Raw genomic sequence first — 56,015 nt, forward strand, 5'->3', positions numbered from 1 at the left:
GCCTGCCGCGCGACCTCGGCACAACCGGCCAGCAGCGCCTGCAGGCGCAATAGCAGCGTTTCAGGCCAGGCACAATCGCGCCCCACGCCAAACTGCCAGGCGACAACAGCGGTAAGTACGTGCACGTCTTCCAGGGTGCGGAAGGGTTTGACGTAGTCGTCCCAGCCGTCGCCGGCCAGGCGCTCGCCGTGGGCCTGTTCCAGGTGCAGTCGCGCATGGCCGATATCCGGCATCAACGGCAGGGCCGGCAGCGGCTCGATACGTACACCTGGCGCGCCCTGGCGTACCACGCCCAGAGCCAGACGCGGCGCCTGCCCCTCGTCCTCCTCACGCGCCGCCACCAGCAGCCAGTCGGCACATTCGGCAGCGGTGACGAAATCCTTGCGCCCCGTGATCTGCAGGCCGTCGATACGTGTGTTCATGTCCGCCGGGCGGGTGCTGCGGTTCTCCGTCACGCACAGCGCGCCTGCCGTCCAGGGCGCCGCCGGCCACAGCATGCGCAACGCCGCCTGATAGCCGGCGAGAAAGGCCAAGCCCGGCGTGGCCGCCAGCAGGCCGCCCACCAGTGCCAGTTCGAAGGGTTGCGGCGTGCCGCCCAGGCGCTCCAGCAAACGGGCGTACCAGTCTTCCAGGCCCACCTCGGCAGTCAGGCGCTCATTGGGCTGAAACAGACTCGACCAGGGCATCGCACGGGCTCCTCGCAGCAGTATCTGCGCCGCTGTCACATAAGCATAAAAAAAGCGTCACGGTGGTGACACCGCAGCTACCTAGCCTGAGCTTGCCCAACAAGATCGACCGGCTGCAAGCATTCAGCCGGCACACGGAGGATCTGGCATGACTCAAACCGCTCGCCGTCTGCAGGCCGAACGTCTGCAAGGCCCCGCCGCCCTGCGTGAAGCTCAGGCCTTGCGCTACCGCGTATTCAGCGCGGAATTCGATGCCAAGCTCAACGGCGCCGAACTGGGTCTGGACATGGACGACTACGACATTCACTGCAGCCATATCGGCGTGCGTGATCTGAACAGCGGCGAACTGGTCGCCACCACTCGCCTGCTCGATCACCAGGCCGCCGCGGGTCTCGGTCGCTACTACAGCGAAGAGGAATTCGCCCTGCACGGCCTGGCCAAACTGGAAGGCCCGGTACTGGAAATCGGCCGCACCTGCGTCGATGTCGCCTACCGCAACGGCGCCACCATCGCCGTGCTCTGGGGCGAACTGGCCGAGGTACTCAACGAAGGCGGCTACCGCTACCTGATGGGCTGCGCCAGCATCTCCATGCAGGACGGCGGCATCCAGGCGCATGCCGTGATGCAGCGTCTGCGCGAACGTTACCTGTGCACCGAACACCTGCGTGCCGAGCCCAAACATCCCCTGCCGCAACTGGATCTGCCGGGCAACGTCATCGCCGAGATGCCACCACTGCTCAAGGCCTACATGCGCCTGGGCGCAAAAATCTGCGGCGAGCCGTGCTGGGACAAGGACTTCCAGGTGGCCGACGTGTTCATCCTGCTCAAGCGCGACGAGCTGTGCCCGCGCTACGCTCGGCACTTCAAGGCGGCAGTCTGAAACCCGGCTGTAGGAGCGAGCTCTGCTCGCGAACGAGAGTGTCCAGCATTCGCGAGCAGAGCTCGCTCCTACAGAACATATGACGATAAGGCATCGCCAAGCGGTTCGAGCCATGGATAATGTCGGCACTCATTCACGAGCGGAGGCCGCGATGGCCAAACTGCGTCTGTCCCTGCGCCTCTTTCATCTGGCCCTGGTAATCGCCTTCGGTACCTTGCTGGCCGGCATCGTCAGCCTGGTCGAGCGGGTAGTTCGGCACGATCTGATGCCGCTGCGCCAGCGTCTGACGCGCTGGTTCCTGGCACGCCTGGGCGGCGCCCTGCCATTTCGCGTACGGGTCGAGGGCGAGCTGCCGACGCAGCCGATGCTGTGGGTCAGCAACCATGTGTCATGGACCGACATTCCGCTGTTGGGCGCCCTGCAGCCGCTGTCCTTCCTGTCCAAGGCAGAGGTGCGCGACTGGCCGGTCGCCGGCTGGCTGGCACACAAGGCCGGCACGCAGTTCATCCGCCGCGGTGCGGGCGACAGCAGCCAGGTCGGCCAGCAGCTCACCCGCCATCTGCAGCAGGGTCATCACCTGCTGATATTTCCCGAAGGCACTACCACCGACGGCCTCGCGCTACGCACTTTCCACGGCCGCCTGCTGAGCAGCGCCATCGACAGCGGCGTGGCCGTACAACCCGTCGCCATCCGCTATCTGCGCGACGGCCAGCCCTGCCCCGTGGCACCCTTCATCGGCGACGACGACATGCTCTCGCACCTGCTGCGCCTGCTCTCGAGCTCAGCCTGTGAAGTGGAGATCCGCCTGCTCGCGCCGATTCCCAGCGAATCACGCAGCCGCAACGAACTGGCCCGGCACAGCCAGGCCATCATCGCCAGCGCCCTGCTGCTGAACACAGCCGAGCAGGAGCAGGCCGAGGCGGCCTGAGCGCACTCAGTCAGCCGGCGGTACGATCAAGGCGTCGCTGTCGACCGACGCCAGCAGCTGGCTGGCCACGCTGCCGAGGAAGAGGCGCGAAACGCCTTCACGGGCGTGGGTGCCCAGAACCAGCAGGTCCGCGCCGGAGTGGCGCAAGGCCTCGCCAATCACCCCTTCCGGTGAGCCAATCTGTACCAGCAAACGCTCGTGACCCAGCTTCGCACCGACTGCATCGAGGCGCTCCACCAGTTGCTGACGCAGCAGCTCGCGCTGGTTCTCCAGCACCTCGGCGCTGATGCCGGCTTCCATCATCGCGCCCGCCGCCACCGGCTCGACCGCACTGGCCACATGCAGGTTGTCCAGGCTCGCCAGGCCCAGCTCACGCGCCCGGTTCAGAGCCTGTTGCGACGTACGCGACAGGTCCATCGCCAGCAGCGCATGACGATACTCGTGGGTCACCGGGCCATTGACCCGCAGCACCGGCAGATGGCTGCTGCGCACCACGCGTTCGAGCGTGGTGCCGACGAAGAAGTCGCGCAGCGCCGACTTGCGATGCGCGCCCACCAGCAGTAGATCGGCGCCCATGCCCTGCGCGCTCTCGACGATCACCGCCGCGGCCTCGCCAGTGCCCACGATCACCCGCGGAATGCTGCCGGCCTGCTCGCCCAGGCGTTCAGCCTGCGCCTGCAAGAGCGTCTCGGCTTGTTGCACCTGACGCTGCACGTGCGCGGCCGGCGCATCGTCATCGATCACATGCAGAAGACTCCACTCACCGCCACCCTGACGGCGGATCAGTTGCACGGCGCGCTGCACCGCATGCGCCGAACGCTCGGACAGGTCGGTCGCTACCAGAATCTTGATCATCTCGTTTCCTCCATGGGTTTAACACCGCGTTACATTCAAGCGCCTCTCGACTCCGTACTCCTTGATGCAGGTCAGGCCCGACGCGGTAAAGCGGACTAGGGTAATCAGGACTGCTCACTGCCCGCCGGATGGCGGCCAACAAGCGCAGCCCGGCCCAAACAAGGAGACGCGCCGCATGGGCAATGCCCCCTCACAACATAGTGACCACACCTGGCACGGTTTGACTGCACAACAAGCGCTCGATGCCCAGCACAGCAGCGCCAGCGGTCTCAGCCAGGACGAAGCCGAACTGCGCCTGCAACGCCACGGCGCCAACCGCCTGCCGCCGCCGCAACGCCGTGGACCGCTGCTGCGCCTGCTCTATCAGTTCCACAACGTGCTGCTCTACATGATGCTGGTCGCCGCCCTGACCACCGCCCTGCTCGGCCATTGGGTCGATACCTCGGTGATCCTTGCCGCCGTGCTGATCAACGTGATCATCGGCTTCATCCAGGAAGGCAAGGCGGAGAACGCGCTGGACGCCATCCGCAGCATGCTCTCGCCCCACGCCATGGTGCTGCGTGGCGGTGAACGCCATGAAATCGATGCCGAGCGCCTGGTGCCCGGCGACATCGTGCTGCTGGTATCCGGCGACAAGGTGCCAGCCGACCTGCGCCTGATCAGCGTGAAGAACCTGCTGGTGGAAGAAGCGGCGCTGACCGGCGAATCGGTACCGGTGGAAAAATCCGTGGCGCACTGCAACGCCGACGCCGCACTCGGCGACCGCCGCTGCATGGCTTATTCGGGCACGCTGGTCAGTAGCGGCCAGGCCAGCGGTGTGGTGGTGGCCAGCGGCGCCGACACCGAGCTCGGCCGAATCGGCGCGATGCTGCAGCAGGTACAGGCGTTGTCCACGCCGCTGCTGCGACAGATCGAACAGTTCAGCCGCTGGCTGGCGGTGATCATCCTGATCCTAGCCTTGGCCACCTTCATCCTTGGCATCCTCTGGCACAGCCAGAATCCGGGGGAGATGTTCATGATGGTGGTGGCGCTGACCGCCTCGGCCATCCCCGAGGGTCTGCCGGCGATCATGACGGTGATCCTCGCCCTCGGCGTGCAGCGCATGGCCGGCCACAATGCCATCGTCCGCAGCCTGCCGGCAGTGGAAACCCTGGGCTCGGTGACGGTGATCTGCTCGGACAAGACCGGCACCCTGACCCGCAACGAAATGACCGTACAACGCGTGGTCAGCGCCAGCCGCATCCTCGATATCAGCGGCGTCGGCTATGCCCCGGAAGGCGCCTTCCACCAGGACGGCAAGCTGCTTGAGCCCGACACCGAACTGCTGGAGATCGCCCGTGCCGCACAGCTGTGCAACGACGCCCGCCTGCAACAGGACGCCGCCGGCCACTGGCAACTGCATGGCGACCCGACCGAAGGCGCGCTGCTGACCCTGGCGCTGAAAAGCGGTCTCGATATCCAGTCGCTGCACACACAACTGCCCCGCAGTGACGCGATTCCGTTCGAGTCCGAACACCGTTTCATGGCCACCCTGCACCATGACCACGCAGGCCATGGCCTGGTCTACCTCAAGGGCGCCCCCGAGCGCGTGCTGGAAATGTGCGCCAGCCAGCGCAGCGCCGACGGCGCTAACACGGCTCTGGATGCCGACTACTGGCGACGCCAGGCCACCGATCTGGCTGCCCGTGGCCTGCGCCTGCTGGCCCTGGCCAGCAAAACGGCACCGACCGAGCAACGCAACCTGAGCTTCGACGACGTAGAAGATGGGCTGACTCTGCTCGCTCTGGTCGGCATCATCGACCCGCCACGCGAGGAGGCCATCGCCGCTGTCGCCGAATGCCAGCGCGCCGGTATCCGGGTAAAGATGATCACTGGCGACCATGCCGAGACGGCCCGCGCCATCGGTGCGCAACTAGGCATCGGCGTCGGCCTGCCGGCGATGACCGGCGCCGAGCTGGAACTGCTCGATGACCGCCGCCTGCGCGAGGTGTTGCCCGGCGTCGAGGTATTCGCCCGCGCCAGCCCCGAGCACAAACTGCGCCTGGTGCAGGCCATGCAGGACAGCGGCGAGGTCGTGGCCATGACCGGCGATGGCGTCAACGACGCACCGGCCCTGAAGCGCGCCGACGTCGGCGTGGCGATGGGCAACAAGGGCACCGAAGCGGCCAAGGAAGCAGCCGAAGTAGTGCTGGCCGACGACAACTTCGCCACCATCGCCGGGGCCGTGCGCGAGGGTCGGGCGATCTACGACAACCTGAAGAAATTCATCCTGTTTTCTCTACCGACCAATGGCGGCCAGTCGCTGATCGTGATCTTCGCCATTCTGTTCCAGGTGGTGCTGCCACTGACGCCGGCGCAGGTGCTGTGGATCAACATGGTCACCTCCAGCACCCTGGGCCTGGCGCTGGCCTTCGAACCCAGCGAACGCGGTTTGATGCAGCGCGCCCCACGCGCGCCGAACGAGCCCCTGCTATCCGGCTTCTTCGTCTGGCGCGTGGTAATGGTTTCGCTGCTGATTGCCGGCGCGGGCATCGGCCTGTTCCTCTGGGAGCTGAAGCTTGGCAACAGCCTGGAAAGCGCCCGCACCATCGCAGTGAATGCCATAGTGATGTGCGAAATCTTCTACCTGTTCAACAGCCGCAGCATCTTCGGCTCGGTGCTCAACCGCGACGCCCTGCTGGGCAACCGCGCGGTGCTGGTGACCATCGCCATCTGCCTGGTGCTGCAGCTGTTGTTCACCTATGCACCGCCGCTGCAGGGGGTATTCGGCTCGGTCGGCCTGAGCCCAGAGGAATGGCTGCGTGTACTGCTGGCAGGCCTGGCGCTGTTCGCCGTGGCGGAGCTGGAGAAATGGGTGGTGCGGCGCTTTGGCCTGCATGCTCAGGCGACCTGAGCCGCTGAAGGAGAGATTGCAGTGATGGTCGCCGCGGCTGACGCCCCTCCCACAGCGCCCGACGCGAAACCTGGTGGTAGGCGCTTTGGCAGCGAACGTCGCAGCGGCGAAAGCCCTGGTGCGCACGGCGCACCCTACGGTCCAGACTCGGTTCACATGTAGGGTGCGCTGCGCGCACCGCCGCTACCTCGATGCGTTCAGTTCGGCCTCGGCGAAGGCCATCAGTTCGGGGTAGAAGGCACTGAAGTCCTCACTGAGCGGCTCGTACAGCCGCTCCAACTCCGCCAGGCTGCCGTCGAGCAACTGCGGCCGCGACAGCCGTCGCTGCATGCCGGCGATCACCTGCTCCAGCACCGCGAACTCGCGGTAGCTGCCGAGCCAGTCCTGCGCGGCCATGCGCGGTGCCATCAGTGCCAGGCGCCCTGGCAGCTCGGCCTCGGCGGCCAGCACCCGGTACACCTCGCGGGTGAAATGGTCCAGCGGCTGCGCCGCATACTCGGCCCAATCGCGGGCCAGGCAATGGTCGAAGAACAGGTCCAGCAGCATGCCGGCCGTGCGTCGCCGCGCGGCGGGAAAGCGGGCACGCGCGCAGGCTTGCAGTGGGTGGCTGTCGGTGAAGGCATCGATGCGCCGGTGCAGACGAATGGCCGCCTCGATTTGTGCCGGCCAGCGCCCGCTCAACGGGCCTTTGACGAAATCGCCGTAGAGGCTGCCAAGCAACTGCGGTGGTGCGTCGCCACCAAGATGGAGATGGGCCAGATAGTTCATCCCGCGAGCTTACCGCCGTGAGCAGAACAATCGAAGCCGTTGATGGAGACTATTGGAACAATCAATCTGTATATCGCTCGGAGACGATATAAGGTTCGCCCCATGACGATACACACCGACACCGCCATGGACATCGACACCATCATCAAGGCCCTCGCCCACCCAGTGCGCCGCGACATCCTCGACTGGCTGAAGGAGCCCGAGCTCAACTTCGCCGAACAGGATCATCCGCTGGAGATCGGCGTGTGCGCCGGCAAGATCTTCCTGCGCACCGGGCTGTCGCAATCCACCGTTTCCGCCCATCTGACCACCCTGCAACGCGCCGGTCTGGTGACCAGTCGCAAGGTCGGCCAGTGGCACTTCTTCAAGCGCAACGACGAGCTGATCCAGGCTTTCGTCGAGCGCCTCGGCCAGCAACTCTGATTTGACCTTTCCCTCGGAGAAACCACCATGCCCACACTGTTCGACCCCATCCAGATCGGTGATCTGCAACTGAACAACCGCATCATCATGGCGCCGCTGACCCGCTGCCGCGCCGACGAAGGCCGCGTGCCCAACGCGCTGATGGCCGAGTACTACGTGCAGCGCGCCTCGGCCGGCCTGATCATCAGCGAAGCCACTGCCGTCACGCCGATGGGCGTGGGCTACCCGAACACCCCCGGCATCTGGTCGGATGCGCAGATTCGCGGCTGGAGCAACATCACCCAGGCGGTACACGCCAACGGCGGCAAGATCGTCCTGCAGCTGTGGCACGTCGGCCGCATCTCCGACCCCATCTACCTGAACGGCGAACTGCCGGTCGCTCCCAGCGCGATCCAGCCGGCCGGCCACGTCAGCCTGGTACGCCCGATCAAGGACTTCGTTACCCCGCGCGCGCTGGAAACCGAAGAGATCGCCGATATCGTCGAGGCTTATCGTCAGGGCGCCGAAAACGCCATGGCTGCCGGTTTCGATGGCGTGGAAATCCACGGCGCCAACGGTTACCTGCTCGACCAGTTCCTGCAGAGCAGCACCAACCAGCGCACCGACCGCTACGGCGGCAGCATCGAGAACCGCGCGCGTCTGCTGCTGGAAGTGACCGATGCAGCCATCTCGGTATGGGGCGCCGGCCGCGTCGGCGTACACCTGGCACCGCGTGCCGATTCGCACGACATGGGTGACGCCAACCGAGGCGAAACCTTCGGCTACGTCGCTCGCGAGCTGGGCAAACGCGGCATCGCCTTCATCTGCGCTCGCGAAAAAGCCGACGACGACAGCCTGACGCCGCAACTGAAGAAGGAGTTCGGCGGCGTATTCATCGCCAACGAACGTTTCACCAAGGATCAGGCCAACGCCTGGCTGGCCGAAGGCAAGGCTGATGCCGTGGCCTTCGGCATCCCCTTCATCGCCAACCCGGACCTGCCGCAGCGCCTGGAACAGGACGCCGCGCTGAACGAGCCGCACCCGGAAACCTTCTACGGCTCCGGCCCGGTCGGCTATATCGACTATCCGCGTCTGTAAGATCGCAGCTAATGCACCTCCCGCAAGCGATATCCTGCGGGAGGGGCTTTAGCCGCGACCAATAAACGAACGCCCCGCATTGCGGGGCGTTCGTTTATCGAGATGGTGGCACTCAGCGCTGATTGATCTGCTGCTGCAGATTCACCACCTGGCTCTGCAGGGTATTGATGTTGCGCGTCATCTGCGCGCGGAAGGCATCGAACTCGGCGGTATTCGGCCCGGCACTGGCGGCCGGGCGGTTGTCCAGCTCGCTGCGCAGCACCAGCAGATCCTGCTCCAGGCTACGGATCGATTGCGCCGGATTGCCCTGCTTCTTCAGCGCATCAATATCGCCACCGAGGGTCTTGATGCGGGTATCGAGCTTGGCCAGTTCGGCCTGGGTCGCCTTGACGTCCGCCTGGGCAGATTTCAGCGCTGCCTGCTCGGTGGAGAGCGCCTGCAGACGCTTGTCGAAGTCGGCGCTGGCGCCGATGCCACTCTTGAGCTCCGCACCCAACTGCTCGATACGCTTGTCCAGCGCTGCTTGCGCCGTGGCGCTCTGCTGTTGCTGCTTGCCCAGCTCGGCCAGGCGATTTTCCAGCTGCTTGACCTGCAGCTTGAGTGCCTCGCTGCCGCTGGTGACGTTGGACTCGGTGGCCACCACCTTGCCGGAAATATCCTGAATTCGTCCGGCCGCCTCCTCGCTGATGCGCGCGAAGCTTTCCTGGGTCGCCACCAGGCGCTGCTCCATCAGGCCGATCTGCTGCAGGCTCCACCAGCCCAGGCCGGCCAGGGCGAAACTCAGCGCGCCAACCAGCGCCCACAGCGGACCGGTACTGGCGCCCTTGGCCACTGCAGCCTTGCTGCTGGTGACACGGCTGCTGCGCGCAGCGGGCTCCTCACGCGGCTCGGCGAAATCCTCACGGCGCTCCGGAGTCAGGCTGGGCAGATTGTCGAGTTCGTCGTTGGCGTCGTTACGCATGGTCGGACCTATGGTTGGAACGAATGAACGGAAATGCCGCGCAGTATACCGATTCGCCATTACACCATCAGCGTCGCGCCAAGCAGGTGCGCGGCGCACCGACGAAGGGCGCGACAGGGCCATCGACTCGCCTGCAGCCCAGCAGTTCCGCAAAACATGAACTGGTACGCACTTTGCTTTTTTCTCCCGTCGTGAACGAGCCGATAGCGCGTCGCTCACAAGCCAGCAGGCGGCCTGAAAGTTCTGCAAAGCACGAAGATGTGTCCCAGCCGAAGGATTACGGCTGGCGCGGTTACGGATGGTGAGGAAGGCCTGAACCCGTGACCCTTCAACCAATCGGGGGAAGTGGCAATGGAACTGAACAAAGAAGTACTGGACTGCATGAAAGCGCTGCGTCGCCGTCTACGCGAAGAGCAGGACGTGGACATTCGCCTGAGCCAGCCCAACGCGGTCGGCGCCATGCTCGATGGCAGCCTGAAATCCGACGATGAAGAAACCCGCCGCCTCGGCCAGCGCCTGGCCGAACTGTCCGATCAACCGCAGCGCGCATCGGCCACCCCACTGGCCGCCGTCGAGATACCGGTCGGCGCGCCAAGCGGCTCGGTACGTATCTATCGCGGCCAACGCATCTACGCCTGAGGTCCCATCTGCGCCTGCCACCAGGTGCAGAATTCATCCAGTGCATCCCACAGACTGGCCCGGGGTTCGTAACCAAGGTACTCGCGGGCACGGTCGATGTTCAGAGAGAAATCCCTGGCCATCACCGCCACGCCAAGACGAAACAGACTCGGCTCGGGCCGCCCCGGCAGCACCCGACACACGCCTTCGTTGAGCGTCGCCGCGGCGTAAGCCAGCGGGAACGGCACATGCCGCGTCACCGGGGGCAGCTCGAGGCGACGCAAGACGTAATTGACCACGTCCCACAGCGGCACCGGCGCGCCGTTGCTGATGTTGTACACCTGGCCGAGCGCCGCCCCGTCCACCTGCAGCGAGCTGAGCAAGGCGTCATTGAGATTGTGCACGTTGGTGAAGTCGACCTTGTTCAGACCATTGCCGATGATCGCCAGGCGACCCTTGCGCTGCATGCCGATCAAGCGCGGGAAGATGCTGGTATCACCCGCGCCGGTGACGAAGCGCGGACGCAGAGCGATTACCTCCAGGCCGAACTCCTGCGCGGCGAACACCTGCTGCTCGGCCAGGTACTTGGTCTTGCCGTAGTGATCGGAGAAGCGCCTGGGCACCTGCTCCTCGCGAATATCGACATGGGACTTGCCATCGAAATAGATCGACGGTGAGGACAGATGCACCAGGCGCCGCACCTTCTGTTTGAGACAGGCATCGACGACATTCTCGGTGACCGTGACGTTGGCCTGATGAAAATGCGCATAGTCGCCCCACACGCCCACCGCACCTGCGCAGTGCACCACGGCCTCGACATCCCGGCACAGCGCCTGGGCCAGCTCGGCATCCCCCAGATCGCCCTGGACGAACTCGGCGCCGCGCTTGATCAGATGCTGCACGCCCTCGGCACGACGGCCGTTGACCCGCACGTCCAGGCCCTGTTCGAGCGCGAAACGAGCGAAGCGCCCCCCGATGAAGCCACTCGCGCCGGTGACCAGAATCTTCATCGCCATCCCCTACCATTGATTCTTGTAGTTGCCGCACTCTAGCAGCGCTCGTCCCCCGCTGCCCTGTCGGTAACGGCCAGAATACCGACCCGCCAGGCCGTACTCGCCTGGCAGGGCGCACCCTACGGACCGGGTTGCACCTGCACCAGCGCGCCGCCGGCTGCGCGACGCAGGCATTCGGTCAGCTCGCTGAGCAATTCGCCGCCATTGCGCCAATGGTGCCAGTACAACGGCACATCGATGAAACGCTCGGGCAGCAGATCCACCAGCCTGCCGCTGGCCAGTTCCTCGCGCACCTGCAGTTCCGGCACCAGGCCCCAGCCCAAACCGCCTTCAGCGAGACGCACGAAGCCTTCGGACGAGGGGCACAGGTGATAGGCAAAAGCACCAGTGACACCGAAGCCCGCCAGGTAACGATGCTGCAACTGATCATCCGGGCCATAAACGATGGCCGGCGCACGCACCAGCGCGTCAGCGCTGACGCCAGCGGCAAAATGCCGGGCGATGAAGGCCGGGCTGGCCAGCGCGCGATAGCGCATCGCCCCCAGCGCCAGACTGCGCGCACCCGCCACCGGGCGCTCGGCAGCACACACGCAACCGGCCACCTCGCCCGCGCGCATGCGCTTGAGACCGACCTCCTGATCCTCCACCACCAACTCCATCAACACCTGCTGAGCGGCACAGAATTCGGCGGTCGCCGCCGCCCACCAGGTCGCCAGGCTGTCGGCGTTGATGGCGATGCGCAGGCGCTCGGGCAAGGCCTGTTCATCCAGCCCCGGCACCTGGCCTTGCAGGTCGCGCTCGAGCAGGCGCACCTGCTGCACGTGGTTGAGCAGGCGCCGACCGATTTCGGTAGGCGCTGGCGGCGTCGCGCGCACCAGCACCGGCTGGCCGACCCGCGCTTCGAGCAACTTGATGCGTTGCGACACCGCCGACTGCGACAGCCCCAGCACCTGCGCCGCACGCTCGAAGCCGGCCTGCTCCACCACCGCGGCCAGAGCGGCGAGAAGTTTGTAATCGAACAATCGATTTTCCTAATGAGTGATCAGCAATATTGGTTTCTCTTATACATCCACACACAGCAGACTCGCCAGCATTCAACCCAATCAGGAGCCCGCCATGTCTGGCGAAACCAACCTCGCACGCCTGCTGCAGAGCATGACGCCGCAGCTCAATCCCGGTCAGTACGTGTTCTGCTGTGTCCCAGCCGAGCATGACTGCAGCACCCTGCAGCCGCTCGCCAGCATGCACGAGCCTGAAGGTCTGAGCCTGGTGCTGACGCGCGAAATCGCCGATGCCCATGGCCTGAGCTACGACTACGTCGCCGCCTGGATCACCCTTGAGGTGCATTCGTCGCTGGCGGCCGTGGGTCTTACTGCTTCCTTTTCCGCCGCCCTGGCGCAGGCCGGCATCAGTTGCAACGTGGTCGCCGGCTTTCATCACGACCATATCTTCGTGCCCAGCGAACGAGCCGAACGGGCGCTCTCCACCCTGCGCGCCCTGTCGGCGGCATCCCTGCCGGAGCCGGCATGATGTGGCAGAGCTACAGCAATGGCCTGCTGGTGGCCATCGGTCTGATCATGGCCATCGGTGCGCAGAACGCCTTCGTCCTGGCGCAGAGCCTGCGCCGCGAACATCATTTGCCAGTGGCAGCCCTGTGCATCGTCTGCGATGCCCTGCTGGTGGCCGCTGGCGTGTTCGGCCTGGCCACCCTGCTGGCACAGAGTCCGACCTTGCTGGCCATCGCTCGCTGGGGCGGCGCCGCCTTCCTGATCTGGTACGGCAGCCAGGCGCTGCTGCGCGCTGCGCGCCCGCAATCGCTGCAGGCGGCCGGTAGCGAACCGCGCTCATTGCGCGCGGTGCTGCTCGCAGCGCTGGCGGTCACCCTGCTCAACCCGCACGTCTATCTGGATACCGTGCTGCTGATCGGCTCGCTCGGTGCCCAGCAACCTGAACCCGGCGCCTATGCCGCTGGCGCGGCCAGCGCGTCCTTTCTCTGGTTCAGCGCTCTGGCGCTCGGCGCGGCCTGGCTGGCGCCCTGGTTGGCAAAGCCGTTGACCTGGCGCCTGATCGATCTGGGCGTGGCGGCGATGATGTTCGCGGTGGCGGCGCAGTTGATTCTGGGTGCGTTGTAAGGTTTGCAGTCGCGCATAATGCGTCTGGCCTATTACGGGCGCCTCTAGCAACGTAAGCGAGGCAGCCAGCGCAAGGCAAAAACAGGCGAAAAAGCGCAGTTTACGAGTTGTAAATGAGCATTTTGAGCCTGTTTTTAACGCCGCGATGGCAACGCAGGTAGTTGTTAGAGATGCCCTTACGCCAGGAGCAACAATGGATACCCTGCATGCGATGCGCGTGTTCGTTCAAGTGGTCGAGCGCGGCAGCTTCACCGCTGCGGCCCAGGCGCTGGATCTGTCCACCGCGCAGGTATCGCGACTGATCACCGAGCTGGAGCAACATCTCGAGGCACGCCTGCTGCAGCGCACCACGCGGCGCCTGGCGCTGACCGAAACCGGCGAGCGCTATCTGGAGCGCTGCCGGCAGATTCTTGGCCAGATCGACGAAGCCGACGCCGAAGCGCGCGGCGCCCACCACACCCCCAGCGGTCGCTTGCGCGTGCACACCATGACCGGCCTCGGCCTGCAGCACCTGACGCCATTGATCGCCCGCTACGCCGAGCGTTATCCACAGGTGGTGGTAGAGCTCACCCTGGCGCAACGCACCCCTGATCTGCTCGAAGACGGCCACGACGTGACCGTCGCCTTCGCCCGCGACCTGCCGGACTCGCAACTGGTGGCGCAACGCCTGGGTCCGGTCTACAGCGTACTCTGCGCCGCCCCCAGCTACCTGGCCCAGCATGGCATCCCGCAGCAGCCGAGCGATCTGCAGCAGCACCGCTACCTGCGCCTGACCGACCCGCTGTACCGTGGCCAATGGGATTTCGGCGACGAGCAACTGGAGGCGCTGCCGGCCGAGTGCTTTCAGGTCAACGTCGCTGAAGCCCTGGTCAAGGCGGCCCAGGCCGGCATGGGTTTCTGTCTGCTGCCTTCGTTCGTCGCCAGCCAGCCGCTGCGTGAAGGACGCCTGCTGCGCATCCTGCCGCAGCACCGGCTGCGCGCCCTGAACATCTATGCGATGTATCCGTCACGACGCTTTCTCGATGCCAAGACCCGCACCTGGGTGGAGTTTCTCAAGGCCGAACTGCCGCCGCTGCTGCGCGCTGACGAAGCGGTACTGGACGACGCGCAATACTGGGCGACGCCTGCAGGATTGTTGCGCTATAGGTAATGGTCATTCACCCGGAACGCGCTTTTTCGCACCTCGATGCCTCACTAGGATGACTTCGAACCCACGAAGAATCCCAAGAGGATCGCCCCAATGAAGAACCTTCTCACTGCCACTGTCCTGTCCCTTTCCACTCTGCTGGCCACTCAGGCCTGCTTCGCCGAAGAGTCGGCGGCCTTCGTCGCTCATCAACAGGCCCACCAGCAACAGCCGCACGCCACAGCCACCCAGCAGGCGCAAACCGCGAGCACACAGAACAGCGATCAGCACGGTTGAACCAGAGCTTACCTGGCGCCGGCCGCGCTCCTGACCGGCGTCCCTCGGGCCGCTGAAACGGCCCTTTTTCCTGCATCGAGGCCACCATGAAACGTATCGTCTGCCTGCTCGCTTTCGGCTGCGCCGCCACCCTGGCACATGCCGAAACGCCCGAGCACTACCACTACGGCATGCACCTGGACATTGCCAAGGTCATCAGCCAGACCCTGCCGCAAGGCTGCGAAGCGGGTGAAGCCCGCATGGTCTACCTGGATTCCAAAGGTGAACAGCACACGCTGATCTACCAACGTACCGGCGAAGACTGCCGCTACTGAGCACCGCAAAGGCCACACATCCTGGCTCTACCTGGACCGCACGAACTCGGCGCTGAAGCGTCCACCGTCTGGCCGCGTGAAGGTCTCGTACATCCGATCCCCCTCGACCCTCAGCTGCAACTCCTTCGTCGTCCTGACGCCACCGACCCAGTTGGGAAAGGTGGCGCCCTCGACCCGGTTACCGGCAAAACGCCCCTGCTCGTCGACGCTGTAGGTGCCAAAGAAGCCGATGCTCGACGCCATGGCACGGCGATTTTCTTCGTCACTACCCCCGCCGCGCGCATCGGATGCAAAACGCGGTGTATCGCCGTTGGTCAGCACTTCGACGAAATGCATGTCAGGCGTGAATACCAGCATGCCTTGCGGGTTGTCACCGTACGGACGCTCGATCCTGCCATCTGCTTCCAGGGTGGCGGAAACCATACGCCAGGTGCCTGCCACCTGGTTGATCGCACGCGCGTCGGATTCGCTCCCGCTGGCCGTGGCGCTCAGGGCCAGTGCCAGCAAACCGGCCATCAGTGTTGGCCGCGAAAAGGACCAGCCCCTGTCAGCCAGATCAATCCACAGGGAGGCTCGGGTGCTCTGCTCGATCTTCATCGGTAATCTCCTTAAAGGGTGAAACCGATGGTATGAGCCGGGTCGAGCTATGATAAGCCCCACCAATACGAACGCCCTCGTGAAGAAAACTCACCAATGAGCAACGCCAGCCTCCCCGATCTCAAGGCCTTCATTCAGGTCGCTCAGCAGCGCAGCTTCCAGAAGGCCGCCGATTCCCTCGGGGTATCGCGCTCCTCTCTCAGTCATGCAATCAAGGGGCTCGAACAGCGCCTGGGGGTTCGCCTGCTGCACCGCACCACCCGCAGCGTGGCCGTGACGGAGGCCGGGGAACAGTTGCTGCAGCGCCTGACGCCTCTGCTTCAGGAGCTGGACGACGCACTGGATGCGGTCAGCCATGGGCCCGAGGAACTCGCCGGGACCCTGCGCATCAATGCCAGCAAGGGCGGCGCGCGCTGGTTGCTCGAGCAGGTGATACCGATTTTCCTGCAACGCCATCCCCACGTGGAGCTCGACCTGGTCAGCGAGGGCAGGCTGGTGGATATCGTCGCCGAGGGTTTCGACGCCGGCGTGCGCCTGGCCGAGTCGGTCCCCAAGGACATGGTGGCGGTACCCTTCGGCGGTGACGTACGCTTCGTCACCGTCGCCTCACCGGCGTATATCGCCACCTTCGGGCGTCCTGACACACCTGACGAGCTACGATGCCATCGCTGCATCCGCCAACGCATGCCCAGCGGCAAGCGTTATCGCTGGGAGTTCGAACGGGGCACGCAGCACCTGGCGCTCGATGTACCGGGCACATTGAGCCTGGATGACAACGACTTGCTGGTCGAGGCTGCCTGTCGCGGGCTGGGTATCGCCTACGTTCCACAGGCTTTTGCTCGCAAGGCACTGGAGGCAGGCAAGCTGATCTTGCTGCTGGAGGACTGGACGCCGCCTTTCCCGGGCCTGTGTCTCTACTACTCCAGCTATCGCCACGTTCCGGCGCCGCTGCAGGCCTTCATTGCCATCCTCCGCGAACGGGCCTAGCAGGCTGTTGAAAAATCACCTCGGCCTTGGCCTCACGCGTCGCCCTAGCGCCTGCATGCAGGCAGTCGCCGCCTGCGTTCTTCAACTGCCTGCTACAGCAGCTGGCTCCCGACGACCGGGAGCCACGTTGCTCCGATGACGCGGTCTATGCTGAACAGGTACTACCCAGTCGCGATGCGCTCGAAGCGCAGCTCAGCACCGTTGTGAGCCCAGGCACAGGGGTAGCACCACGGTTGCACCATGATGACGCAGCGCCTCGGCAGACTGGATTGGGCGAATCCTTCGCTCTTGCCCGAATCGAAGCTGCGGAGTGTGGTTGATACTCTGCAACTCAAGGAGCACAGGGGCTACAGCGTCAACCTTGAGGGTGAAATGAACGTCCGTCGGGATGCCACCCAAATTGGTTGCACCTAGTTGCACCAGATGCCAAAGCAGGTTTAATCTCCCGCAGCTTTTTTGTTGCCCGCCATCCATGGCGGCAGCCCCTAGGGCCGTCGCAAGCGACGCCAGAAACTGCTCCAGGCAGCTTCACCCTGTACAACCGACAAAAATAGGACACCCCTATGGCCACCACCACGCTTGGCGTAAAACTCGACGATGCTACCCGCGAGCGCCTGAAAAAGGCCGCTGCGCAGATCGACCGTACGCCGCACTGGATGATCAAGCAGGCGATCTTCAATTATCTGGAGCAAGTCGAGAGTGGCCTGACGCCCGCCGAGCATGCCGGCCTGGCTGCTGCCGCCGGTGAAGAAGCGCTGGAGTCGCTGACCGAGCAGGGCCTGCAGGTGTTCCTCGATTTCGCCGAAAGCATCCTCCCGCAGTCGGTGCTGCGCGCCGCCATCACCAGCGCCTATCGCCGCCCGGAAACCGAAGTGGTGCCGATGCTGCTGGAGCAGGCGCGCCTGAACAAGGAACAGGCCGAGGCCTCGCAGAAGCTGGCCCTGGGTATTGCCGAAAAGCTGCGCAACCAGAAGAACGCCAGCGGCCGTCAGGGCCTGGTGCAGGGCCTGCTGCAGGAGTTCTCGCTGTCGTCGCAGGAAGGCGTGGCGCTGATGTGCCTGGCTGAAGCCCTGCTGCGCATTCCCGACAAGGCCACTCGCGATGCACTGATCCGCGACAAGATTGCCAACGGCAACTGGAGCCAGCACCTCGGCCAGAGCCCGTCGATGTTCGTCAACGCGGCGAGCTGGGGCCTGCTGATCACCGGCAAGCTGGTGTCGACCCACACCGAGGCCGGCATGACCTCGGCGCTCAACCGCCTGATCGGCAAGAGCGGCGAGCCGGTGATCCGCAAGGGTGTGGACATGGCCATGCGCCTGATGGGCGAACAGTTCGTCACCGGCGAAACCATCGCCGAGGCCCTGGCCAACGCCGCCACCCTGGAAGCCAAGGGCTTCCGCTACTCCTACGACATGCTCGGTGAAGCCGCGCTGACCGAGGAAGACGCCAAGCGCTACCTGGCCTCCTACGAGCAGGCGATTCATGCCATCGGCAAGGCCTCGCACGGTCGCGGCATCTACGAAGGCCCGGGCATCTCGATCAAGCTCTCCGCCCTGCACCCGCGCTACAGCCGCGCCCAGTACGAGCGCGTGATGGACGAGCTGTACCCGACCCTGCTGGGCCTGACCCAGCTGGCCAAGCAGTACGACATCGGCCTCAACATCGACGCCGAGGAAGCCGACCGCCTGGAGCTGTCGCTGGATCTGCTCGAGCGCCTGTGCTTCGAGCCCTCCCTGGCCGGCTGGAACGGCATCGGTTTCGTCATCCAGGCCTACCAGAAGCGCTGCCCCTATGTGATCGACTACGTCATCGACCTGGCCAAGCGCAGCCGTCATCGCCTGATGATCCGTCTGGTCAAGGGCGCCTACTGGGACAGCGAGATCAAGCTGGCCCAGGTCAATGGTCTGGAAGGCTACCCGGTGTACACCCGCAAGCCGTACACCGACGTGTCCTACCTGGCCTGCGCACGCAAGCTGCTGGCCGCGCCGGAAGCCATCTACCCGCAGTTCGCCACCCACAACGCCCACTCGCTGTCGGCCATCTACCAGCTGGCCGGGCAGAACTACTACCCGGGCCAGTACGAGTTCCAGTGCCTGCATGGCATGGGCGAGCCGTTGTACGAGCAGGTGGTGGGCAAGATCGCCGACGGCAAGCTGAACCGCCCGTGCCGCATCTACGCACCGGTGGGCAGCCATGAAACCCTGCTGGCCTACCTGGTACGCCGTCTGCTGGAAAACGGCGCCAACACCAGCTTCGTCAACCGCATCGCCGACCACAGCATCTCGCTGAAAGACCTGGTCCTCGACCCGGTGCTGCAGGTCGAGCAGATGGCCGCGCAGGAAGGTGCCATCGGCCTGCCGCATCCGCGTATCGCCCTGCCGCGTGACCTGTACGGCAAGGAGCGGGTCAACTCCGCTGGCCTCGACCTGGCCAACGAACACCGCCTCGGCTCGCTGTCCTCGGCGCTGCTGTCGTCCACCAATCTCAGCTACGTCGCCGAACCGATGCTCGGCTGCGATGCACCTAACCCGGGCGAGCCGGAGCCAGTGCGCAACCCGGCCGATCACCGTGACCTGGTCGGCCACGTGCGCGAAGCCAGCGTCAAGGATGTCGACAGCGCCATCCTCTGCGCCCTGGCCAGCGGGCAGATCTGGCAGTCGACCCTGTCGGCCGAACGTGCCGCCGTGCTGGAACGCGCCGCCGACCTGATGGAAGCCGAACTGCAACAGCTGATGGGCCTGCTGGTGCGCGAGTCCGGCAAGACCTTCGCCAACGCCATCGCCGAGGTGCGTGAGGCGGTGGACTTCCTGCGTTACTACGCGATCCAGGCCCGCAGCTTCGGCAACGACAGCCACCGCCCGCTGGGCCCGGTGGTGTGCATCAGCCCGTGGAACTTTCCCCTGGCGATCTTCAGTGGCCAGGTGGCCGCCGCGCTCGCCGCCGGCAACACCGTGCTGGCCAAGCCGGCCGAACAGACGCCGCTGATCGCCGCCCAGGCCGTGCGTATTCTGCTCGAGGCCGGCGTACCGGCCGGCGCCGTGCAGTTGCTGCCGGGCCGTGGCGAAACCGTCGGTGCGCGCCTGGTCGGTGACGAGCGCGTGCGCGGGGTGATGTTCACCGGCTCTACCGAAGTGGCCGGCATCCTCCAGCGCAATATCGCCGGGCGCCTGGATGCCCAGGGCCGCACCATCCCGCTGATCGCCGAAACCGGCGGCCTCAACGCCATGATCGTCGACTCCTCGGCGCTGACCGAGCAGGTGGTGATGGACGTGGTCGCCTCCGCCTTCGACAGCGCCGGCCAGCGCTGCTCGGCCCTGCGCGTGCTGTGCGTGCAGGACGACGTCGCCGACCGCGTGCTGACCATGCTCAAGGGCGCCATGGCCGAGTACACACTCGGCAACCCCGAGCGCCTGAACACCGACATCGGCCCGGTGATCGACGCCGAAGCCAAGGCCGGCATCGACACGCACATCGCCAAGCTGCGCGAGAAAGGCCGCAAGGTCACCCAACTGGCGCGCGTCAACGCTGACGACATCAAGCGCGGCACCTTCGTCGTGCCGACCCTGATCGAGCTGGACAGCTTCGACGAGATGAAGCGCGAGATCTTCGGCCCGGTACTGCACGTGGTGCGCTACCAGCGCGCGGATCTGGGCAAGTTGCTGCAGCAGATCAACGACAGCGGCTACGGCCTGACCCTCGGCGTGCACACGCGCATCGACGAAACCATCGCCCAGGTGGTCGGCACCGCCAAGGTCGGCAACCTGTATGTGAACCGCAACATGGTCGGCGCCGTGGTCGGCGTGCAGCCGTTCGGTGGCGAAGGTCTGTCCGGTACCGGCCCGAAAGCCGGTGGCCCGCTGTACCTCTACCGTCTGCTGTCGACCCGCCCGCAGGAGGCCGTCGCCCAGTACCTGCAACAGGCCGAAGTGCAGGCCCTGCCGGTGCCGAGCGAGCTGGACAAGGTGCGCAGTGCCTTCGCCGACTGGGCAGGCAAGCAGGAGCCGGCCATCGCCGCACTGTTCGAGCAGTACCGCACGCTGTCGCAGAGCTACAGCAGCCACGTGCTGACCGGCCCGACCGGCGAGCGCAACAGCTACACCCTGCTGCCGCGTGAGCATGTGCTCAACCTGGCCGACGAGCGCAACGACCTGCTGGCCCAGCTGGCCGCCACCCTGGCCGTGGGCAGCCAGGCGATCTGGCTGGAGAGCCAGCGCGCGCTATACGCCGAACTGCCGAAAGAGGTGCAGAAGCACATCCAGCTGGTGGCCGACTGGAACAGCGTCGACGTGGAGCTGGACGCCATCCTGCACCACGGCGACTCCGACCAGCTGCGCGCGGTCAGCGAGCAGGCGGCCCAGCGCAAGGGCGCCATCGTCGGTGTACACGGCCTGAACAAGGGCGAGACCGACATCGCCCTGGAACGTCTGCTGGTGGAACACGCCCTGAGCGTCAACACCGCGGCGGCCGGCGGCAACGCCAGCCTGATGACCATCGGCTGATCGCAGCCGGTAATGGCGTGGAAAGCTGGCTGAAAGCTTTCCGCGTCATGCTGCACCCACACGGTGCAACTGCCAGCAGGGGCTACCCGCCCGGCGCCGTGTTCTCTCCTTCTGACCTTCGGGTCTGCGCCAGCCTATCCGGCCGGTGCGTCGAGCGGGGCCAACCGCCCCGCCCATTTCATCCCCCCGCCTTCATCCCATCTCAACTCGCCATCATTGCGTAACAGAAAGTACGGACTATCGTGATTGGACTGGCGCCTCAGCGTACCAGCCAGAGCAGCAGTCCTGACTCGTTCAGGTGCTCGACAACGCTTGCAACAAGGATGTGCGTTGACGAATCCTGACTTTTGATTCAAGTCAGGATGCTGTGCTCGCCAAACGCGCTCAATACCTATGTCCCCCTGTGACACGGAGGTAATTGAGATGTCTGATTCAACGCAAAAACTCCGCCTAGGTGCGCTGATCGCGCTGGTCGTCGGCTCCATGGTCGGCGGCGGTATCTTTTCGCTGCCGCAGAACATCGCCGCCAGCGCCAGCGCCGGTGCCACCCTGATCGGCTGGCTGATCACCGGCGTGGGCATGCTGACCCTGGCCTTCGTGTTCCAGACCCTGGCCAACCGCAAGCCCGAACTCGACGGCGGCGTCTACGCCTACGCCAAGGCCGGTTTCGGCGACTACATGGGCTTCTCCTCGGCCTGGGGCTACTGGATCAGCGCCTGGATCGGCAACGTCAGCTACATGGTGCTGCTGTTTTCCACTCTGGGTTACTTCTTCCCGGTCTTCGGCGAAGGCAACACCCTGCCGGCGGTGATCGGCGCCTCGGTGCTGCTCTGGCTGCTGCACTTTCTGGTGCTACGCGGGATCAAGGAAGCGGCCTTTATCAACACCGTGACCACCATCGCCAAGATGCTGCCGCTGGCGCTGTTCATCGTCATCGCCGCCATCGCCTTCAAGATGGACGTGTTCACCGCGGACTTCTGGGGCCGTGGCAACAGCGAGCTGGGCAGCGTGATGGATCAGGTGCGCAACATGATGCTGGTCACCGTCTGGGTGTTCATCGGCATCGAAGGCGCGAGCATCTTCTCCGCCCGTGCCGAGAAGCGCAGCGACGTCGGCAAGGCCACGGTGATCGGTTTCGTCGGCGTGCTTCTGCTGCTGGTGCTGGTCAACATCCTGTCTCAGGGCATCATGGCCCAGGCCGAACTGGCCGGGCTGAAGAACCCGTCCATGGCCGGCGTGCTGGAGCAGGTGGTCGGTCCCTGGGGCGCGCAGCTGATCGCCATCGGCCTGATCGTCTCGCTGGCCGGCGCGCTGCTGTCGTGGACGCTGCTGTGCGCCGAGATTCTCTTCGCCAGCGCCCGCGACCACACCATGCCCGAGTTCCTGCGCAAGGAGAACGCCAATCACGTTCCGGCCAATGCGCTGTGGCTGTCCAACGGACTGATCCAGCTGTTTCTGATCATCACCCTGTTCAACGCCTCCACCTACCTCAGTCTGCTGTACCTGGCCACCTCGATGATCCTGGTGCCCTACTTCTGGTCCAGCGCCTACGCAGTACTGCTGGCGGTGCGCGGCGAGACCTACGAGAACGCCGCCGGCGAGCGCAACAAGGACCTGCTGATCGCAGGCATCTCCACCCTGTACGCGGTGTGGCTGGTATACGCCGCCGGCGTGCAGTACCTGCTGCTGTCCGCGCTGCTCTATGCCCCTGGCGCGCTCCTTTTCGCCAAGGCCAAGCGCGAACTGGGACAGCCCATTTTCACCGGCGTCGAGAAGATCATTTTCGTCGCCGTGCTGATCGGTGCCGCCATCGCCGCCTACGGGCTGTATGACGGCTTCCTGAGTCTGTAAGAGAAGGAGTTCGATATGTCCAAGAAGCCCCTCGGCGTTCATTCCGAAGCCGGCAAACTGCACAAGGTGATGGTCTGTTCGCCAGGCCTCGCCCACCTGCGCCTGACCCCCGGTAACTGCGACGAACTGTTGTTCGACGATGTGATCTGGGTATCCCAGGCCAAGCGCGACCACTTCGATTTCATGACCAAGATGCGCGAACGTGGCATCGAAGTGGTGGAGATGCACAACCTGCTGGAAGAGACCGTCAGCGACCCCAACGCGCTGAAGTGGATACTCGACCGCAAGATCACCCCCAACAGTGTCGGCCTCGGCCTGCAGAATGAAGTGCGCGCCTTCATCGAAGGGCTGGAGCCACGCAAGATCGCCGAATTCCTGATCGGCGGCGTATCCGGCGCAGACCTGGCCAAGCACACGGATTCCGAGGCAGCGAAGATGTTCAACGCCTACCTCGGCGAAGCCAGCTTCATCTTCCCGCCGCTGCCCAACACCCAGTTCACCCGTGACACCACCTGCTGGATCTACGGCGGCGTCACCTTGAACCCCATGTACTGGCCAGCACGCCGTCAGGAAACCCTGCTCGCCAGCGCCATCTACACCTTCCATCCGGACTTCGCCAATGAGCCCTTCGAGATCTGGTACGGCGATCCGGACCAGGACCACGGCTCGGCCACCCTGGAAGGCGGCGACGTGATGCCCATCGGCAACGGCACCGTGCTGATCGGCATGGGCGAACGCAGCTCGCACCAGGCCATCGGCCAGGTGGCGCGCGCACTGTTCGCCAAGGGCGCGGCCGAGCGGGTAGTGGTCGCTGGCCTCGGCCGCTCCCGTGCGGCCATGCACCTGGACACCGTGTTCAGTTTCTGCGACCGCGACCTGGTGACCATTTTCCCGGAAGTGGCTAACAGCATCGTGCCCTTCACCCTGCGCCCGGACGAGAGCCGCCCGGGTGGCATCGACGTACGCCGCGAGGACAAACCCTTCGTCGACGTGGTCGCCGAATCCCTCAATCTGAAGAAGCTGCGCGTGGTGGAAACCGGCGGCGACGCATACGAGGCCGAACGCGAGCAGTGGGACGACGGCAACAACGTGGTCTGTCTGGAGCCCGGCGTGGTGATCGGCTACGACCGCAACACTTACACCAACACGCTGTTGCGCAAGGCCGGCGTCGAGGTCATCACCATCAGCGCCAGCGAACTGGGGCGCGGACGTGGCGGCGGCCACTGCATGACCTGCCCGATCATCCGCGACCCTATCGACTACTGATCCAGCCAGCCCCGGCGGCCATCCGCTGCCGGGGTGTTTCCACTGCCCACGAGGAGAACGAATCATGGCTTTCAACATGCACAACCGTAACCTGCTCAGCCTGATGCACCACAGCACCCGCGAGTTGCGTTACCTGCTCGACCTGTCACGCGACCTCAAGCGCGCCAAGTACACCGGCACCGAGCAGCAGCACCTGACTCGCAAGAACATCGCGCTGATCTTCGAGAAAACCTCCACCCGCACCCGCTGCGCCTTCGAGGTGGCGGCCTACGACCAGGGCGCCAACGTTACCTACATCGACCCCAACTCCTCGCAGATCGGCCACAAGGAGTCGATGAAGGACACCGCCCGCGTGCTCGGGCGCATGTACGACGCCATCGAGTACCGCGGCTTCAAGCAGGAAATCGTCGAAGAACTGGCCCAGTACGCCGGGGTGCCGGTGTTCAACGGCCTGACCGACGAGTACCACCCGACGCAGATGCTCGCCGACGTGCTGACCATGCGCGAGCACAGCGACAAGCCGCTGCACGACATTGCCTACGCCTACCTGGGTGACGCGCGCAACAACATGGGCAACTCATTGCTGCTGATCGGCGCCAAGCTCGGCATGGATGTGCGCATCGCCGCGCCCAAGGCGCTGTGGCCCAGCGAGGAACACGTCGCCGCCTGCAAGAAGTTCGCGGAAGAAAGTGGCGCACGCATCCTGCTCACCGAAGACCCGAAGGAGGCGGTCAAGGGCGTCGACTTCGTCCATACCGACGTCTGGGTGTCCATGGGCGAGCCGGTGGAAGCCTGGGGCGAACGCATCCAGGAACTACTGCCCTATCAGGTCAATGCCGAGATCATGAAGGCCTCCGGCAACCCGCGGGTGAAGTTCATGCACTGCCTGCCGGCCTTCCACAACAGCGAGACCAAGGTCGGCAAGCAGATCGCCGAGCAGTATCCGCACCTGAAGAACGGCATCGAGGTCACCGAAGAGGTGTTCGAGTCGCCTTGGAACATCGCCTTCGAGCAAGCGGAAAACCGCATGCACACCATAAAGGCGATTCTGGTGGCGACCCTGGCTGATATTTAGGTTGACGTAGCCCGGATGCAATCCGGGGATGAGCTTGTCTCCCCTCTCCCATTTATGGGAGAGGGGCCGGGGGAGAGGGTCTGACCGGCAACGCAGTCATGTAGCCCGGATGAAATCCGGGAATGGCCTGTTCCACTGCCCCGGATTGCATCCGGACTACGAACACGAACAAGGAGAACACCATGCGACTCGTCATCGCCCTGGGCGGTAACGCCCTGCTTCGCCGCGGTGAAGCCATGACCGCGGAAAATCAACGAGAGAACGTACGTATCGCCTGCCAGCAGATCGCCAAGGTGGCACCCGGTAACGAGCTGGTCATCGCTCACGGTAACGGCCCGCAAGTCGGCCTGCTGGCCTTGCAGGGCAATGCCTATGACGCGGCCAATCCCTACCCGCTGGACGTGCTCGGCGCCGAGACCGAAGGCATGATCGGTTACATGATCGAACAGGAGCTGGGTAACCTGCTGCCGTTCGAAGTGCCCTTCGCCACCCTACTCACCCAGGTGGAAGTGGACACCGCCGACCCTGCTTTCAAGAAACCGAGCAAACCCATCGGCCCGGTCTACAGCAAAGAGGAAGCCGAGCGTCTGGCCGCCGAAAAAGGCTGGAGTATCGCCCCGGACGGCGACAAGTTCCGCCGCGTGGTGGCCAGCCCGCGCCCGCAGCGCATCTTCGAAATTCGCCCGATCAAGTGGCTGCTGGAAAAGGGCAGCGTGGTGATCTGCGCCGGTGGCGGTGGCATCCCGACCATGTACGACGGCAACCAACTGCGCGGCGTCGAAGCGGTGATCGACAAGGACCTGTGCTCGGCGCTGCTGGCCGAACAGCTCAATGCCGACCTGCTGGTGATCGCCACCGATGTCGACGCTGCCTATGTCGACTGGGGCAAACCCACGCAGAAATCCATCGCCGAAGCTCATCCCGACGCCATCGAAGCGCTCGGCTTCGCCGCCGGCTCCATGGGTCCGAAAGTACAGGCCGCCTGCGAGTTCGCGCGCAATACCGGCAGCAGCGCGGTGATCGGTTCGTTGGAAAATATCGAAGCCATCGTCCAGGGTCGTTCAGGCACGCGCATCAGCCTGGACTGCAAGGGCATCGTCTATCGCTGAGAGGGCACAATCATGTTCACCCCCGGTCACCTGCACCGCGACAATAACGACCGCCCCGAGCACATGCGCCTGCTGCCGCCCTTCTCGGTGGACTTCTACTACGAAGTCCGCAAGGACCCGCAGCAGGGGCCGATGCTGCACATGCGCCTGGTCGGCGAGGTGGACGGCAAGCATTTCGAGGAAGAATTCGAACTGCATCGCGACGTCGCCTTCAACTTTGCCAGCGTCGCCACCCGCGTGGCCGCCCGCCATGGCCTGCACCCCAACGCCAGCCCGGTGATGCGCGGCCATGACGAATACGACAAGGTGTTCGCCGACATCCGCAGCAAACTCAACGCCCAACCGGGCGAACCGGTAAATCTCGACCACATCCTATGACGTAGCCCTGATTGCATCCGGGCTACGCGCTGAAACAGCCATTTATCGTCACTCCCGCGAAGGCGGGAGCCCAGATGATTCCTAGGTTCTGGATGCCCGCCTGCGCGGGCATGACGGCTTTTTCAGATGTGATCGTTCAATCGACGCAACACCCGATAAGCACGGCCTGGACTACCCGCGACACCCAGCCCGTTCTCAGGCCTGCATCGTCCAGCCATGCACACCCATCGCTGCTTGGCGCCCTGCCTCGGAGCGAGTCGGGTGCGGATGGCAGGTGAGCGCGATGTCCTCGGCCGAGGCTGAGAACTCCATGGCCACGCAATACTCGCCAATCAGCTCACCTACGCTCGGGCCGATCATGTGCACGCCGAGAATCTGGTCGGTATTGGCGTCGGCGAGAATCTTCACGAAACCTTCGGTCTCGTGGTTGATCTTCGCCCGGCTGTTGGCCGTGAAGGGGAACTTGCCGACCTTGTAGGCGCGGCCTTCGGCCTTCAGCTCCTCCTCGCCCTTGCCGACGCTGGCCACTTCCGGGCGGGTGTAGATCACGCCGGGGATCACCCCGTAGTTGACCTCGGCGGCGTGCCCGGCGATGCGTTCGATGCAGGCCACCGCCTCGTCCTCAGCCTTGTGCGCCAGCATCGGCCCGGAAGTGACGTCGCCGATCACCCACACACCGGGCACTCCGCTCTGGTGCTTTTCGTTACCGAGCATGCCGCGTTTGTCTGTGCTCAGGCCGACGCTCTCCAACCCGAGCCCTTTGGTATAAGGACGTCGACCGATGGCCACCAGCACGTAATCGGCCTCCAGGGTCTCGCTCGCACCGCCTACTGCCGGCTCCAGCGTCAGGGTCACGCCGGACTTGCCCGTCTTGGCACCGGTGACCTTGGTGCCGAGCTTGAAACTCATGCCTTGCTTGCTCAGGGTGCGCTGCAGGGTCTTGGCCGTCTCGCCGTCAAGACCGGGGCAGATGCGCTCAAGGTATTCCACCACCGTGACCTGGCTGCCCAGGCGGCGCCACACCGAGCCCAGCTCCAGACCGATCACCCCGGCGCCGATCACCACCAGGTGCTTCGGCACCTCGGGCAACGCCAGCGCGCCAGTGGAGTCGAGGATGCGCGCGTTGTCGATCTCCACACCCGGCAAAGGTGCTGGCTCCGAGCCGGTGGCGATGACGATGTTCCTGGTTTCCAGCAAACGCTCGCCGCCCTCGCTCAGCTTGACCTGCACTCGCCCTGGACCATCGATCCGCCCCCAGCCCTTGACCCACTCCACCTTGTTCTTGCGAAACAGAAACTCCACGCCCCTGGTCAGCGCTTCGACGCTATCGGCCTTCTGCTTCATCATCTGCGCCAGGTTGAGCGTCGGCGTGACCTCCACCCCCAGGGCACTCAACTCACCACCGGCCGCGGCCTCGTAGAGTTCGGATGCATGCAGCAAGGCCTTGGACGGCATGCAGCCGACGTTCAGGCAGGTGCCACCGAGCGTTTCTCGCCCTTCCACGCAGGCCACCTTCAGACCCAGTTGCCCGGCGCGAATGGCCGCGTTGTAGCCACCGGGTCCGGCGCCGATGATGACCACGTCATAGCTGCTCATAACTTTGTCCTCGAATCAGGGAAGTTTGCCGGCCACCACAGCCGTGACGGCCGGGCGCACGCGCAAGAGGTGGAAGAACAGAAACGCCAACACGGCGAATAGCGCATTCAAGGCAACCATAGGCCAGGCCGAGCCATCCTGCAGGGCGCCGAGCAGCAGGCCGGCCAGGGTGGCGCCCGCCATCTGCGAGAAGCCCATCAGCCCCGCAGCCAATCCGGCACGCTGCGGATTGGGAATCACCGCGCCAGCCACGGCGGCCGGCAGCAGCATGCCACCGCCCAGCGTCACCAATACCTGCGGCAGCGACAGCCCCAGCAGCGACAGGCCAAACAGCAGGTAGGTCGCCAGGGTCAGCAACGACCCGAGCAGCACCAGCGCGACGCCGATGCCCACCACCTTCTGCGGCCCCAGGCGTTGCACGTTGCGCAGGGTGAACAGGGCACCGCCGAGCAGACCGGAAACGATCAGGGCGAAGGTCAACCCGTACTGCGCCGCGCTCAGCCCCAGCAGGCCGATATACACCGACGAGGAACCGGCCACCACGACGAACATCGAGCCGTAGGTACAGGCAATGGTCAGCGCCAGCGCGCGGCAACTGGGCCACACCTGCAGGTAGCTGGCCAGCAGGCCCTTGAGTCGACCAGCCTGCGGATCGCGCTGCAGATGGCTTTCGCGGTAGCCGGTAAGCACCGACAACAAGGCCAGGCTGCCAAGTACCAGGGTCGCCAACAGCGGCGCACGCCAGCCGCCGAACTGGGTCAGCAGGCCGCCAACCACCGGCGACAGGACGATGGCCGCGAACATGCCCAGCACCGTCAGCGCCAGGGCCGGCCCGGCCTGTTCCTGCCACACGTCACGGACGATGGCACGCGCCAGCACCAGCGCCGCACAGGCGCCCAGCCCCTGCAGCACGCGCATGCCGATCAGCACGTCGATGTTCGGCGCCAGCAGCATGCCCAGGGTCGCCAGCAGATAGAGGCTCAACCCGGCAAGCAGCACCGGACGGCGCCCGAGCCGATCCGACAGCGGTCCGAGCAGCAATTGGCCAAGGCCAAAGGCGCCGACGAACAGCGACAGCGCCAACAGACTGCTACCAGGCTCGGCCTCCAGCCCGCGCTCCAGCTCACCGAGGGCGGGAATCAGCAACTGCGTGGAGGTCTCCCCCAACGCGGTGAGCAGCATCAGGATGATCAACAAAACACGGGAAGGCTGCATGGCGAAACTCCGATCGACAGCGACTGGCGGCTATTTATATTTCGACCATAATATGAAACATTGAATGTCGTCCATCATATTTATCTGGAGCCTGCATGACCGCCTTATCCCGAGACGCCCGCCTCGCCACCTGGATTGCCGAGGAACAGGCCATTCGCAATCAACTCGCAGCCCCGGGCACCCTCAGCCTGGCGGAGGTGGCCGCCATGACGCCGATGGATTTCTTCGACGGCATCGGCCGCGGCGACCTGCCCTCCCCGCCGATCAACGCGGTGCTCGACTTCACCCCGGTGCAATGGGCCAGCGGCCTGTTCGTCTTCCAGGGCACGCCCGATCAGCGCCACTACAACCCGCTGGGCAGCGTGCATGGCGGCTACATCGCCACACTCCTCGACTCCTGCATGGGTTGCGCCGTGCATACCCTGCTCAAAACGGGCCAGGGCTACACCACCGCGGACCTGCGGGTGAGCTACATCCGCGCGCTGCGCAGTGAAGCCGGTCCGGTACGCGCCGAAGGCCGCATCATCCATGTCGGCCGCTCCACCGCGCTGGCCGAAGGTCGACTGTACGACGTCGACGAGCGCCTCTACGCCGTCGCCTCCACCACCTGTCTGATTCTCGACATGAACGCGCCGCGCCAGAACGGCGATGCAGGTGTAAGATGACAGCCAGCATCTGATAGACGAGAAAGCCCATGCGCTATTCGGAAGACCACAAGGCCAAGACCCACCAACGCATCATCGAGGAGGCGGCCCTGCGCTTTCGCCGCGATGGCGTCGGCGCCACCGGCCTGCAGCCGCTGATGAAGGCACTGGGCCTGACCCACGGCGGTTTCTATGCCCACTTCAAGTCCAAGGACGATCTGGTGGAAAACGCCCTGCGCCATGCGGTGGAGGAACTTTCCCGCAGCACCGAGGCGCTGGCCAAGGATGCCGAGGCACCGCTGCCGCGCTTTATCGCCAGCTACCTGTCCAGCGCGCATCGCGCCAACCCCGGCAGTGGCTGCCCGCTGCCGACCATGTCCGCCGAGCTGGGTCAACGTGGCGAGGCCAGCGAAACCACCGACGCCCTGGTGCGTGACCGTCTGGCCATGATCGAGGACAACCTCGGCGGAGATGATGCCGCCGAGCAGAGCGTATTGCTGCTCTCGAGCATGGTCGGCGCCCTGCTGCTGTCGCGCAGCGTCAAGGACCCGGAGCTGTCCGACCGCCTGCTGAAAACGACCCGTCGCCTGCTGATCGAGCAGACGCAGGACGCGTAATGACAAGGCTATGCCTGAGTTAACTGTGCACCCGTAGGAGCGGATTTATCCGCGAAATTCACGGTTGAAGCCGCTCCTACAACGTCACTCACGTGCACATAGCCAATAACTAGACTGCTTCGGACTCACTTGTAGCGCGCCGCCGCCTGGCTGTGCGACAGGTTCGGCCCCAGCGCGGCGCGGGCGGCGACGAAGGCATCCCAGTCGGCTGCATCCGGCAGCGAGGGTATGGTCACCAGTTCGCCCTGATCGAAACCGGCCAGCGCCGCATCGACCATCTCGCCCACTTCCATGATCATCGACGGCGGCAGCGCCGAGGCGTCGGTGCCGCTGCGCTCCCAGATCTCGGTGCGGGTCACGCCCGGCAGCACCGCCTGCAACTGCACGCCCGAACCCCGCAACTCACCGGCCAGGGTCTGGGTCAGGCTCAGCACGTAGGCCTTGGTCGCGCTGTACACGGCGTTGAACATCTCCGGCGCCAGCGCCACCACCGAGCCGAGGTTGATGATGCCGCCACGCCCCGCCGCAGAGAAATTGGCTGCAGCCGCAGCCGCCAGGTGGGTCAGTGCCACCACGTTGAGCTGGATCATCGCCTCGGCCTGCTCCAGATCGGCGTCGGCCAGCTTGCCGTTCATCGCCACACCCGCGTTGTTTACCAGCAGGCCGATACCGGCATCCTCACGCAGGCGTTGCGCCACCTTGAGGATATCGGCCTTCTGCGTCAGGTCGGCCGGCAGCACCTCGACGGCGACGCCATATTCGCCGCCCAGGCGCTCTGCCAGGGCCTGCAGGCGCTGGGCATCACGCGCCACCAGCAGGAGGTCGTGACCACGCCGAGCCAGACGCTCGGCGTAGGTGGCGCCGATGCCGGACGAGGCGCCGGTAATCAGGGCGGTAGCAGGCTTGCTTGCAGTGCTCATGGAAGTCTCCGGAATGAGGGATGAAGGTAGGTGAGCGATTTAGATTATGACCATAATCCTAGCCACTTATATGACTACCTTCATATAGCTTCGTCAAGCACTTTGCGCAGCGACCGTCTGGCGGGAAAGACTCGTACGGGAGTAGCAAAGAAGCCGCGCGCAGAACTTCTCGCGGCTTGACAGCGGCGCTGCCTGAGCAGGTGCAGGCAGCGCGACTCTCAGTTGGGGCGCATATCCACGCGCAGACGCAGATAGGAGGTCAGGCGCTTGCCGTTGATAAGCCCCTGATAGCCGTGACTGTCAAAGGTGGTGCTCTTGATCAGGTCGACGCGGAAACGCGGATTGCTTTCGTAGGTGCGGCCCAGGGTGCTGGTGGAGCGGCTGTCGAACAGGTCGGTACTGACCTTGACGAACTCGCGCGGGTTGCGTCGGCCGTTGGCACCACTGTTGTTCGGGCTGCTGAAGATGTCGCCGGTGGCGGTCATCGCCGAGCTGTAGTACTCGCGCCCACGCAGGCTGGTCTTGCCGCTGGCGATCACGAACTGCTGATTGGCCGGGCGGTAACGGTCGCCGGCGGTCAGGTAGCTAGCCAGCACGTCGTAGAGGGCATAGCTGCTACCAGTGCCGCGCTGCTTGTTGCGCAGGTCGAAGATGAACACGCCGTTGCTGCCGAGCACTTCCATCTCCACCTGGCCGAGGCTGGGGTTGTGCTGCACCAGCAGCGCGGTGTCCTCGTCGACGCCGTAGGCGAACGGCACGTTGGTGTAGTCGGCCAGGCGCACGATGCGCCCCTGACGGCCGCGCTCGCTGAAATGGGTGTCGAGCAGGCCGTGGCTGAAGAAGCCGAAACCGCCCTGCATGTCGTAGGACAGGTCATCACCGCCCGAGGTGGTGTAGACGCCGTAGCGCAGAGCGGGATAGCTCTCGCCGCCGGTGATCATCGGTCCGCCGACCATGATCGCGGTTCCCGCGCTGCTGCCGGCGAGCACGGCGCCGGCATCGTGCCGGGCGCGAATCGCGGCCAGTGCCGGCGTGTCGGCGCGCGTTGCGGTCTGCAGCGTCTGGGTCAGGCGCGCCTGGTCGCCGCCGCCGAAGAAGAAGCCGGTCATGCCGTTGATCTGCGCGATCACCTGCGGGTTGCTGTTGTTGCCGATGCTGTCCAGGTCGATGGGAATCCACTGGGCATCCTGGGCGCCGTAGGTCTTCAGCAGCTGCGCGTAGAATTCGCCATTGGACTTGGAGTTGCGCGCGTTGGCCGTGCCGGCGTCGGGGTCCTGGCTCGGTGGAATCGAGGCGGCGGTGATCACGCCGATGCGCGCCTGACTGCCGCCGGCCAGCTGCACCAGACGTTGGTAGATCACCGCGTTGTCGTCCTTGAGCCCGCCGCCCACCAGCAGCAGCGGGCCGGCCGCCAGGGCCGGCAGCGGTAACAGAAGAGCCAGCATGAGGGTGTAACGAATAACCGATCCGATCATTTCGATTTCTCCGCAGGTGCCGCAGGGGCACGGTTGGTGACGCTGGTTGGGGAACGGCGATTGGGAGCCAGAGCGCAGTCGGCGGGCCGGCCTCAGTAAACGGAAAACTGTTTGAAGTAGCGTTTCTCGATGCGCTTGTGGGTGCCGTCGGCAAGGATCGCGGCCAGCGCCCGATCGAGCTGTTGGCGCAGCTCGTCGTCACCCTTGCGCACGGCGATGCCCTGCCCCTGGCCGAAGAACTGCGGCGCCACCACGGGGCCGCCGACCTGCTCGAAGTCGCGGCCCAGTTCGGTCAGGAGGAAGCCGAAGTAACCGGAAACGGCGTCGTCGAGCACCAGATCCAGCTCGCCGCCTGCGAGCGCCCGGTAGGCCTGGGCGGCGCTGGGATAGCGCAGCAGCTGCACATGCTCGGCGAAGCGGGCCTCGAGAAAGCGCTCGTAGGTGGTGCCCTGTTGCACGCCGACGCGCTTGCCGGCGATGCGCCGCGGGGTGATCAGCATCTGATTGATATGGCCCTTGCGGGCAAAGAAGAAGGCCGGGGTCTGCGCATAGCGAGCGGTGAAGTCCACCCGTTCGGCGCGCGCCGCGGTGATCGACATGGACGCCAGGATCAGGTCCGCGCGTCCCGCGTCGAGTGCCGGGATCAGGTCATCCCAGGCGAAGCGCTGCAGTTCGCATTCGCGCTGCATGCGCTGACACAGGGCCCTGGCGATGTCGACGTTGAAGCCGACCAGATTGCCCTGCGCATCGAGTTCTTCGAAAGGCGGGAACTGCCCCTCCATGGCGACCCGCAACGGTCCTGCCGTGCCCGATTGGGCGAGCAGCACAGCGAACAGACACAACAGCATGCGTAGCATTTCGACTCCTTGCCCGCGCGGGGCCAGGGGGTCAGGTCTCCTGGCGGAAAAGCAGGCGCCGCTGGCGACGCCTTAAGGCCAAAGGAGCGTGGGAGCTGACCTTGAAGAAAAAGCTCCGGACGGCCCGTGATCTGTCGCCGCCCGGAGAATGCCGTTACAGGATGCTCAGCGGGTACTCGATGATCAGGCGCACCTCGTCGAGGTCGTCGTCGAATGCCGTGGAGCGGTGAGTGGCGTGACGCAGACGCAGCGACAGGTCCTTGGCCGCGCCTTCCTGGAACACGTAGCGCGCTTCCAGATCGCGTTCCCAATGCTTCTCGTCGTCACCGGCCCAGCCGGCGAAGGCGCCATTCGGATCGGCCTTGGTGCCGTCGATGTCGTCGCCCTTGATGTAGCGCGCCATGAAGGTCAGGCCGGGAACGCCGTAGTGCTTCATGTTCAGGTCGTAGCGGATCTGCACCGAGCGCTCGTTGGGGGCGTTGAAGTCGGAGTACTGCACCGAGTTGGCCAGCCAGATGGAGTCGCCGCCGATGTAGTCGAAGAACTCGTCGCCACGCACCTTCTGATAGGCCAGGCTGAGCTTGTGCGCGCCGAAGCTGTAGGCGCCCTTGAGCGACCAGGTCAGGGTGTCCAGCTCGCCGGCACGCGCCTCGCCTTCGTCGCGGGTCTTGTACGCCACCAGGTCGAAGTTCAGCGCCTGGCTATCGGCCAGCGGGATGTTGTAGTTCAGGTTGGCGAAGTACTGACGCCAGACATCCTTGGCCTCGCTGGCATAGAACATCAGGCTCAGGTCGTCATTGACCGCGTAGCTGAGGCCTGCGAAGTCGACGCTGCGCGCCTCCACCTCGGCGTACTCGCTGGTCAGGTCGTCATCGGAGTTGGTGGAGTTGCGGCGATTGATCGAGGTGAAGTGGCCGGCCTCGAAGGACAGTGCGTCGAACTCGCTGCTGGAAATCTGGAAGCCGGTCGCGGTCTCCGGCAGCAGGCGCGCATCGCCGGTGGCGAACACCGGTGCGGTCGGGCGCATCTCGCCGTACTTCAGCTCGGTGGAAGAGGCGCGCAGCTTCACCGCACCACCGATCTGGCCGTAGCTGTCCGGCACCTCGGCATCGGCGGTGCGGTTGTTGCTGATCGGCAGCAGGCCGTTGCCTACCCGGCCACGGCCGCTATCGAGCTTGACCCCGCCGTAGGCGAAGGCATCGGCGCCGACACCGACGGTCCCCTGGGTGAACCCCGAGCTGAAGTTCAGCTGCGCACCGTGTGCCCACTCCTCGCGATAGCCGTTGCGTTCGTTGACCGGCTTGGCACGGTTGATGCCCTGGCTGTTGCTGCCGCCATGACGGTAGTCGCGGTTCATGTAGAAATTGCGGTTGATCAGCTGCAGGCTGCTGTCCTCGATGAAACCCTTGGCTTCCTGCTGCTGACCGGCGGCGGCAGCCTGCGAGGCCACGGCACCGATGGCCAGGGCGAGACAGCTGAGTTTGAGAATCTTCATGCCTTACTCCGTTGGTTTTATTGGTATGGGGTGCCCGCAACGCGGGCGGTGTTCGCAGCCGCTCAGGTGAACAGCTCGGGAACCAGGTCAGCCGGGCATTCGCCGCGCTCGATCACGGCCTCCAGGCAAAGTGAGCGCTCTTCCAGCCAGCACACGAAGTAGCCCACGCCCCTGCGCCGCTTCAGGCGAAACGGCCAGCGCCGTTCCTGCAGCTCGCGGCTCAGTTCGAGGCGGCGCGGCAGGTGCAGCACCGAGAAGAAACCTGCCCGGGTGCGCACCCTTTCGTGCACTCGCACGCTGGAAGAGATGACGGTCTGTGCCATCTGGCTGTCGTCCTGCAGCAGCTTGTGCAGGGCGAAGACTTCCACTCGGTTCAATTGCATGGCTCGTTTCTCCGGCACAGCCGTGCCCGTCCCGCCTGCGCGGTGCAGGCGGGCTGGGGGTAGAGGTAGAAAAAAGGCTCTAGAGGCCGATGATGCGTGCCAGGGTCTCGGCGACCTCGGCGCGCGCGACCGGCGCAGCAGGCTCGAAGCGTCCCTGGTTGGCGCTCAGCCAACCTTCGGCCACGGTCTGCGCGGCAGCCTCGGCGTTCGCTACGGCGAGGCCGGCGACGTCCTGCAGCGCCACGGTCTTGCTCAACGTGGCTCCGCTGAAGCGCTCGACCAGCGTCTTGCAGGCCAGCGCCCAGTCCGCGCGGCTGGCCGGCCGCTCGGCGTCGAAGCGCTCGGCGCCATCCATCCAGCCGTTGGAAACCACCACTTCGATGTGCTCGCGTAGAGGATGCTCGGCCGGCACGTCGCTCAGCGTCGGCAGGGCCTTGAGGTTGGGCTCCGCGGCCAGGGTCATCTGCAGGGCATTGGCCAGCTCGCCGCGGGTTATCGGGCGCTGCGCCTCGAAGGCGCCTTCGGCGTTGAGGGTCATCAGGCCGCGGAAGGTCACCGCACGAATGGCGTCGCCGCGGCGACCGTTGCCGGCATCACGCGGGGCGCCAGCGGCCGGCTCGCGCAGATCGGCGGTCACCGGGCGGATATCCAGGCGCACGTCGCTGACGCTGTAGTTGGTCTGCGAATCGTGGAAGCGGCTATGAGCGGCGAAGTCCGTCCGCTTGCTGAATTCGAAGCGATAGCCGTAGTGGTAACCGTTGGCTGGGTTGTAGCGGGTCATCAGCCCGAGCTGACGGCTCGCCGTATTGTCGGCCAGGCCATAGAGCACCGCTCGGTTGATCGCCGACACGGCCGACAGGTCGGTGAGCAGGCGGTTGCCCACCAGGTACTCATTGCCAGGCTCGATCAGCTGCTTGCCGGCGTCCGGCCGGATCTCGCCCGAGGCCAGGTCGTAGCGATCACCATGACCGAGCATGGCCAGGCGCATGTCGTCGATCCGCGTGCCGTAGAGCCCGAAGCTCTTCTTCGCCGCGGCAGGGTCCATGATGGTCAGGTAGCCCTCGCCCAGTACCTCCAGCTCACCACTGGGCTTGATCCACATGGCGGTGTTGGTATCCAGACCGAAGCCCTTGCCCGGAGCCGGCTGTTCCAGCAGGTAGCTGGCCATGCGCGCGGCGCGCCCGCTGCTGGTTTCCTCGATCTTGTCGAAGTGCTGGTCGATCACGCCGGCGGTGAACAGACCTGCGCCCCTGAGCAGGGCGGTACCGCGCCGGCCCTCGGCCGTGGCCACGCCGAAATCCAGGGTGTCCATGACCACCCCGTAGGCGGTGGGCATGCGCGCACCGAGGATGCTGGCCCCGGCGCTGGTACCGGCCACCACGCCGCCCTTATCGTAGATCGCCTGCACGGCCTGCATGGCGAGCGACGGGCTGCCGTCGGCGTTGAACAGCGCACGGGCGATGCGCGCCTGATCGCCACCAACGAACCAGACCGCACTGGCCTCGCGCAGCGGCGCGACCACGGCAGGGTCGTTCATGGTGTCCTGATAGTTGTGGCGGTCGATGCCGACGATGCGGATGTGCTCGGCGGGCACGCCCAGGGCTTCGAGCTCGGCCTGGAAGCGCTTGCTGGAGCCCAGGCTGCCGCTGGCGGTGGGCATGATGGCGATACGCGCCTGCTGGGCACCGCCCGCCAGTTCGATGAGTTTCTCGTAGACCAGGCTGTTGCTGGCTCGCAGCATGCCGCCGACCGCCAGGAGGTTGCCATCGGCCATTACCGGATCAGCACTGCCGCAGAGGAGGAGCGCGGCGAGAAGGCCACGAAGATTGCGCTGTTTGTTCATTGTTATTGCTCTTGTCAGAAGTCGAAAGCGGTATGCCCCCTGCTCGCAGGCCAAATGAAATGGGCTTGGCGACAGGTCGCGGCGATATGAATTATTTTTTTCACAAAATTCACACGTGAAAATTTATATACCAGCCATTTTCAAGGCACAAGCACCACACGCCACGTTTGACATAAATATTTCTTAAACGTAGATTCGTGAAAAAAAACATGTCAAAGATATTTATGCATCTGCCCGGGCGTCCCACCCGATCGCCCACCGGCCAAGGCTCACGAGGCCCTGCCGGCGCCGCCTGGCAACAGTCGGCGTAACGTTCAACCCCGCCGCCTGTCGCGACGGACGCTGCCTCCCAACCGCCATCCACTGGAGTAACAAGATGAACAAGATCGCTCTATTCGGCGCCCTGGCGCTCTCCACCTTCGGCACCTTCGCCGTCGCCGCCGAGCCGGCGCTGCGCATCGGCATCGAGGCGGCCTACCCGCCCTTCGCGTTCAAGACCGCCGACGGCAAGATCGCCGGCTTCGACTACGACATCGGCAACGAGCTGTGCGCGCAGATGCAGGTCAAATGCCAGTGGATCGAGCAGGAGTTCGACGGCCTGATTCCCTCGCTCAAGGTGCGCAAGGTCGACGCCGTGCTGTCCTCGATGTCGATCACCGAAGACCGTCTGAAGTCGGTGGACTTCTCCAAGAAGTACTACCACACCCCCGGCAAGCTGGTGATGAAGGAAGGCAGTCAGATCCAGGACCCGAGCGTCGACCTCAAGGGCAAGAAGGTAGCCGTGCAGCGCGCCTCCACCTACGATCGCTACGCTACTGCCGAACTGACCCCGGCCGGCGTCAACGTGGTGCGCTACGGCTCCAACAACGAAGCCTTCCTCGACCTGCTGGCAGGCCGGGTGGATGCGGTGCTGGCCGATGTGGTGAACATCGACGAGGGCTTCCTGAAAACCGACGGTGGCAAGGGTTTCGCCCTGGTCGGCCCTGATTTCAACGACCCGCGCTACTTCGGTCGCGGCGCCGGCATCGCCGTGCGCAAGGGCGACGCAGCCACCGCCGAGAAGCTCAACACCGCCATCGACGCCATTCGCAGCAACGGCAAGTACGCCGAGGTACAGGCCAAGTACTTCGACTACGACATCTACGGCCAGTAAGCCGCCCACCCCGGCGCCTGCAACAGGCGCCGGTTTCTCTGCGCTGCAACGAGGTTTCCCACCATGCTGCAAGGCTACGGCCCGATCATCGTCGAGGGCGCCTGGCTGACCCTGACTCTGGCTCTGTGTTCGATGGCGCTGGCCATCCTGCTCGGCCTCACCGGCGCTGCGCTGCGCCTCTCGCCACTGCGCTGGCTGGCCAATCTGGGCGACGCCTACGCCACCCTGATCCGGGGCATCCCCGACCTGGTGCTGATCCTGCTGATCTTCTATGGCGGTCAGGACCTGGTGAACCGCATCGCGCCCAGCCTGGGTTACACCGCCTACATCGACATCAACCCCTTCGTCGCCGGTGTGTTCACCATGGGCTTCATCTTCGGCGCCTATCTGTCGGAGACCTTCCGCGGCGCCTTTATGGCCATCGCCAAGGGCCAGGCCGAGGCCGGTGCAGCCTATGGCATGAGCGGCGCCCAGGTGTTCTTGCGCATCCTGGTGCCGCAGATGATCCGCTTCGCCATTCCCGGCTTCACCAACAACTGGCTGGTGCTGACCAAGGCCACCGCGCTGATCTCGGTGGTCGGCCTGCAGGACATGATGTTCAAGGCCAAGAACGCCGCCGACGCCACCCGTGAACCCTTCACGTTCTATCTTGCCGTGGCGGGCCTGTACCTGCTGCTGACCAGCGTCTCGCTGCTGCTCCTGCGCGCCGTCGAAAAGCGTTACTCGGTCGGCGTTCGCACGGCTGAAATCTGAGGATCACGTCCATGCTCGATTTCCATCTGATCCTCTCCAGCCTGCCGCTGTATGCCAGCGGTCTGCTGGTCACCTTCGAGCTGCTGCTGATCGCCCTCGCCCTGGGCCTGCTGCTGGCTCTGCCGTTGGCCCTGATGCGGGTGTCGCGCTCGCCGCTGGTGAACTTCCCAGCCTGGCTCTATACCTACGTGATTCGCGGCACGCCGATGCTGGTACAGCTATTTCTGCTCTACTACGGCCTGGCCCAGTTCGACGTCATCCGCGACAGCTTCATGTGGCCGTACTTTTCCAGCGCCACCTTCTGCGCCTGCCTGGCCTTCGCCATCAACACCAGCGCCTACACGGCGGAGATTCTGGCCGGCAGCCTCAAGGCCACGCCGCCCGGCGAGATCGAGGCAGCCAGGGCCATGGGCATGTCACGCGCCCAGCTCTACCGGCGCATCCTGCTGCCTTCGGCCATGCGCCGCGCGCTGCCGCAGTACAGCAACGAGGTGATCATGATGCTGCACACCACTTCGCTGGCCTCGCTGGTGACGCTCATCGACCTCACCGGTGCAGCCCGCACCATCAGCTCGCAGTACTACATGCCGTTCGAGGCCTTCATCACCGCCGGCCTGTTCTATCTGGTGCTGACGGTGGGCCTGGTGCGCCTGTTCAAATACGCCGAACTGCGCTGGCTGGCCCACCTGACCCCACGCAAGCATTAACAAGGAAGCCCTATGCAACGTATCGACCATCCACTGCCCTGGAGCCCGACCGGAACCAGCCGTCACCTCAGCGTGCTGCGTTACGGCAGCGGCCCGTGCAAGGCCTACATCCAGGCCAGCCTGCATGCCGACGAGCTGCCGGGCATGCGCGTGGCGGTGGAACTCAGGCGTCGTCTGCAGCAGCTGGAAAGCGCCGGACGCCTGACCGGCGTGATCGAACTGGTACCGGTGGCCAACCCCATTGGCCTGAGCCAGCTGTTCCAGGCGGCGGTCCAGGGCCGCTTCGAATTCGCCAGCGGCAGGAACTTCAACCGCGATTTCGTCGATCTGGCGGCCGCGGTCGCAGCGCATGTGGAGGGGCACCTGGGCAGCGACGAAGCGAGCAACGTGCGCCTGATTCGCCGCGCCATGAACGAGGCGCTGGACGCCCTGCCCGCGCCGGCCTCGGAGCTGGAAGGCATGCAGCGTCTGCTGCTGCGTCATGCCTGCGATGCCGACATCGTGCTCGACCTGCACTGCGACTTCGAGGCCGCGGTGCACCTGTACAGCGCGCCGCAGCACTGGCCGGCCCTGCGCCCTCTGGCGGCGCGTCTGCAGGCCGGCGCGGTGCTGCTGGCCGAGGATTCCGGCGGCAGCTCGTTCGACGAGGCCTGCGCCATGCCCTGGCAACGACTGCGCCAGCGTTTCCCCGAAGCCGAGATTCCCCTGGCCTGCCTGGCCACCACCGTAGAGCTGGGCGGCATGGCCGACACCGAAGCCGAACGCGCGGTAGCCAGCGCCGAGGCGATTCTGGCCTTCCTCGCCGAGCGGGGACTGATCGCCGGCGACTGGCCGGCAGCGCCGGAACACTGCTGCGAGGCCACGCCCTTTGCCGGCGCGCAGTACGCCCTCGCCCCACATCCGGGCGTGGTCAGCTTCTTCAAGCAGCCGGGCGAGTGGGTCGAACACGGCGAGGCACTGTTCGAGGTGATCGACCCCTTGAGCGAGCAGCACAGCATCGTCCGCGCCGAAACCTGCGGCGTGCTCTATGCCCGCGAGCGCATGCGCTTCGCCCGCCCCGGCCTGTGGCTGGCCAAGGTCGCCGGGGCAACGCCCATTCGCCAGGGTCGCCTGCTCAGCGACTGACTCATGCCCTAAGAGAACAACAACATGTACAAACTCGAAGTTCAGGACCTGCACAAACGCTACGGTAGCCACGAGGTGATCCGCGGCGTATCGATGGCTGCCAAGGCCGGCGACGTGATCAGCATCATCGGCTCCAGCGGCTCGGGCAAGAGCACCTTCCTGCGCTGCATCAACCTGCTGGAGCAGCCGCATGCCGGTCGCATCCAGCTCAATGGCGAAGAGCTCAGGCTGGTCGCCAATCGCGGCGGCGCGCTCAAGGCCGCCGACGCCAAGCAGTTGCAGCGTATGCGCTCGCGTCTGGCCATGGTGTTCCAGCACTTCAATCTGTGGTCGCACATGAGCGCCCTGGACAACGTCATGGAAGCGCCGGTGCACGTACTCGGTCAGAGCAAGGCCGAGGCGCGCGACAGGGCCGAGCACTACCTGGCCAAGGTCGGCGTCGCGCACCGCAAGGACGCCTACCCGGCGCACATGTCCGGCGGCGAGCAGCAGCGCGTAGCCATCGCCCGCGCCCTGGCCATGGAGCCGGAGGTGATGCTGTTCGACGAGCCCACCTCGGCCCTCGACCCCGAGCTGGTCGGCGAGGTGCTCAAGGTAATGCAGGACCTGGCCACCGAAGGTCGCACCATGGTGGTGGTGACCCACGAAATGGGTTTTGCCCGCGAGGTGTCCAACCAGCTGATGTTCCTGCACAAGGGTCTGGTGGAAGAACAGGGCCACCCGCGCGAGGTATTGGCCAACCCGCAGTCCGAGCGCCTGCAGCAGTTTCTCTGCGGCAGCCTCAAGTAAGCGAAACAGGCGCACGGCGGGCGGCTTCGGATACACTGCGCGCCATCGCCAGACCGGATCAGCCCAGCCATGCCGAGCAGCTCGTCGTCTTCCGCCACCGTTTACAGCGCCCCCATCCTGCGCAAGCTGGCCGAGGTCGCGCCACAGCTGCAGCCCTCGCTGCGCAAGGTGGCCGACTTCATCCTGCGCCATCCGCTGAAGGCCGCAACTCTGACCATCGAAGAGCTGGCGCAGGCCACGCAGACCTCGCCTGCGGCGGTCAACCGTCTGGCCAAGGCCATGGAGCTGCGCGGCTACATCAGCCTGAAGGCCGAGCTGGTCGCCACCCTGCAGGACATGGTGTCGCCGGTGGACAAGCTGCGCGACGAGCTGGCGCAGCGCCCGGACGGGGCCTTCGGTCTGCATGAACATCTGCAGATCGCCAGCAGCAATCTCGGCGCGGCGGCCAGCAACAATGACGCCGCCGTGTTCGAGGCAGTGATCGGGCGCCTGCTCGGGGCGCGCCGCATCTACATTCTCGGCTTCGGCAACAGCGCCTACATGGCCGGCCTGGCTGCGGCCAACCTGGTGCCCTTCTGCGATGACGCCACCGCCATCAGTATGGAAGGCGGCAACGAGAACGCCGCCTACCGCCTGGCCGCCATCACCGAGCGCGACGTGCTGCTGACCATCTCCCTGCCGCGCTATTCGCTCGACACCCTGCAACTGGCGCGTTTTGCCCGCGAACGCGGCGCCTGCGTGCTGGCCATCACCGACTCGCCCGCCTCGCCGCTGGTGGAGATCGCCGAGTACAGCCTGTTCGCCCCCGCCGAACACCCGGTGCTGATCAGCTCCAATGCCGCCGTGCTGGCCCTGATCGAAGCCCTGGTGGCAGGTGTCATGGCGCGTAACAAGGAGGCGGTAAGCCTCGCCCAGGAACTGACCGAAAGCGTCATGGCCTATCTGCACGTACCCGGCACCGAGCGCGCGCCGCGCAAGCCTCGCAAACGGCGCCCCTGAGCTGACGATACGCACCAAGTCAAAGCCAAAGCTGTCTCAACGATCAGAAAAAGTGCAGAGCGGCGCCCAACGCACTCTGCATAAATTTCTTCATCCAATTGATTTTAAAAGACTATTTACGACATATAGAATTGGCGCCGTTTTTGCTCTAGCAGCTCCAGCCTGACCGCATGGACAGGTTTAAAAATCATAACGACACGTCTTAACCATCAGGAGCTTTCATGAATCGCACTCTCTCTTCGCTGGCGCTCGCCGGCGGTCTGCTGGCAGGCGGTCAGGCCGTCGCCGGCGATCTGCTGCAGTGGCAGAACAACAGCCTGACCTACCTCTATGGCCAGGACTTCAAGATCGACCCGGAGATTCAGCAGACCGTCACCTTCGAGCACGCCAGCGGCTGGAGCTTCGGTGACCTGTTCCTGTTCGTCGACGTGATCAAATACAACACCGATGCCACCAACGGCGCCGGTGACGGCCACACCTTCTATGGCGAGTTCAGCCCGCGCTTCTCGTTGGGCAAGATCACCGGTGCCGACTTCTCCTTCGGCCCGATCAAGGACGTGCTGATCTCCACCACCTACGAGTTCGGTGAAGACGACGTCGAGTCCTACCTGATCGGCCCGGCGGTCGACCTGGACATCCCCGGCTTCGACTACTTCCAGCTCAACACCTACCTGCGTACCACCGATGGCAGCCGCCCTGGCAGCAACGTCTGGCAGATCACCCCGGTGTGGAGCTACACCATCCCGGTAGGCGAATCGGACATTCTCATCGACGGTTTCATGGACTGGGTGGTGGACAACGACAGCAATCGCCGTGGCGACTACCACGCCAACCTGCACTTCAACCCACAGATCAAGTACGACCTGGGCAAGGCGCTGAAGTGGGGCGAGAAGCAGCTGTACGTGGGTATCGAGTACGACTACTGGAAGAACAAGTACGGTATCAAGGACGGCGGTTTCGTCAGCGACAACTTCGTCGGTTCGACCGACCAGAACACCGCCAGCCTGTTAGTCAAGGCACACTTCTGAGACGCGCCTGCGCGCTTACTGGCCAAGGTCGCAGCAACTTGCGACCTTCTGCCAATGCCATCGGGCAGCCTGACGTGATTAGCTGCCCAGCATCACCAGACCTTCACCCAAGGATGGACGATGCCACCGCGTATCCTGCTGCTTACCTGCCTCGCCATGCTGGCCTTCGCCGGCAACTCGCTACTGTGCCGCCTGGCGCTGCGTGAAACGGAAATCGACGCGGCCAGTTTCACGGCTATCCGCCTGCTCGCCGGCGCCCTGACGCTGTGGCTGCTGCTCAAGCTGAGGCAGACCGGGCAACCCATCGCCGGCAATTGGCCTGGCGCGCTGGCGCTGTTCACCTATGCGGCGGCCTTCTCCTTTGCTTACCTGCAACTGGATACCGGCGTCGGCGCCCTACTGCTGTTCGGCGCCGTGCAGTTGAGCATGCTGCTGTGGGGCTTGCTGCGTGGCGAGCGTCTGGGGCTGGGCACCAGTCTCGGTACGGCGCTGGCCACGGCCGGCCTGCTGGCGCTGCTGCTACCCGGTGCCAGTGCGCCCCCGCTGCTGGCGGCCTTGCTGATGCTGCTGGCCGGCGTGGCCTGGGGCGCGTACTCGCTGCTCGGGCGCGGCCAGGGTGATCCGCTGGCCGTGACCACCGGTAACTTTCTGCGTGCGGCACCGCTGGCCGTGCTGCTGGCGCTGGTGCTGTTGTCGCAACTGAACTGGGATGGGCCTGGCCTGTTCTACGCGGTGTTGTCCGGCGCCCTGACCTCGGGTGTCGGTTACGCCATCTGGTACAGCGCGCTGCCCGGCCTGCGCGCCAGTCAGGCCGCCACGGTGCAGTTGAGCGTGCCGATTCTCGCCGCGCTCGGCGGCAGCCTGCTGCTGAGCGAAGCGCTGTCTCTGCGCCTGACCTTGAGCGCCGTTGCCGTGCTCGGCGGTATCGCGCTGGTACTGGGCAGTCGGCAACGTGCCGGGAGCTAATGGCGCGTGCAGTGGTCTTCTATCCTGAACTCATAACGTCCAGGGAAGATCACCATGCACCGTCTGCTTCGTCTTTGCCTCGTTGCCCTACTTGCAGCAGGCCTGAGCGCCTGCGCCAGCCTGAGCAATCGTGATCCGCTACGGGTCGACCTGGTCGGCCTGGAACCGTTGCCCGGTCAGGGCCTGGAGGTACGCTTCGCGGTCAAGCTACGGGTGCAGAACCCCAATGACAGCGCGGTGAGTTTCAACGGCATGGCACTGGATCTGGATGTGAACGGCCAGCCGCTGGCCAGTGGCGTCAGCGACCAGAGCGGCAGCGTGCCACGTTTCGGCGAGACGGTATTGAGCGTACCGGTGAGCATTTCAGCGTTTTCAGTGATGCGTCAGGCGTGGGGCGTGGCCGGTTATCAACCTGGCCAGGAGGTGCCCTACATGCTGCGTGGCAAACTCGCCGACGGCCTGTTCGGCACCCGCCGCTTCAGTGACAGCGGTATCCTGAACTGGCCGCAACCGCCAAGCCCCTACTGAAGCAGGAGCCGGCGGTTACACGGCGATCAGGCCGCCTGACGACTGCTGCGCGAAGCTACTCGGCGGTGACAGGCGTCACCGAAGGCCTGGAAGATCTTCACCGAATCCGGGTTCTTCGCCGCCTGCCATTCCGGGTGCCACTGCACCGCGAACAGGAAGGGGGACAGGCTCGGCGCGTGGATCGCCTCGATCAGGCCATCCTCGGCGGTGGCCAGCACTTCCAGTCCCTTGCCCAGGTTGCGAATCGCCTGGCCGTGCAGGGAGTTGACCTGAATCTCGTCCTTGCCCATCAACTCGGCGAACCAGCTGCCAGCCACCGGACGCACGCTGTGGCTGGCTGCGTACTGCACCTCGACCGGATCATCGGGGTTTTCGCGATGGTCGTTGAAACCAGGCTCGGCGTAGACCTTCTGGTAGATGTCGCCGCCCAGCGCCACGTTGATTTCCTGCATGCCACGGCAGATGCCGAAGATCGGCAGACCGCGAGCGATGGCGGCACGAATCAGCGGTAGATCGAACAGGTCGCGGTCGCGATCCTGGCCCTTGTTCGGTGTTTCGTTCTCCTGACCATAGAGCGCCGGGTCGATGTTGCTGCCGGCACCGGTGAGGTAAACACCATCGGCCATATCCAGATACTGCTCGAGATCCTCGATGCCGCAGCAGGTGGGCACCAATACCGGCACGCAACCGGAGAACTCGACCAGAGGCTGGATGTATTTGTGAGTCATTACTTGATAGTCGTGGCCCTTGCGCTCTTGAGCGCCCATGGACATCAACACGACGGGCTTGCGGAGATTGTTCTTGCTAGGAGTGCTGCGGATCTTGTTGTCGGACATACGTCACCTTGGGACAGGCCGGGCCTATCGTTGCTGTGCAGACCGGTAGCCAGCAGAACACTCTGCTGTAGCACCTCCGGCCTGTTTGGCTAACCCCGTGCACCGAGACTCATCCTGAGCCTGAGTGCCGCCTTCCGACGGCGGCTCGAACCGGGTCAACTCCATCCAGAGAGGGGGCTGCAGCGACGCTGCCCGCTACCCGGTTCGGCAACGGAATCTGCAGCCAGTCTGCCCGAGCCGTAAAATATGTCAAACAAATCTGCTCAAGATTTTCTGGTAAGCCATTTATCGCACAACAAGTGAACGCCCATTAAAAGGCGCTCTAAGGGCAATCCAGGCAAACTACCGCCTGGCAAGAAGTCCAATATTTAAAACACCCGTATCTCAAGGGCTGCAGGTCCTAGAGCGACGCCAGCGAACAAAACCCTATATAATCTGCGGTTTCTCACTGCACCGAGGACACCCCTTGACCGCTCTGCCGCCCTGCCCCAAATGCAACTCCGAATACACCTACGAAGACGGCGATCAACTGGTCTGCCCCGAGTGCGCCCATGAGTGGAAAGCTGGCGAGAATACCGACGGCGGTGATGACGCGCGGGTGATCAAGGATTCGGTTGGCAACCTGCTGCAGGACGGCGACACCATCACCGTGATCAAGGACCTCAAGGTCAAGGGCTCGTCACTGGTGGTCAAGGTCGGCACCAAGGTGAAGAACATTCGCCTGGTCGACGGCGATCACGACATCGACTGCAAGATCGATGGCATCGGCGCGATGAAGCTCAAGTCCGAGTTCGTACGCAAGGTGTGACGCTCCGCCGCCGCTCGCAACGGGTGGCGGCCCGCTCACTGCACCGGCAGGAAATTCAGCAGGAACAGACTCTGCGCATAGTTGGCGCCCATGCGCCGGTAGCGCTCTTCCAGCACATGGGTGAGCAGATCGAGACGCGCCACCATCTTGCCGAACTCCACTGCGTAGCTGAGGTTGTTGCCCTGTTCGGAGAACTCGTTGGATAGCAGCAGCGGCCGGCCCGCGGCATCACGGCGCTGCGACAGCATCCAGCCGGCCTTTTCCAGATTACGTGCGGCGTTGTGGATGAATTGCGCATTGAAGCTGTCGGTCAGGTAGAACTCGGTACGGCCGCCGTGAGCCGTCACCAGCATGCTGCCGATGGCATAGGTGAAGGCCGCCACGCGGTCGCCCTGAAAGGCCGGGCTCAGCGAGTAATCCAGCGCCGCAACATCACGCCGGCCGCCCAAGGTCGGCCAGTCCTGATTGTGTTCGATGGCGTACTGGATGGCGCGCTCGGCAGCGGCGGCATCAGGCAGGGAGTTCTTGCGCCACTCGCGCGGGTTACGTTGGTACAACTTGTTCATCAGCCGATACAGGCTGTTGAGGTTGTTGCGCATGGCCAGGGTCGCCATACGGTCGACGTCGGTCTGCAGCACCTCGGCGGGCTTGAGCGGGCTGCGCGTATGCACAATGGAGTCGTTGTCCAGGCGCCCCGTGCAACCACCCAACAACAACAGCGCAGCCAACCCCGGCAGCACCAGCCGTTGCCCAAATACCGAGCTGTTGATTGGTCTGCCCTGTGCAGCAGACGCTGGCCTCGCTCCCATGCAGAGGTTCCCTGGCTGGCACGCGCCCCAGTGGCGCGCGCAACACTCAGAACCTCAGTAAAGCGCAAAAATTCCACGCTGCCTGTGCCCTGGCGCATAAACCGTGCCGATCAATGCGCGGCACGGCAGAAAAATGCGCCTGCTCAGGCTGGATTGGCGGCCCATTGCTCCAGCCGCGTCACGCTTTCGCGATAGGGCTTGAGACTCTTGGCCAGCAGGATGATCGACATCAACACCGCCAGGGTGGTGACGATCAGCAGCGAGTAGCGCAGCGCGTTGTCGTCGGCGAAGACGAAATCGGTCACCAGTGCCACGGCGGTCGGACCAACGCCCAGGCCGATCAGGGTGATGACGAACAGATAGATGGCCGACGCCTGGCCGCGCATCGAGTTGGGCATGATTTCCTGGATCGCTGCCGGCGCCACGCCGAACGGCATGCTCAGGCAGAACACTGCAGGCGCCAGCAGCATGCTGGCCCAGAAGGCGGTGTCCATCAGCGGGAACAGCACCACCATCGGCAAGGCGCCCAGCGCAGCGTACAGGCCGACACGCATGTTGGCGTCGCTACGCCCACGCTTGGCCATCAGGTCCGCCAGGCGTCCGCCGAAGACGATGCCCAGGCAGCCGAAGACTGCGACGATGCAGCCGTAGACGATGCCGACTTGGCCGGCGTCCCAGCCATAAGTACGGATGTAGAAAGTCGGTATCCAGGCTGCACTGCCGTAACCGGCAAAAGCCAGCCCGGCGAAACCGAAGTTGTGCAGCAGCACGGTACGGCGATTGGCGCGAATGTAGCGCCCCACTTCGCTCAGCGGCACCGCCACGCCCGCCCCGGCACCGCGCCGGACAGGTTCCTTGATGGCCAGCATCAACAGGGTGAAAAACACACCCGCCACACCGAGAATCAGGAAAATCAACTGCCAGGGACGCACCTCGCCCAGCACCGGCAGGGTCACATCGCCCTGTGCCGAGGCGAACTGAATGACCAGGCCACCGACCAGAAAGGCCAGGCCCGAGCCGAGGTAGACGCCCATGGAATAGACGCTGATGGCCGTGGCCCGGCGCTCGGCGGGAAAGCTGTCGGCAATCAGCGAATAGGCCGCCGGCGACAGCGCCGCCTCGCCCACACCCACGCCGATGCGGCACAGCAGAAACTGCCAGTACATCTTGGCCATGCCGCAGGCGGCGGTAGCGGCGCTCCAGAACAGAATGCCGACGGCGATCAACCCGCGCCGACTACGAGTATCGGCCACTCGCCCCAGCGGAATGCCGCATACGGTGTAGAACAGGGCGAACGACAGGCCCATCAGCAGGCTCATCTGCGTATCGTTGATCGCCAGATCGCGACGGATGGGCTCGACCAGCAGATTGAGGATCTGCCGATCGACGAAGGACAGGACATACGCCACCATCAGGATGGCAACAGTGGCCCAGGCTCGGGCACTGGAGGGATAGCCGTTATTGTTGTTATGCACGGACGCTCTCCTCGGCACCGCAGAACGCGACGCGCGACGGTTGAAAGAAGCGCCAGCTTAGGACGATATAAACGGCGGTGAGTATCGCTCGAAGGTGTTATCAGGTCGGCGAATGCTTCATACCCGCCGAGGCGAATGGCTCGGTAGCAAAACTCAATAGTCGCTCAGAGCGTACTTCCCGTTAGTTAAGCGAATCTGTAGGAGCCGGCTTGCCGGCGATGCTGTTTGAGCGGATCGCCAGCAAGCCGGCTCCTACAGTTCTGTCTCTGACCGGCATTGGCCGCAGCGCTGTTTTACCTGAACAGGCGCTCAGATCATCAGTGGCGCCCGCTCGCACAGCACCTTCAACGCCGCCGCCCAGTCGGGATGATCGTTCAGGCAGGGCACCAGCTGCAGGCTCTCGCCACCGGCCTCAACGAACTGCTCGCGACCACGGTCGCCGATTTCCTCCAGGGTCTCGATGCAGTCGGCGACGAAGGCCGGACACATCACCAGCAACTTCTTCACGCCCTGCGCGGCCAGCTCGTCGAGACGGCTCTCGGTATAGGGCTCGATCCACTTGGCGCGGCCCAGACGCGACTGGAAGCTCACCGACCATTGCTCAGGGCGCAAGCCCATGCGCTGGGCGAACAGCTCGGCACTGCGCAGGCATTGCGCGCGGTAACAGTTGGCGAGCACCTCGGGCGAAGCGCTGCGGCAGCAATCTTCACCTTTCAGGCAATGACCGCTGGGGTCGAGCTTGTGCAGGTGGCGCTCCGGCAGGCCGTGAAAGCTCAGCAGCAGGTGGTCGAAATCCTGCTGCAGATAAGGCTTGGCGCTGGCCACCAGGGCGTCGAGGTATTCCGGCTGATCGTAGAACGGCGGCAGAGTGGACAGACGCATGTCCAGGCCGCGCTCGCGCACCACCCGCTTGACCTCTTCGATCACCGTGGTGGTGGTGCTGTCGGCGAATTGCGGATACAGCGGCGCCAGGGTCACTTCACGGATGCCCTGCGCAGCTAGACGCTGCAGGGTCGACTCGATGGAAGGCTCGCCATAACGCATGGCCAACTCCACCGGGCCCTGAGTCCAATGAGCCTTCATCGCTTCCTGCAAACGGCGACTGATCACCACCAGCGGCGAGCCATCGTCCCACCAGATCGAGGCATAGGCATGTGCCGATGCGGCAGGACGCTTGATCAGAATCAGCGACACCAGCAATCGACGCAGCGGCCAGGGCAGGTCGATCACGTAGGGATCCATCAGGAACTGATTGAGGTAACGGCGGACATCGGCTACTTCGGTGGACGCGGGCGAACCCAGGTTAACCAGCAACAATGCGTGATCGGTCATGCGAAATCCTAGTCATTGATGGCCCAGCAGATCCGCCAGGGCCACATCCAGATGGGTAAAACGAAAACTGAAACCCGCCTCCAGCAGGCGCGCCGGCACGGCACGCTGGCCGCCGAGCAGCAACTCGGACATCTCGCCGAGTGCAGCGCGCAGGACGAAGGCCGGCGCCGGGAAAATGGTCGGGCGGCTCAGCGCCTGGCCCAGCGCCTTGCTGAACTCGGCATTGCGCACGGGTAATGGCGCGCAGGCATTATAAGGACCGCGAGCGTCGCCCTGCTGCAAGAGAAAATCGATCAGGCCGATTTGATCGGCGATATGAATCCAGGGCATCCACTGCCGACCATCACCGATGCGCCCACCCAGGCCGAGCTTGAACGGTAGCAACAGGCGTTTGAGCATGCCGCCATCCGGGCTCAGCACCAGGCCGGTGCGCACCAGCACCACGCGAATCCCCAGGTCCTCGGCGCGTTGTGCAGTTTCTTCCCAGGCCCCACACAGCTGCGCGGCGAAATCATCGGTGACCTGCGGCGTACCTTCACTCAGCTCACGTTCACCGCCGTTGCCGTACCAACCCACTGCCGAGCCCGACAGCAGCACTGCGGGGCGCTGCTGGCGCCGTTGCAGCCAGGTCAGCAACTGCTCGGTCAGACCGATCCGGCTCGACCACAGCAGCGCCTTGCGCTTGCTGCTCCAGGGGCGGTCGGCAATGGGGGCACCGGCCAGATTGATCACCGCGTCCAACGGCTCTTCAGCCAGCTCCTCGAGCCGGGCAATGCCTCGAACATTGGCCCCACAGAGGCGCGCGACCTTGCTTGGCTCACGGCTCCAGACGGTCAGGTGGTGGCCCTGCTCGGCCCAGTGTGCGCAAAGCGCTCGCCCGATCAGACCGGTACCGCCGGTCAGCAGGATATGCATGGCATCGTCCTCGCATGGCAATGGAAGAAACTTCACCTTTAGTCTGGTTCATGACGCGCACACGTGCCTTTATTGATTGCCGTGTTTGTCCTAAACCTAAAGCAAGGGAGCGCCACTTTCGGCGACATCTATACATGAAAACACTCTTGTATAGCTTTTGTCCAAGCCTTAGCCTGTAAAGCATTCAGCGCTGACGAGGTAACCATGAACGCACCCATCGCCATCATCGGCACCGGCATCGCAGGGCTATCCGCCGCCCAGGCCCTGCACGCCGCTGGCCGGGATATCGAACTGTTCGACAAGAGCCGTGGCAGTGGCGGGCGCATGGCAAGCAAGCGCAGCGACGCCGGCAGCCTGGATCTTGGCGCGCAATATTTCACCGCACGTGACCGCCGCTTCGTCGAGGCGGTACAGCAATGGCAGGCCCGCGGCTGGGTCGCCGAATGGCAGCCGAGCCTGTACAACGCCCAGGACGGCCAGCTCAGTGCCTCGCCGGATGAGCAAGTGCGCTGGGTCGGCTGCCCACGCATGAGCGCCATCACCCGCGCCATGCTCGGCGCCCTGCCGGTTAAATTCAGCTGCCGCATTACCGAAGTGTTCCGTGGCGACCGCTACTGGAGCCTGCTCGATGCCGAAGGCAACAGCCACGGCCCTTACAGCCACGTCATCGTTGCCACCCCCGCCCCACAAGCCAGCGCCCTGCTGGCGGCCGCACCGAAATTGGCTGGCGCCGCAGCGAGCGTGATCATGGACCCGACCTGGGCGGTCGCACTGGGTTTCGACAGCCACCTGGATACTCGCGTCGAGGGCTGCTTCGTGCAGGACAGCCCGCTCGACTGGCTGGCGCGCAACCCGAGCAAACCTGGCCGCGACACCCATCTCGACACCTGGGTGCTGCACGCCAGCAGCGTCTGGAGCCGGCAGAATCTCGATCTGCCCAAGGAAGCGGTGATCGAACAGTTGCACGGCGCCTTCGCCGAGCTGATCGGCTGCGCCGTGCCGCCGCCGAGCTTCACCCTCGCCCATCGCTGGCTGTATGCACGCCCGGCACAGGCGCATCAGTGGGGGGCACTGGCCGATGCCGATCTGGGCCTGTATGCCTGTGGCGACTGGTGCCTGTCGGGGCGGGTCGAAGGCGCCTGGCTCAGCGGCCAGGATGCTGCGCGCCGTCTGCTCGAGCACCTGCAATGAGCCAACCCAACAACAGGCCTGAAAAACGCCGCCTCAACCCGCGCAAACTGCTGCTGTCGAAATGGACAGCCGCGCAGCCGCAGAACCGCGAGCGTCATTTCCTGGTGACCGAACTGATCCGCGACGAGCAAGACAACATCCTCGGCGTCGAGCTTCAGGCGGTCCTCACGCAACGCAGCCAGCAACTCGACTGGCGCCAGTTGCAGGACAGCGAACGCTGGCTGCAAGGCTGGCGCTGAGCCTCCCGTGATACCTGGCGGCAGCACCCTCGGCTGACGCCGCCGGCATGCACAGAAAACCAATACCAAACCTATACAAAGTATTTGACTTGTATAACTGCGCACCTATGATAGACACAAGTTGTACATGGATCACTTCATGTACAAGGTCTAATGAGGTCAGGTTATGCAAGCGAGCAAAGCCAAACTGGGCATCAGCGCCTGCCTGCTGGGCGCCGAAGTCCGCTACAACGGCGGCCACAAGCTGTCACGCCTGTGCAGCCGCAGCCTGACCGAACACTTCGATTTCATCCCGGTCTGTCCCGAAGTCGGCATCGGCATGTCGATCCCTCGGGAGCCGATTCGCCTGGTCGGCGATCCACAAGCGCCGCGCGCCGTCGGCACCGTCGACCGCTCGCGAGACGTCACCGATGCCCTGGCCGCTTATGGCGAACGCATGGCCACTGAACTGCAGGGCATCAGCGGCTACATCTTCATGCAGCAGTCACCGTCCTGCGGCCTGGAACGGGTCAAGGTGTATCAGGAAGGCGGACGCCCGAGCGAGCCGGGGCGCGGCATCTTCGCTGCTGCCTTCTGCGCTCGGCATCCGGATCTGCCGGTGGAAGAAGACGGCCGCCTCAATGATCCGGTGTTGCGCGAGAACTTCATCACCCGCGTCTATGCCCACGCCGAATGGCAGCGTCTGTTGCAGCAAGGCCTGACGCGTCGCGCGCTGATCGCCTTCCACTCGCGCTACAAGTACCTGCTGATGGCCACCGACCCGGTGCGCTACAAGACGCTCGGACGCATGCTAGGCGACCTGAGCCAGCACGATCTGGGTGAGCTGGCGCCGCGCTATTTCAGCGAGCTGATGAGCGCGCTGAAGAAATGCGCCACCCGTGGCACCCACAGCAACGTGCTGCAGCACCTGAGCGGCTACCTCAAACGCAGCCTGAGCCCTGAGGACAAGCAGGAGATGCAGCAACTGATCGGTCAATACCGCGAGGGCATCGTGCCGCTGGTGGTGCCGCTGACGCTGCTCAAGCACCACTTCCGTCGTCACCCGGATCGCTACATCGCCGAGCAAGCGTATCTGCAGCCGCACCCCGAGCCACTCAGCCTGCGCAATGCGCTGTGATGCCATGACCAGCGAAACCATCGCCGACGACGAAGTCGGCCACGACTACCGCCAGGCACTCGACGAGGGCTACCTACCGATTCGCGAGGTGGCCCGCAGCACCGGCATCAACGCTGTGACCCTGCGCGCCTGGGAGCGCCGCTACGGGCTGATCGTGCCCTACCGCACCCCCAAGGGACACCGCCTCTATTCACCGGCCAATCTCGCACGCATCAACGCCATTCTCGCCTGGCTAGCTCGCGGCGTTGCCGTCGGCCAGGTCAAGGCGCTGCTCGACCACGAGCAGGTGCCGCAAGCAACCCACACCGACAACTGGTCACGTCAGCGCAACGAGCTGCTCGGCTGCATCGTTCAGTTCAACGAGCGACGTCTGGATGATCGCTTCAACTCGGCACTGGCGCTCTACCCGGCCAGCACCCTGGTCGAACAACTGCTGTGGCCGCTGCTCGGTGATCTGCGCCAGCGCTGGCAGGGCCAGTTCGGCGCACGCGCCGAGCAGGTGTTCTTCCTCTCCTGGCTGCGCAGCAAGCTGGCCACGCGCATCTATCACTGCAATCGCCAGGTCGGCGGCGCGCCACTGCTGCTGATCAACCTCGGTGAAGCGCCAATGGAGCCGGGCCTGTGGCTGTGCGCCTGGCTGGCCAGCGCCAGCGATTGTCCGGTGGAGGTCTTCGATTGGCCGCTGCCGCCCAATGAACTGCTGACGGCGCTGGAGCACATCGCCCCGCGCGCCGTGCTGCTGTACGCCGAAGAAGCGCTGGACGGCGCCCTGGTACGCCGCCAGTTACCCCGTCTGGCCGAACAATGCCGGGTGCCGCTGCTGCTCGCCGGCCCCGCCGCTCACATTCACCGCGACTCGCTGACTGACCTGGAGTCGGCCAGCGACCCGCTCGCCGCGCACGCCTGGCTGCTGCGCCATGGCTTGCTCGGCACCCAAGAGGTAACCCCATGCAGCAACTGATGTGGTTTCGCAGCGACCTGCGCACCCAGGACAACACCGCCCTGAGCCGCGCCATGAGCAGCGGCGCGACCATCGCCCTGTATCTCGTCACGCCCGGCCAGTGGCAGCGCCATGACGATGCCGCGAGCAAGGTGGACTTCTGGCTGCGCAACCTGGCGGAGCTGAGCAAGGCCCTGGCGGCGCTCAATGTGCCGCTGCTGGTACGCCACTGCCACGACTGGAGCGAGGCGCCGGTGCAGGTCGCCGAGGTCTGCCATGAACACGACATCAGCGCCGTGCACGTCAACGAGGAGTACGGCGTCAACGAAAGCCTGCGCGATCAGCAGGTCTGCGCCTACCTCGGCCAGCAGGCCATCGCCTGGCACAGCCACCTCGATCAGCTGTTGTTCAAACCTGGCAGCGTACTGACCCGCTCCGGCGGCTACTTCCAGGTCTACAGCCAGTTCCGCAAGGTGTGCTACGAGCGCCTGCACACGGCCCTGCCGGCATTGATCACCCCACCGAAG

General features: G+C 64.7%; 55 protein-coding genes (2 of these 55 running past the window's edge). 35 read left to right on the forward strand and 20 right to left on the reverse strand.

All coding sequences use genetic code 11. The features are described from left to right. Positions 1-686 carry the 5' portion of an acyl-CoA dehydrogenase family protein gene (locus BLS08_RS09330; protein ID WP_021488223.1) on the reverse strand. Its footprint begins 205 nt before the window's first position, so the window shows 686 of its 891 coding nt (coding positions 1-686); it begins with the start codon at positions 684-686; its stop codon lies beyond the left edge, outside the window. A 148-nt stretch (positions 687-834) separates the two neighbouring features. On the opposite strand from BLS08_RS09330, the gene olsB reads away from it, so the two are divergent. Together olsB and BLS08_RS09340 are read left to right on the forward strand one after the other, a co-directional pair. Next, entirely contained in the window at positions 835-1,566 is a 732-nt protein-coding gene (gene olsB, locus BLS08_RS09335; RefSeq protein WP_017678079.1) for an L-ornithine N(alpha)-acyltransferase, read from the forward strand. Between the two features lie 151 nt (positions 1,567-1,717). After that, positions 1,718-2,494: a lysophospholipid acyltransferase family protein gene (locus BLS08_RS09340; protein WP_017678080.1), complete on the forward strand. Its 777-nt coding sequence runs from the start codon at positions 1,718-1,720 to the stop codon at positions 2,492-2,494. 6 nt (positions 2,495-2,500) lie between these two features. Here BLS08_RS09340 and BLS08_RS09345 read toward each other — a convergent pair whose 3' ends face one another. Then, the gene (locus tag BLS08_RS09345; protein ID WP_017678081.1) at positions 2,501-3,349 is read right to left on the reverse strand and encodes a universal stress protein; all 849 of its coding nucleotides are present in this window, start codon (positions 3,347-3,349) and stop codon (positions 2,501-2,503) included. Positions 3,350-3,524: 175 nt separating this feature from the next. On the opposite strand from BLS08_RS09345, the gene BLS08_RS09350 reads away from it, so the two are divergent. Beyond that, a complete protein-coding gene (locus tag BLS08_RS09350; RefSeq protein WP_090336402.1) occupies positions 3,525-6,242 on the forward strand; it encodes a cation-transporting P-type ATPase in 2,718 nt (905 codons plus the stop codon). A 183-nt stretch (positions 6,243-6,425) separates the two neighbouring features. Here BLS08_RS09350 and BLS08_RS09355 read toward each other — a convergent pair whose 3' ends face one another. Beyond that, positions 6,426-7,010, reverse strand: a complete 585-nt coding sequence (locus BLS08_RS09355; RefSeq protein WP_017678083.1) for an acyl carrier protein phosphodiesterase — start codon at positions 7,008-7,010, stop codon at positions 6,426-6,428. A gap of 126 nt (positions 7,011-7,136) precedes the next feature. Between BLS08_RS09355 and BLS08_RS09360 the strand changes: the two genes are divergently transcribed. Both BLS08_RS09360 and BLS08_RS09365 read left to right on the forward strand, forming a co-directional pair. Next, positions 7,137-7,433 (forward strand): ArsR/SmtB family transcription factor, encoded by a 297-nt coding sequence (locus BLS08_RS09360; RefSeq protein WP_169886839.1) that lies wholly within the window; start codon positions 7,137-7,139, stop codon positions 7,431-7,433. A gap of 27 nt (positions 7,434-7,460) precedes the next feature. Beyond that, positions 7,461-8,510: an alkene reductase gene (locus BLS08_RS09365; protein ID WP_017678085.1), complete on the forward strand. Its 1,050-nt coding sequence runs from the start codon at positions 7,461-7,463 to the stop codon at positions 8,508-8,510. Between the two features lie 112 nt (positions 8,511-8,622). On the opposite strand, the gene BLS08_RS09370 is transcribed toward BLS08_RS09365, so the two are convergent. Then, positions 8,623-9,471: a hypothetical protein gene (locus tag BLS08_RS09370; RefSeq protein ID WP_017678086.1), complete on the reverse strand. Its 849-nt coding sequence runs from the start codon at positions 9,469-9,471 to the stop codon at positions 8,623-8,625. A gap of 351 nt (positions 9,472-9,822) precedes the next feature. On the opposite strand from BLS08_RS09370, the gene BLS08_RS09375 reads away from it, so the two are divergent. Further along, on the forward strand, positions 9,823-10,110 hold the full coding sequence (locus tag BLS08_RS09375; RefSeq protein ID WP_017678087.1) for a hypothetical protein: 288 nt from the start codon (positions 9,823-9,825) through the stop codon (positions 10,108-10,110). Here BLS08_RS09375 and BLS08_RS09380 read toward each other — a convergent pair. Together BLS08_RS09380 and BLS08_RS09385 are read right to left on the reverse strand one after the other, a co-directional pair. Continuing rightward, a complete protein-coding gene (locus BLS08_RS09380) occupies positions 10,101-11,099 on the reverse strand; it encodes an NAD-dependent epimerase/dehydratase family protein (RefSeq protein WP_026088689.1) in 999 nt (332 codons plus the stop codon). The two genes, BLS08_RS09375 and BLS08_RS09380, sit on opposite strands and share 10 nt — an antisense overlap. Before the next feature lie 122 nt (positions 11,100-11,221). After that, positions 11,222-12,124 (reverse strand): LysR family transcriptional regulator ArgP, encoded by a 903-nt coding sequence (locus tag BLS08_RS09385; protein ID WP_017678089.1) that lies wholly within the window; start codon positions 12,122-12,124, stop codon positions 11,222-11,224. Between the two features lie 94 nt (positions 12,125-12,218). Here BLS08_RS09385 and BLS08_RS09390 point away from each other — a divergent pair, with 94 nt between their 5' ends. From BLS08_RS09390 to BLS08_RS09410, 5 genes are all read left to right on the forward strand, one after another. Continuing rightward, the gene (locus tag BLS08_RS09390; RefSeq protein WP_017678090.1) at positions 12,219-12,632 is read left to right on the forward strand and encodes an ACT domain-containing protein; all 414 of its coding nucleotides are present in this window, start codon (positions 12,219-12,221) and stop codon (positions 12,630-12,632) included. Further along, on the forward strand, positions 12,632-13,234 hold the full coding sequence (locus BLS08_RS09395; RefSeq protein ID WP_017678091.1) for a LysE/ArgO family amino acid transporter: 603 nt from the start codon (positions 12,632-12,634) through the stop codon (positions 13,232-13,234). Before BLS08_RS09390 ends, BLS08_RS09395 begins: the two co-directional genes overlap by 1 nt. A gap of 193 nt (positions 13,235-13,427) precedes the next feature. Beyond that, positions 13,428-14,384, forward strand: coding sequence for a LysR family transcriptional regulator (locus BLS08_RS09400; RefSeq protein WP_017678092.1), 957 nt, complete (start codon positions 13,428-13,430; stop codon positions 14,382-14,384). 90 nt (positions 14,385-14,474) lie between these two features. Next, a complete protein-coding gene (locus BLS08_RS09405) occupies positions 14,475-14,657 on the forward strand; it encodes a hypothetical protein (protein WP_017678093.1) in 183 nt (60 codons plus the stop codon). 86 nt (positions 14,658-14,743) lie between these two features. Continuing rightward, positions 14,744-14,971 (forward strand): DUF2790 domain-containing protein, encoded by a 228-nt coding sequence (locus BLS08_RS09410; protein WP_017678094.1) that lies wholly within the window; start codon positions 14,744-14,746, stop codon positions 14,969-14,971. A gap of 27 nt (positions 14,972-14,998) precedes the next feature. Here BLS08_RS09410 and BLS08_RS09415 read toward each other — a convergent pair whose 3' ends face one another. Then, positions 14,999-15,568 (reverse strand): lipocalin-like domain-containing protein, encoded by a 570-nt coding sequence (locus BLS08_RS09415; RefSeq protein WP_017678095.1) that lies wholly within the window; start codon positions 15,566-15,568, stop codon positions 14,999-15,001. 96 nt (positions 15,569-15,664) lie between these two features. On the opposite strand from BLS08_RS09415, the gene BLS08_RS09420 reads away from it, so the two are divergent. From BLS08_RS09420 to BLS08_RS09450, 7 genes are all read left to right on the forward strand, one after another. Continuing rightward, positions 15,665-16,555: a LysR substrate-binding domain-containing protein gene (locus BLS08_RS09420; RefSeq protein WP_017678096.1), complete on the forward strand. Its 891-nt coding sequence runs from the start codon at positions 15,665-15,667 to the stop codon at positions 16,553-16,555. Between the two features lie 563 nt (positions 16,556-17,118). Then, positions 17,119-21,054: a trifunctional transcriptional regulator/proline dehydrogenase/L-glutamate gamma-semialdehyde dehydrogenase gene (putA, locus tag BLS08_RS09425; RefSeq protein ID WP_017678098.1), complete on the forward strand. Its 3,936-nt coding sequence runs from the start codon at positions 17,119-17,121 to the stop codon at positions 21,052-21,054. Between the two features lie 423 nt (positions 21,055-21,477). Then, positions 21,478-22,905: an arginine-ornithine antiporter gene (arcD, locus tag BLS08_RS09430; RefSeq protein ID WP_017678099.1), complete on the forward strand. Its 1,428-nt coding sequence runs from the start codon at positions 21,478-21,480 to the stop codon at positions 22,903-22,905. A gap of 15 nt (positions 22,906-22,920) precedes the next feature. Next, entirely contained in the window at positions 22,921-24,171 is a 1,251-nt protein-coding gene (gene arcA, locus BLS08_RS09435) for an arginine deiminase (RefSeq protein WP_017678100.1), read from the forward strand. A gap of 64 nt (positions 24,172-24,235) precedes the next feature. Further along, positions 24,236-25,246 (forward strand): ornithine carbamoyltransferase, encoded by a 1,011-nt coding sequence (locus tag BLS08_RS09440; protein ID WP_017678101.1) that lies wholly within the window; start codon positions 24,236-24,238, stop codon positions 25,244-25,246. Between the two features lie 182 nt (positions 25,247-25,428). Continuing rightward, entirely contained in the window at positions 25,429-26,355 is a 927-nt protein-coding gene (arcC, locus tag BLS08_RS09445; RefSeq protein WP_017678102.1) for a carbamate kinase, read from the forward strand. A gap of 12 nt (positions 26,356-26,367) precedes the next feature. Beyond that, positions 26,368-26,733 (forward strand): DUF5064 family protein, encoded by a 366-nt coding sequence (locus BLS08_RS09450; protein ID WP_017678103.1) that lies wholly within the window; start codon positions 26,368-26,370, stop codon positions 26,731-26,733. Between the two features lie 195 nt (positions 26,734-26,928). On the opposite strand, the gene lpdA is transcribed toward BLS08_RS09450, so the two are convergent. Together lpdA and BLS08_RS09460 are read right to left on the reverse strand one after the other, a co-directional pair. Next, positions 26,929-28,329, reverse strand: coding sequence for a dihydrolipoyl dehydrogenase (gene lpdA, locus BLS08_RS09455; RefSeq protein ID WP_090336404.1), 1,401 nt, complete (start codon positions 28,327-28,329; stop codon positions 26,929-26,931). A gap of 15 nt (positions 28,330-28,344) precedes the next feature. Then, a complete protein-coding gene (locus BLS08_RS09460) occupies positions 28,345-29,544 on the reverse strand; it encodes an MFS transporter (protein WP_090336406.1) in 1,200 nt (399 codons plus the stop codon). Positions 29,545-29,639: 95 nt separating this feature from the next. Between BLS08_RS09460 and BLS08_RS09465 the strand changes: the two genes are divergently transcribed. Beyond that, a complete protein-coding gene (locus BLS08_RS09465; RefSeq protein ID WP_090336408.1) occupies positions 29,640-30,209 on the forward strand; it encodes a PaaI family thioesterase in 570 nt (189 codons plus the stop codon). 29 nt (positions 30,210-30,238) lie between these two features. Next, positions 30,239-30,805 carry a TetR/AcrR family transcriptional regulator gene (locus BLS08_RS09470; RefSeq protein ID WP_017678107.1) on the forward strand — a complete coding sequence of 189 codons (567 nt, stop codon included), beginning with the start codon at positions 30,239-30,241 and terminating at the stop codon, positions 30,803-30,805. A gap of 125 nt (positions 30,806-30,930) precedes the next feature. On the opposite strand, the gene BLS08_RS09475 is transcribed toward BLS08_RS09470, so the two are convergent. From BLS08_RS09475 to BLS08_RS09500, 6 genes are all read right to left on the reverse strand, one after another. Then, entirely contained in the window at positions 30,931-31,725 is a 795-nt protein-coding gene (locus tag BLS08_RS09475; protein ID WP_017678108.1) for an SDR family NAD(P)-dependent oxidoreductase, read from the reverse strand. Positions 31,726-31,943: 218 nt separating this feature from the next. Beyond that, complete coding sequence (locus BLS08_RS09480; protein WP_017678109.1) at positions 31,944-33,200, reverse strand: cyanophycinase; 1,257 nt, start codon at positions 33,198-33,200, stop codon at positions 31,944-31,946. 92 nt (positions 33,201-33,292) lie between these two features. Beyond that, positions 33,293-34,057 (reverse strand): transporter substrate-binding domain-containing protein, encoded by a 765-nt coding sequence (locus tag BLS08_RS09485; RefSeq protein ID WP_017678110.1) that lies wholly within the window; start codon positions 34,055-34,057, stop codon positions 33,293-33,295. Positions 34,058-34,211: 154 nt separating this feature from the next. Then, on the reverse strand, positions 34,212-35,552 hold the full coding sequence (locus BLS08_RS09490; RefSeq protein ID WP_021488198.1) for an OprD family porin: 1,341 nt from the start codon (positions 35,550-35,552) through the stop codon (positions 34,212-34,214). Positions 35,553-35,614: 62 nt separating this feature from the next. Beyond that, on the reverse strand, positions 35,615-35,935 hold the full coding sequence (locus BLS08_RS09495) for a hypothetical protein (RefSeq protein ID WP_017678112.1): 321 nt from the start codon (positions 35,933-35,935) through the stop codon (positions 35,615-35,617). 79 nt (positions 35,936-36,014) lie between these two features. Beyond that, positions 36,015-37,778 (reverse strand): cyanophycinase, encoded by a 1,764-nt coding sequence (locus BLS08_RS09500; protein WP_090336410.1) that lies wholly within the window; start codon positions 37,776-37,778, stop codon positions 36,015-36,017. Between the two features lie 376 nt (positions 37,779-38,154). Between BLS08_RS09500 and BLS08_RS09505 the strand changes: the two genes are divergently transcribed. From BLS08_RS09505 to BLS08_RS09545, 9 genes are all read left to right on the forward strand, one after another. After that, positions 38,155-38,931, forward strand: coding sequence for an ABC transporter substrate-binding protein (locus tag BLS08_RS09505; protein WP_017678114.1), 777 nt, complete (start codon positions 38,155-38,157; stop codon positions 38,929-38,931). Between the two features lie 63 nt (positions 38,932-38,994). Then, complete coding sequence (locus BLS08_RS09510) at positions 38,995-39,684, forward strand: ABC transporter permease (protein WP_017678115.1); 690 nt, start codon at positions 38,995-38,997, stop codon at positions 39,682-39,684. An 11-nt stretch (positions 39,685-39,695) separates the two neighbouring features. Continuing rightward, complete coding sequence (locus BLS08_RS09515; RefSeq protein ID WP_059390595.1) at positions 39,696-40,391, forward strand: ABC transporter permease; 696 nt, start codon at positions 39,696-39,698, stop codon at positions 40,389-40,391. Between the two features lie 12 nt (positions 40,392-40,403). Then, positions 40,404-41,516 (forward strand): succinylglutamate desuccinylase/aspartoacylase family protein, encoded by a 1,113-nt coding sequence (locus BLS08_RS09520; protein ID WP_090336413.1) that lies wholly within the window; start codon positions 40,404-40,406, stop codon positions 41,514-41,516. Positions 41,517-41,540: 24 nt separating this feature from the next. Beyond that, entirely contained in the window at positions 41,541-42,305 is a 765-nt protein-coding gene (locus tag BLS08_RS09525) for an ABC transporter ATP-binding protein (protein ID WP_090336414.1), read from the forward strand. A 69-nt stretch (positions 42,306-42,374) separates the two neighbouring features. Beyond that, a complete protein-coding gene (locus BLS08_RS09530) occupies positions 42,375-43,304 on the forward strand; it encodes a MurR/RpiR family transcriptional regulator (protein ID WP_017678119.1) in 930 nt (309 codons plus the stop codon). A 221-nt stretch (positions 43,305-43,525) separates the two neighbouring features. Beyond that, positions 43,526-44,332: an outer membrane protein OmpK gene (locus BLS08_RS09535; protein WP_059390592.1), complete on the forward strand. Its 807-nt coding sequence runs from the start codon at positions 43,526-43,528 to the stop codon at positions 44,330-44,332. Between the two features lie 120 nt (positions 44,333-44,452). Then, positions 44,453-45,298, forward strand: a complete 846-nt coding sequence (locus BLS08_RS09540) for an EamA family transporter (RefSeq protein ID WP_090336416.1) — start codon at positions 44,453-44,455, stop codon at positions 45,296-45,298. Between the two features lie 54 nt (positions 45,299-45,352). Continuing rightward, positions 45,353-45,826: an LEA/WHy family protein gene (locus BLS08_RS09545; RefSeq protein WP_017678122.1), complete on the forward strand. Its 474-nt coding sequence runs from the start codon at positions 45,353-45,355 to the stop codon at positions 45,824-45,826. A gap of 26 nt (positions 45,827-45,852) precedes the next feature. Here BLS08_RS09545 and BLS08_RS09550 read toward each other — a convergent pair whose 3' ends face one another. Then, on the reverse strand, positions 45,853-46,662 hold the full coding sequence (locus BLS08_RS09550; protein WP_045734244.1) for a gamma-glutamyl-gamma-aminobutyrate hydrolase family protein: 810 nt from the start codon (positions 46,660-46,662) through the stop codon (positions 45,853-45,855). A gap of 466 nt (positions 46,663-47,128) precedes the next feature. Between BLS08_RS09550 and BLS08_RS09555 the strand changes: the two genes are divergently transcribed. Continuing rightward, entirely contained in the window at positions 47,129-47,470 is a 342-nt protein-coding gene (locus BLS08_RS09555) for a zinc ribbon domain-containing protein YjdM (protein ID WP_090336418.1), read from the forward strand. Positions 47,471-47,505: 35 nt separating this feature from the next. Here BLS08_RS09555 and BLS08_RS09560 read toward each other — a convergent pair whose 3' ends face one another. From BLS08_RS09560 to BLS08_RS09575, 4 genes are all read right to left on the reverse strand, one after another. Beyond that, positions 47,506-48,279, reverse strand: a complete 774-nt coding sequence (locus tag BLS08_RS09560) for a hypothetical protein (protein ID WP_244155370.1) — start codon at positions 48,277-48,279, stop codon at positions 47,506-47,508. A 143-nt stretch (positions 48,280-48,422) separates the two neighbouring features. Further along, a complete protein-coding gene (locus BLS08_RS09565; RefSeq protein ID WP_059390591.1) occupies positions 48,423-49,754 on the reverse strand; it encodes a spinster family MFS transporter in 1,332 nt (443 codons plus the stop codon). A 309-nt stretch (positions 49,755-50,063) separates the two neighbouring features. Beyond that, a complete protein-coding gene (hemH, locus tag BLS08_RS09570) occupies positions 50,064-51,086 on the reverse strand; it encodes a ferrochelatase (RefSeq protein ID WP_064494128.1) in 1,023 nt (340 codons plus the stop codon). Positions 51,087-51,098: 12 nt separating this feature from the next. Beyond that, a complete protein-coding gene (locus tag BLS08_RS09575; RefSeq protein ID WP_017678126.1) occupies positions 51,099-52,001 on the reverse strand; it encodes a TIGR01777 family oxidoreductase in 903 nt (300 codons plus the stop codon). Positions 52,002-52,205: 204 nt separating this feature from the next. Here BLS08_RS09575 and BLS08_RS09580 point away from each other — a divergent pair, with 204 nt between their 5' ends. The 5 genes from BLS08_RS09580 to phrB all read left to right on the forward strand — a co-directional run. Continuing rightward, complete coding sequence (locus BLS08_RS09580; RefSeq protein ID WP_017678127.1) at positions 52,206-53,192, forward strand: NAD(P)/FAD-dependent oxidoreductase; 987 nt, start codon at positions 52,206-52,208, stop codon at positions 53,190-53,192. Next, complete coding sequence (locus BLS08_RS09585; RefSeq protein WP_003459532.1) at positions 53,189-53,431, forward strand: TIGR02450 family Trp-rich protein; 243 nt, start codon at positions 53,189-53,191, stop codon at positions 53,429-53,431. Before BLS08_RS09580 ends, BLS08_RS09585 begins: the two co-directional genes overlap by 4 nt. A gap of 166 nt (positions 53,432-53,597) precedes the next feature. After that, positions 53,598-54,548 (forward strand): YbgA family protein, encoded by a 951-nt coding sequence (locus BLS08_RS09590; RefSeq protein WP_017678128.1) that lies wholly within the window; start codon positions 53,598-53,600, stop codon positions 54,546-54,548. 4 nt (positions 54,549-54,552) lie between these two features. After that, the gene (locus BLS08_RS09595) at positions 54,553-55,509 is read left to right on the forward strand and encodes a MerR family transcriptional regulator (protein ID WP_017678129.1); all 957 of its coding nucleotides are present in this window, start codon (positions 54,553-54,555) and stop codon (positions 55,507-55,509) included. Then, positions 55,497-56,015 carry the beginning of a deoxyribodipyrimidine photo-lyase gene (gene phrB / locus BLS08_RS09600; protein ID WP_017678130.1) on the forward strand. Its footprint extends 918 nt past the window's final position, so 519 of the gene's 1,437 nt are visible here — the first part of the coding sequence; its start codon is at positions 55,497-55,499; its stop codon lies off the right edge, out of view. Before BLS08_RS09595 ends, phrB begins: the two co-directional genes overlap by 13 nt.

Source organism: Ectopseudomonas chengduensis (genome assembly GCF_900102635.1).
GTDB classification, from domain to species: Bacteria; Pseudomonadota; Gammaproteobacteria; order Pseudomonadales; family Pseudomonadaceae; genus Aquipseudomonas; species Aquipseudomonas chengduensis.

Bases quoted from the DNA above. Each gene is read 5' to 3' on its own strand.
- olsB (WP_017678079.1), top strand. From the start codon at position 835: ATGACTCAAACCGCTCGCCGTCTGCAGGCCGAACGTCTGCAAGGCCCC.
- BLS08_RS09340 (WP_017678080.1), top strand. From the start codon at position 1,718: ATGGCCAAACTGCGTCTGTCCCTGCGCCTCTTTCATCTGGCCCTGGTA.
- BLS08_RS09345 (WP_017678081.1), bottom strand. From the start codon at position 3,349: ATGATCAAGATTCTGGTAGCGACCGACCTGTCCGAGCGTTCGGCGCAT.
- BLS08_RS09350 (WP_090336402.1), top strand. From the start codon at position 3,525: ATGGGCAATGCCCCCTCACAACATAGTGACCACACCTGGCACGGTTTG.
- BLS08_RS09355 (WP_017678083.1), bottom strand. From the start codon at position 7,010: ATGAACTATCTGGCCCATCTCCATCTTGGTGGCGACGCACCACCGCAG.
- BLS08_RS09360 (WP_169886839.1), top strand. From the start codon at position 7,137: ATGGACATCGACACCATCATCAAGGCCCTCGCCCACCCAGTGCGCCGC.
- BLS08_RS09365 (WP_017678085.1), top strand. From the start codon at position 7,461: ATGCCCACACTGTTCGACCCCATCCAGATCGGTGATCTGCAACTGAAC.
- BLS08_RS09370 (WP_017678086.1), bottom strand. From the start codon at position 9,471: ATGCGTAACGACGCCAACGACGAACTCGACAATCTGCCCAGCCTGACT.
- BLS08_RS09375 (WP_017678087.1), top strand. From the start codon at position 9,823: ATGGAACTGAACAAAGAAGTACTGGACTGCATGAAAGCGCTGCGTCGC.
- BLS08_RS09380 (WP_026088689.1), bottom strand. From the start codon at position 11,099: ATGAAGATTCTGGTCACCGGCGCGAGTGGCTTCATCGGGGGGCGCTTC.
- BLS08_RS09390 (WP_017678090.1), top strand. From the start codon at position 12,219: ATGTCTGGCGAAACCAACCTCGCACGCCTGCTGCAGAGCATGACGCCG.
- BLS08_RS09395 (WP_017678091.1), top strand. From the start codon at position 12,632: ATGTGGCAGAGCTACAGCAATGGCCTGCTGGTGGCCATCGGTCTGATC.
- BLS08_RS09400 (WP_017678092.1), top strand. From the start codon at position 13,428: ATGGATACCCTGCATGCGATGCGCGTGTTCGTTCAAGTGGTCGAGCGC.
- BLS08_RS09405 (WP_017678093.1), top strand. From the start codon at position 14,475: ATGAAGAACCTTCTCACTGCCACTGTCCTGTCCCTTTCCACTCTGCTG.
- BLS08_RS09410 (WP_017678094.1), top strand. From the start codon at position 14,744: ATGAAACGTATCGTCTGCCTGCTCGCTTTCGGCTGCGCCGCCACCCTG.
- BLS08_RS09415 (WP_017678095.1), bottom strand. From the start codon at position 15,568: ATGAAGATCGAGCAGAGCACCCGAGCCTCCCTGTGGATTGATCTGGCT.
- BLS08_RS09420 (WP_017678096.1), top strand. From the start codon at position 15,665: ATGAGCAACGCCAGCCTCCCCGATCTCAAGGCCTTCATTCAGGTCGCT.
- putA (WP_017678098.1), top strand. From the start codon at position 17,119: ATGGCCACCACCACGCTTGGCGTAAAACTCGACGATGCTACCCGCGAG.
- arcD (WP_017678099.1), top strand. From the start codon at position 21,478: ATGTCTGATTCAACGCAAAAACTCCGCCTAGGTGCGCTGATCGCGCTG.
- arcA (WP_017678100.1), top strand. From the start codon at position 22,921: ATGTCCAAGAAGCCCCTCGGCGTTCATTCCGAAGCCGGCAAACTGCAC.
- BLS08_RS09440 (WP_017678101.1), top strand. From the start codon at position 24,236: ATGGCTTTCAACATGCACAACCGTAACCTGCTCAGCCTGATGCACCAC.
- arcC (WP_017678102.1), top strand. From the start codon at position 25,429: ATGCGACTCGTCATCGCCCTGGGCGGTAACGCCCTGCTTCGCCGCGGT.
- BLS08_RS09450 (WP_017678103.1), top strand. From the start codon at position 26,368: ATGTTCACCCCCGGTCACCTGCACCGCGACAATAACGACCGCCCCGAG.
- lpdA (WP_090336404.1), bottom strand. From the start codon at position 28,329: ATGAGCAGCTATGACGTGGTCATCATCGGCGCCGGACCCGGTGGCTAC.
- BLS08_RS09460 (WP_090336406.1), bottom strand. From the start codon at position 29,544: ATGCAGCCTTCCCGTGTTTTGTTGATCATCCTGATGCTGCTCACCGCG.
- BLS08_RS09465 (WP_090336408.1), top strand. From the start codon at position 29,640: ATGACCGCCTTATCCCGAGACGCCCGCCTCGCCACCTGGATTGCCGAG.
- BLS08_RS09470 (WP_017678107.1), top strand. From the start codon at position 30,239: ATGCGCTATTCGGAAGACCACAAGGCCAAGACCCACCAACGCATCATC.
- BLS08_RS09475 (WP_017678108.1), bottom strand. From the start codon at position 31,725: ATGAGCACTGCAAGCAAGCCTGCTACCGCCCTGATTACCGGCGCCTCG.
- BLS08_RS09480 (WP_017678109.1), bottom strand. From the start codon at position 33,200: ATGATCGGATCGGTTATTCGTTACACCCTCATGCTGGCTCTTCTGTTA.
- BLS08_RS09485 (WP_017678110.1), bottom strand. From the start codon at position 34,057: ATGCTACGCATGCTGTTGTGTCTGTTCGCTGTGCTGCTCGCCCAATCG.
- BLS08_RS09490 (WP_021488198.1), bottom strand. From the start codon at position 35,552: ATGAAGATTCTCAAACTCAGCTGTCTCGCCCTGGCCATCGGTGCCGTG.
- BLS08_RS09495 (WP_017678112.1), bottom strand. From the start codon at position 35,935: ATGCAATTGAACCGAGTGGAAGTCTTCGCCCTGCACAAGCTGCTGCAG.
- BLS08_RS09500 (WP_090336410.1), bottom strand. From the start codon at position 37,778: ATGAACAAACAGCGCAATCTTCGTGGCCTTCTCGCCGCGCTCCTCCTC.
- BLS08_RS09505 (WP_017678114.1), top strand. From the start codon at position 38,155: ATGAACAAGATCGCTCTATTCGGCGCCCTGGCGCTCTCCACCTTCGGC.
- BLS08_RS09510 (WP_017678115.1), top strand. From the start codon at position 38,995: ATGCTGCAAGGCTACGGCCCGATCATCGTCGAGGGCGCCTGGCTGACC.
- BLS08_RS09515 (WP_059390595.1), top strand. From the start codon at position 39,696: ATGCTCGATTTCCATCTGATCCTCTCCAGCCTGCCGCTGTATGCCAGC.
- BLS08_RS09520 (WP_090336413.1), top strand. From the start codon at position 40,404: ATGCAACGTATCGACCATCCACTGCCCTGGAGCCCGACCGGAACCAGC.
- BLS08_RS09525 (WP_090336414.1), top strand. From the start codon at position 41,541: ATGTACAAACTCGAAGTTCAGGACCTGCACAAACGCTACGGTAGCCAC.
- BLS08_RS09530 (WP_017678119.1), top strand. From the start codon at position 42,375: ATGCCGAGCAGCTCGTCGTCTTCCGCCACCGTTTACAGCGCCCCCATC.
- BLS08_RS09535 (WP_059390592.1), top strand. From the start codon at position 43,526: ATGAATCGCACTCTCTCTTCGCTGGCGCTCGCCGGCGGTCTGCTGGCA.
- BLS08_RS09540 (WP_090336416.1), top strand. From the start codon at position 44,453: ATGCCACCGCGTATCCTGCTGCTTACCTGCCTCGCCATGCTGGCCTTC.
- BLS08_RS09545 (WP_017678122.1), top strand. From the start codon at position 45,353: ATGCACCGTCTGCTTCGTCTTTGCCTCGTTGCCCTACTTGCAGCAGGC.
- BLS08_RS09550 (WP_045734244.1), bottom strand. From the start codon at position 46,662: ATGTCCGACAACAAGATCCGCAGCACTCCTAGCAAGAACAATCTCCGC.
- BLS08_RS09560 (WP_244155370.1), bottom strand. From the start codon at position 48,279: ATGGGAGCGAGGCCAGCGTCTGCTGCACAGGGCAGACCAATCAACAGC.
- hemH (WP_064494128.1), bottom strand. From the start codon at position 51,086: ATGACCGATCACGCATTGTTGCTGGTTAACCTGGGTTCGCCCGCGTCC.
- BLS08_RS09575 (WP_017678126.1), bottom strand. From the start codon at position 52,001: ATGCATATCCTGCTGACCGGCGGTACCGGTCTGATCGGGCGAGCGCTT.
- BLS08_RS09580 (WP_017678127.1), top strand. From the start codon at position 52,206: ATGAACGCACCCATCGCCATCATCGGCACCGGCATCGCAGGGCTATCC.
- BLS08_RS09585 (WP_003459532.1), top strand. From the start codon at position 53,189: ATGAGCCAACCCAACAACAGGCCTGAAAAACGCCGCCTCAACCCGCGC.
- BLS08_RS09590 (WP_017678128.1), top strand. From the start codon at position 53,598: ATGCAAGCGAGCAAAGCCAAACTGGGCATCAGCGCCTGCCTGCTGGGC.
- BLS08_RS09595 (WP_017678129.1), top strand. From the start codon at position 54,553: ATGACCAGCGAAACCATCGCCGACGACGAAGTCGGCCACGACTACCGC.